47 protein-coding genes and 1 pseudogene (2 of these 48 cut by a window edge) are annotated in these 57,671 nt (G+C 56.9%); 25 read left to right on the top strand and 23 right to left on the bottom strand.

Annotated elements, in window-relative coordinates:
• From bcsA to RTN40_RS08545, 7 genes are all read left to right on the top strand, one after another.
• A protein-coding gene (gene bcsA, locus RTN40_RS08575) for a UDP-forming cellulose synthase catalytic subunit (RefSeq protein WP_312228097.1) crosses the window boundary here: on the top strand, nt 1–923 show its end. It extends 1,696 nt beyond the left edge of the window; the window shows 923 of its 2,619 coding nt (coding positions 1,697–2,619); its start codon lies beyond the left edge, outside the window; it ends in the stop codon at nt 921–923.
• A 10-nt stretch (nt 924–933) separates the two neighbouring features.
• On the top strand, nt 934–3,291 hold the full coding sequence (gene bcsB / locus RTN40_RS08570; RefSeq protein ID WP_312228096.1) for a cellulose biosynthesis cyclic di-GMP-binding regulatory protein BcsB: 2,358 nt from the start codon (nt 934–936) through the stop codon (nt 3,289–3,291).
• 3 nt (nt 3,292–3,294) lie between these two features.
• A complete protein-coding gene (bcsZ, locus tag RTN40_RS08565) occupies nt 3,295–4,398 on the top strand; it encodes a cellulose synthase complex periplasmic endoglucanase BcsZ (protein ID WP_312228095.1) in 1,104 nt (367 codons plus the stop codon).
• Nucleotides 4,386–7,925, top strand: coding sequence for a cellulose synthase complex outer membrane protein BcsC (gene bcsC, locus RTN40_RS08560; protein ID WP_312228094.1), 3,540 nt, complete (start codon nt 4,386–4,388; stop codon nt 7,923–7,925). Before bcsZ ends, bcsC begins: the two co-directional genes overlap by 13 nt.
• 113 nt (nt 7,926–8,038) lie before the next feature.
• A complete protein-coding gene (gene hmsP, locus RTN40_RS08555; protein WP_312228093.1) occupies nt 8,039–10,042 on the top strand; it encodes a biofilm formation regulator HmsP in 2,004 nt (667 codons plus the stop codon).
• A gap of 156 nt (nt 10,043–10,198) precedes the next feature.
• Nucleotides 10,199–11,485, top strand: a complete 1,287-nt coding sequence (gene dctA / locus RTN40_RS08550) for a C4-dicarboxylate transporter DctC (RefSeq protein WP_312228092.1) — start codon at nt 10,199–10,201, stop codon at nt 11,483–11,485.
• Nucleotides 11,486–11,673: 188 nt separating this feature from the next.
• Nucleotides 11,674–13,164, top strand: coding sequence for a pitrilysin family protein (locus tag RTN40_RS08545; protein WP_312228091.1), 1,491 nt, complete (start codon nt 11,674–11,676; stop codon nt 13,162–13,164).
• Nucleotides 13,165–13,219: 55 nt separating this feature from the next.
• Here RTN40_RS08545 and RTN40_RS08540 read toward each other — a convergent pair whose 3' ends face one another.
• Nucleotides 13,220–14,149 carry a sugar kinase gene (locus RTN40_RS08540; RefSeq protein WP_312228090.1) on the bottom strand — a complete coding sequence of 310 codons (930 nt, stop codon included), beginning with the start codon at nt 14,147–14,149 and terminating at the stop codon, nt 13,220–13,222.
• A gap of 235 nt (nt 14,150–14,384) precedes the next feature.
• Between RTN40_RS08540 and pdeH the strand changes: the two genes are divergently transcribed.
• The 3 genes from pdeH to RTN40_RS08525 all read left to right on the top strand — a co-directional run bounded on the left by pdeH (nt 14,385) and on the right by RTN40_RS08525 (nt 18,000).
• Nucleotides 14,385–15,155, top strand: coding sequence for a cyclic-guanylate-specific phosphodiesterase (gene pdeH / locus RTN40_RS08535; RefSeq protein ID WP_312228089.1), 771 nt, complete (start codon nt 14,385–14,387; stop codon nt 15,153–15,155).
• A gap of 74 nt (nt 15,156–15,229) precedes the next feature.
• The gene (locus RTN40_RS08530; protein WP_312228088.1) at nt 15,230–17,290 is read left to right on the top strand and encodes an AsmA family protein; all 2,061 of its coding nucleotides are present in this window, start codon (nt 15,230–15,232) and stop codon (nt 17,288–17,290) included.
• A gap of 197 nt (nt 17,291–17,487) precedes the next feature.
• A complete protein-coding gene (locus RTN40_RS08525; protein ID WP_312228087.1) occupies nt 17,488–18,000 on the top strand; it encodes a hypothetical protein in 513 nt (170 codons plus the stop codon).
• Nucleotides 18,001–18,059: 59 nt separating this feature from the next.
• Here the strand turns inward: RTN40_RS08525 and RTN40_RS08520 are convergent, their stop codons facing one another.
• From RTN40_RS08520 to RTN40_RS08510, 3 genes are all read right to left on the bottom strand, one after another.
• Nucleotides 18,060–19,382, bottom strand: a complete 1,323-nt coding sequence (locus RTN40_RS08520) for an MFS transporter (protein ID WP_312228086.1) — start codon at nt 19,380–19,382, stop codon at nt 18,060–18,062.
• Nucleotides 19,383–19,654: 272 nt separating this feature from the next.
• Nucleotides 19,655–20,695, bottom strand: coding sequence for an inner membrane protein YhjD (gene yhjD / locus RTN40_RS08515; RefSeq protein ID WP_312228085.1), 1,041 nt, complete (start codon nt 20,693–20,695; stop codon nt 19,655–19,657).
• Nucleotides 20,696–20,753: 58 nt separating this feature from the next.
• Nucleotides 20,754–21,662 carry a LysR family transcriptional regulator gene (locus RTN40_RS08510; RefSeq protein WP_312228084.1) on the bottom strand — a complete coding sequence of 303 codons (909 nt, stop codon included), beginning with the start codon at nt 21,660–21,662 and terminating at the stop codon, nt 20,754–20,756.
• A gap of 119 nt (nt 21,663–21,781) precedes the next feature.
• Between RTN40_RS08510 and RTN40_RS08505 the strand changes: the two genes are divergently transcribed.
• The gene (locus tag RTN40_RS08505) at nt 21,782–22,540 is read left to right on the top strand and encodes an SDR family oxidoreductase (RefSeq protein ID WP_312228083.1); all 759 of its coding nucleotides are present in this window, start codon (nt 21,782–21,784) and stop codon (nt 22,538–22,540) included.
• A 49-nt stretch (nt 22,541–22,589) separates the two neighbouring features.
• Here RTN40_RS08505 and RTN40_RS08500 read toward each other — a convergent pair whose 3' ends face one another.
• Nucleotides 22,590–22,988, bottom strand: a complete 399-nt coding sequence (locus RTN40_RS08500) for a YdeI family stress tolerance OB fold protein (protein ID WP_312228082.1) — start codon at nt 22,986–22,988, stop codon at nt 22,590–22,592.
• A 226-nt stretch (nt 22,989–23,214) separates the two neighbouring features.
• Here RTN40_RS08500 and RTN40_RS08495 point away from each other — a divergent pair, with 226 nt between their 5' ends.
• Nucleotides 23,215–24,813: an STY4199 family HEPN domain-containing protein gene (locus tag RTN40_RS08495; RefSeq protein WP_312228081.1), complete on the top strand. Its 1,599-nt coding sequence runs from the start codon at nt 23,215–23,217 to the stop codon at nt 24,811–24,813.
• A 16-nt stretch (nt 24,814–24,829) separates the two neighbouring features.
• Here RTN40_RS08495 and RTN40_RS08490 read toward each other — a convergent pair whose 3' ends face one another.
• The 4 genes from RTN40_RS08490 to RTN40_RS08475 form a co-directional block, all read right to left on the bottom strand.
• The gene (locus RTN40_RS08490; RefSeq protein WP_312228080.1) at nt 24,830–26,479 is read right to left on the bottom strand and encodes an alpha,alpha-trehalase; all 1,650 of its coding nucleotides are present in this window, start codon (nt 26,477–26,479) and stop codon (nt 24,830–24,832) included.
• Nucleotides 26,480–26,712: 233 nt separating this feature from the next.
• On the bottom strand, nt 26,713–27,150 hold the full coding sequence (locus tag RTN40_RS08485; RefSeq protein WP_312228079.1) for a CopD family protein: 438 nt from the start codon (nt 27,148–27,150) through the stop codon (nt 26,713–26,715).
• A 94-nt stretch (nt 27,151–27,244) separates the two neighbouring features.
• Nucleotides 27,245–27,532, bottom strand: coding sequence for a type II toxin-antitoxin system RelE/ParE family toxin (locus RTN40_RS08480; RefSeq protein WP_312228078.1), 288 nt, complete (start codon nt 27,530–27,532; stop codon nt 27,245–27,247).
• A complete protein-coding gene (locus RTN40_RS08475) occupies nt 27,529–27,780 on the bottom strand; it encodes a type II toxin-antitoxin system Phd/YefM family antitoxin (protein ID WP_312228077.1) in 252 nt (83 codons plus the stop codon). Before RTN40_RS08475 ends, RTN40_RS08480 begins: the two co-directional genes overlap by 4 nt.
• A 335-nt stretch (nt 27,781–28,115) precedes the next feature.
• On the opposite strand from RTN40_RS08475, the gene RTN40_RS08470 reads away from it, so the two are divergent.
• Nucleotides 28,116–29,744, top strand: coding sequence for a DUF4041 domain-containing protein (locus tag RTN40_RS08470; protein WP_312228076.1), 1,629 nt, complete (start codon nt 28,116–28,118; stop codon nt 29,742–29,744).
• Between the two features lie 98 nt (nt 29,745–29,842).
• On the opposite strand, the gene gorA is transcribed toward RTN40_RS08470, so the two are convergent.
• Together gorA and RTN40_RS08460 are read right to left on the bottom strand one after the other, a co-directional pair.
• Entirely contained in the window at nt 29,843–31,195 is a 1,353-nt protein-coding gene (gene gorA / locus RTN40_RS08465) for a glutathione-disulfide reductase (RefSeq protein WP_312228075.1), read from the bottom strand.
• Nucleotides 31,196–31,263: 68 nt separating this feature from the next.
• A complete protein-coding gene (locus RTN40_RS08460) occupies nt 31,264–32,106 on the bottom strand; it encodes a 23S rRNA (adenine(2030)-N(6))-methyltransferase RlmJ (RefSeq protein WP_312228074.1) in 843 nt (280 codons plus the stop codon).
• Nucleotides 32,107–32,305: 199 nt separating this feature from the next.
• Between RTN40_RS08460 and prlC the strand changes: the two genes are divergently transcribed.
• Both prlC and rsmJ read left to right on the top strand, forming a co-directional pair.
• Nucleotides 32,306–34,348, top strand: a complete 2,043-nt coding sequence (gene prlC, locus RTN40_RS08455; RefSeq protein WP_312228073.1) for an oligopeptidase A — start codon at nt 32,306–32,308, stop codon at nt 34,346–34,348.
• Nucleotides 34,349–34,355: 7 nt separating this feature from the next.
• Nucleotides 34,356–35,108: a 16S rRNA (guanine(1516)-N(2))-methyltransferase RsmJ gene (gene rsmJ / locus RTN40_RS08450; RefSeq protein ID WP_312228266.1), complete on the top strand. Its 753-nt coding sequence runs from the start codon at nt 34,356–34,358 to the stop codon at nt 35,106–35,108.
• 41 nt (nt 35,109–35,149) lie between these two features.
• Here the strand turns inward: rsmJ and uspA are convergent, their stop codons facing one another.
• The gene (gene uspA / locus RTN40_RS08445) at nt 35,150–35,587 is read right to left on the bottom strand and encodes a universal stress protein UspA (RefSeq protein WP_103820396.1); all 438 of its coding nucleotides are present in this window, start codon (nt 35,585–35,587) and stop codon (nt 35,150–35,152) included.
• A 396-nt stretch (nt 35,588–35,983) separates the two neighbouring features.
• Here uspA and uspB point away from each other — a divergent pair, with 396 nt between their 5' ends.
• Complete coding sequence (uspB, locus tag RTN40_RS08440; RefSeq protein WP_042394150.1) at nt 35,984–36,319, top strand: universal stress protein UspB; 336 nt, start codon at nt 35,984–35,986, stop codon at nt 36,317–36,319.
• Nucleotides 36,320–36,377: 58 nt separating this feature from the next.
• Here the strand turns inward: uspB and pitA are convergent, their stop codons facing one another.
• Nucleotides 36,378–37,874: an inorganic phosphate transporter PitA gene (pitA, locus tag RTN40_RS08435; RefSeq protein WP_312228072.1), complete on the bottom strand. Its 1,497-nt coding sequence runs from the start codon at nt 37,872–37,874 to the stop codon at nt 36,378–36,380.
• A 231-nt stretch (nt 37,875–38,105) separates the two neighbouring features.
• Between pitA and RTN40_RS08430 the strand changes: the two genes are divergently transcribed.
• Nucleotides 38,106–39,302, top strand: a complete 1,197-nt coding sequence (locus RTN40_RS08430) for an NAD(P)/FAD-dependent oxidoreductase (RefSeq protein ID WP_312228071.1) — start codon at nt 38,106–38,108, stop codon at nt 39,300–39,302.
• 11 nt (nt 39,303–39,313) lie between these two features.
• Here RTN40_RS08430 and lysC read toward each other — a convergent pair whose 3' ends face one another.
• Complete coding sequence (gene lysC / locus RTN40_RS08425) at nt 39,314–40,675, bottom strand: lysine-sensitive aspartokinase 3 (RefSeq protein ID WP_312228070.1); 1,362 nt, start codon at nt 40,673–40,675, stop codon at nt 39,314–39,316.
• Between the two features lie 440 nt (nt 40,676–41,115).
• Here lysC and RTN40_RS08420 point away from each other — a divergent pair, with 440 nt between their 5' ends.
• Both RTN40_RS08420 and RTN40_RS08415 read left to right on the top strand, forming a co-directional pair.
• Nucleotides 41,116–42,501 (top strand): diaminobutyrate--2-oxoglutarate transaminase, encoded by a 1,386-nt coding sequence (locus RTN40_RS08420; protein ID WP_312228069.1) that lies wholly within the window; start codon nt 41,116–41,118, stop codon nt 42,499–42,501.
• Between the two features lie 17 nt (nt 42,502–42,518).
• The gene (locus RTN40_RS08415; RefSeq protein WP_312228068.1) at nt 42,519–43,982 is read left to right on the top strand and encodes an aspartate aminotransferase family protein; all 1,464 of its coding nucleotides are present in this window, start codon (nt 42,519–42,521) and stop codon (nt 43,980–43,982) included.
• 55 nt (nt 43,983–44,037) lie between these two features.
• On the opposite strand, the gene RTN40_RS08410 is transcribed toward RTN40_RS08415, so the two are convergent.
• The 5 genes from RTN40_RS08410 to RTN40_RS08390 all read right to left on the bottom strand — a co-directional run bounded on the left by RTN40_RS08410 (nt 44,038) and on the right by RTN40_RS08390 (nt 49,886).
• On the bottom strand, nt 44,038–46,011 hold the full coding sequence (locus RTN40_RS08410) for a PhoX family phosphatase (protein WP_312228067.1): 1,974 nt from the start codon (nt 46,009–46,011) through the stop codon (nt 44,038–44,040).
• Between the two features lie 76 nt (nt 46,012–46,087).
• Nucleotides 46,088–47,209, bottom strand: coding sequence for a metallophosphoesterase (locus RTN40_RS08405; protein WP_312228066.1), 1,122 nt, complete (start codon nt 47,207–47,209; stop codon nt 46,088–46,090).
• Between the two features lie 30 nt (nt 47,210–47,239).
• Entirely contained in the window at nt 47,240–48,232 is a 993-nt protein-coding gene (locus RTN40_RS08400; RefSeq protein WP_312228065.1) for an alpha/beta hydrolase, read from the bottom strand.
• Nucleotides 48,233–48,252: 20 nt separating this feature from the next.
• Nucleotides 48,253–49,047 carry an SDR family oxidoreductase gene (locus RTN40_RS08395; protein ID WP_312228064.1) on the bottom strand — a complete coding sequence of 265 codons (795 nt, stop codon included), beginning with the start codon at nt 49,045–49,047 and terminating at the stop codon, nt 48,253–48,255.
• A 44-nt stretch (nt 49,048–49,091) separates the two neighbouring features.
• Nucleotides 49,092–49,886: a LysR family transcriptional regulator gene (locus RTN40_RS08390; protein ID WP_312228265.1), complete on the bottom strand. Its 795-nt coding sequence runs from the start codon at nt 49,884–49,886 to the stop codon at nt 49,092–49,094.
• On the opposite strand from RTN40_RS08390, the pseudogene RTN40_RS08385 reads away from it, so the two are divergent.
• Nucleotides 49,851–49,946 (top strand): annotated as a pseudogene (locus RTN40_RS08385) (phenolic acid decarboxylase); the annotation flags it as partial. The gene RTN40_RS08390 and the pseudogene RTN40_RS08385 sit on opposite strands and share 36 nt — an antisense overlap.
• Nucleotides 49,947–49,982: 36 nt before the next feature.
• On the opposite strand, the gene RTN40_RS08380 reads toward RTN40_RS08385, so the two are convergent.
• The gene (locus RTN40_RS08380) at nt 49,983–51,044 is read right to left on the bottom strand and encodes an AI-2E family transporter (protein ID WP_312228063.1); all 1,062 of its coding nucleotides are present in this window, start codon (nt 51,042–51,044) and stop codon (nt 49,983–49,985) included.
• 155 nt (nt 51,045–51,199) lie between these two features.
• Between RTN40_RS08380 and RTN40_RS08375 the strand changes: the two genes are divergently transcribed.
• Entirely contained in the window at nt 51,200–52,408 is a 1,209-nt protein-coding gene (locus tag RTN40_RS08375) for an MFS transporter (protein WP_312228062.1), read from the top strand.
• A gap of 10 nt (nt 52,409–52,418) precedes the next feature.
• Here RTN40_RS08375 and RTN40_RS08370 read toward each other — a convergent pair whose 3' ends face one another.
• Both RTN40_RS08370 and RTN40_RS08365 read right to left on the bottom strand, forming a co-directional pair.
• On the bottom strand, nt 52,419–52,976 hold the full coding sequence (locus RTN40_RS08370; RefSeq protein WP_312228061.1) for a DcrB family lipoprotein: 558 nt from the start codon (nt 52,974–52,976) through the stop codon (nt 52,419–52,421).
• Between the two features lie 72 nt (nt 52,977–53,048).
• Nucleotides 53,049–53,714 carry a 7-cyano-7-deazaguanine/7-aminomethyl-7-deazaguanine transporter gene (locus tag RTN40_RS08365; protein WP_312228060.1) on the bottom strand — a complete coding sequence of 222 codons (666 nt, stop codon included), beginning with the start codon at nt 53,712–53,714 and terminating at the stop codon, nt 53,049–53,051.
• A gap of 167 nt (nt 53,715–53,881) precedes the next feature.
• Here RTN40_RS08365 and tusA point away from each other — a divergent pair, with 167 nt between their 5' ends.
• From tusA to RTN40_RS08345, 4 genes are all read left to right on the top strand, one after another.
• Complete coding sequence (gene tusA, locus RTN40_RS08360) at nt 53,882–54,127, top strand: sulfurtransferase TusA (RefSeq protein ID WP_312228263.1); 246 nt, start codon at nt 53,882–53,884, stop codon at nt 54,125–54,127.
• Nucleotides 54,128–54,302: 175 nt separating this feature from the next.
• The gene (locus tag RTN40_RS08355) at nt 54,303–55,274 is read left to right on the top strand and encodes a TRAP transporter substrate-binding protein (RefSeq protein WP_312228059.1); all 972 of its coding nucleotides are present in this window, start codon (nt 54,303–54,305) and stop codon (nt 55,272–55,274) included.
• 23 nt (nt 55,275–55,297) lie between these two features.
• On the top strand, nt 55,298–55,807 hold the full coding sequence (locus tag RTN40_RS08350; RefSeq protein ID WP_312211834.1) for a TRAP transporter small permease: 510 nt from the start codon (nt 55,298–55,300) through the stop codon (nt 55,805–55,807).
• 10 nt (nt 55,808–55,817) lie between these two features.
• The gene (locus tag RTN40_RS08345) at nt 55,818–57,104 is read left to right on the top strand and encodes a TRAP transporter large permease (RefSeq protein ID WP_312228058.1); all 1,287 of its coding nucleotides are present in this window, start codon (nt 55,818–55,820) and stop codon (nt 57,102–57,104) included.
• 4 nt (nt 57,105–57,108) lie between these two features.
• On the opposite strand, the gene zntA is transcribed toward RTN40_RS08345, so the two are convergent.
• Nucleotides 57,109–57,671: the final stretch of a Zn(II)/Cd(II)/Pb(II) translocating P-type ATPase ZntA gene (gene zntA, locus RTN40_RS08340; RefSeq protein ID WP_312228057.1), read on the bottom strand. It continues 1,624 nt past the right edge of the window; the window shows 563 of its 2,187 coding nt (coding positions 1,625–2,187); its start codon lies off the right edge, out of view; its stop codon occupies nt 57,109–57,111.

Here is a 57,671-nt window from a genome sequence, read left to right as displayed (position 1 = left end):
TGCTGCCGCATATGATCCACGCCAGCCTCACCAACTCGAAGATTCAGGGAAAATATCGCCACTCGTTCTGGAGTGAAATCTATGAAACGGTGCTGGCCTGGTATATTGCAAGGCCGACGATGGTGGCGCTCTTTAATCCGCATAAAGGCAAGTTTAACGTGACCTCCAAGGGCGGCCTCGTGGAGGAGGAGTATGTTGACTGGGTGATCTCCCGGCCCTACATCTTCCTCGTACTGCTGAATATTGTTGGCGTGCTGGTAGGCGTCTGGCGCTACTTCTACGGTCCGGAGACCGAGATGCTGACCGTGGTCGTCAGTATCGTCTGGGTCTTCTACAACCTGATTGTGCTCGGCGGCGCGGTGGCCGTGTCGGTGGAGAGCAAGCAGGTACGCCGGGCGCACCGCGTTGAGATCTCTATGCCAGCGGCTATCGCCCGTGACGATGGTCATCTCTTCTCCTGTACGGTACACGACTTCTCCGACGGCGGGGTAGGGATCAAGATTAACGGCCAGTCGCAGGTGCTGGAGGGGCAGAAGGTCAATCTGCTGCTCAAGCGCGGCCAGCAGGAGTATGTCTTCCCGGCGCAGGTGGTGCGCGTCCACGGCAGGGAGGTGGGCCTGCAACTGATGCCGCTTACCACCCGCCAGCATATCGATTTTGTTCAGTGCACCTTTGCCCGCGCGGATACCTGGGCGCTCTGGCAGGACAGCTTCCCGGAAGATAAACCCCTGGAGAGCATGCTGGATATTCTCAAACTTGGCTTCCGTGGCTATCGCCACCTGGCCGAATTTGCTCCATCGTCCGTGAAAATGATTTTCCGGACGCTTACTTCCCTGATCTCCTGGGTTGTGTCGTTCATTCCCCGCCGACCTGCGCGGGGCGTGGTGGTGCAGCAGCCGGATCCGGTTTTAGCTCAACAATGATGATAATGCGATGAAAAGAAAACTTTCCTGGATTTGTGCAGTGGCGGTTGGGATGAGTGCTTTCCCGTCGCTAGTCACCCACGCGGCCCCGGCCACTTCAATGGTTACCGTGCCTGCCGCACCCGAGACGCCTGAGGCGCAGGCCGCTGCGCCTGCTGCCGATCCGCAGGCTGTCGGCCAGGTGATGCCCGGCGTAACCGGCGCCAATGCGCCGATCGTCGCGGAGAACGCACCGTCGCGGGAGGTGAAGCTCTCTTTCGCCCAGATCGCGCCGCCGCCGGGCAGCATGGTGCTGCGCGGCGTCAAACCTGACGGCCAAATCGAATTTGGGATGCGCAGTGACGAAGTCGTCTCGAAGGCGATGCTGAACCTGGAATATACCCCGTCGCCGTCGCTGCTGCCGGTGCAGTCGCAGCTGAAGGTCTATCTTAACGATGAGCTAATGGGTGTTCTGCCGGTTACTAAAGAGCAGCTGGGCAAGAAGACTCTCGCCCAGCTGGCTATCGATCCGCTCTATATCACCGACTACAACCGGGTGCGGCTGGAGTTTGTTGGCCACTACCGCGACGTCTGTGAGAACCCGGCCAGCAGCACGCTGTGGATGGACGTCGGGCGCAGCAGCTCGCTGGAGATGACCTACCAGAGCCTGCCGCTGAAAAACGATCTGTCGCACTTCCCGGTGCCGTTCTATGACGCCCGTGATAACCGTCCGCTGGTGCTGCCCATGGTCTTTGCCGGTGCGCCCGCGCTGGAGCAGCAGCAGGCGGCGAGCATTGTCGCCTCCTTCTTTGGCTCCCGTATGGGTTGGCGCGGGCAGAGCTTCCCGGTGCTCTACAATGGCCTGCCGGATCGGAACGCCATTGTGTTTGCTACCAACGACAAGCGTCCGGACTTCCTGCGTGACGCGCCGCCGGTGAACGCGCCGACGGTCGTGATGATGGATCACCCTAATAACCCCTACGTGAAGCTGCTGGTGGTCTTTGGCCGCGATGATAAAGATCTGCTGCAGGCGGCGAAGGGCATGGCGCAGGGCAACGTCCTGTTCCGTGGCGATCGCGTGGAGATAAACGACGTTAAGCCATTGCTGGCCCGTAAGCCGTACGATGCCCCGAACTGGGTGCGCACCGATCGGGCCATCTCCTTTGCCGAGCTGAAAAACTACGAGGAGCAGCTCCAGGCGGTGGGGCTTGAGCCGAACCCCATCAGCGTGGCGCTAAACCTGCCGCCAGATCTCTATCTGATGCGCAGCAACGGCATCGATATGGATCTCAACTATCGCTATACCGCGCCGCCGACCAAAGACAGCTCGCGGATGGATATCAGCCTGAACAACCAGTTCCTGCAATCCTTCAACCTCACCAGTAATCAGGACACTAACCGCCTGCTGCTGCGCCTGCCGGTTCTGCAAGGGCTGCTGGACGGTAAAACCGCCGTTACTATTCCGGCGTTGCAGCTGGGGGCGCTCAACCAGCTGCGCTTTGATTTCCAGTATATGAACCCGATGCCGGGGGGGACCGTCGATAACTGCGTTACCTTCCAGCCGGTGCAAAACCGGGTAGTAATTGGCGATGACTCGACCATCGACTTCTCGAAGTACTACCACTTTATTGCTATGCCGGACCTGCGCGCCTTTGCCAACGCAGGCTTCCCGTTCAGCCGGATGGCGGATCTCGCGGATACCATTGTCGTGCTGCCAGCCAATCCAACTCAGGGCCAACTGGCTACGCTACTGGACTCCATCGGCCAGCTTGGAGCGCAAACCGGTCTCCCGGCGGTCAACCTGACCCTGACTAATGACGGCAGCCAGATCCAGAACAAAGATGCCGACGTGCTGGTCATCGGCACCATTCCGGACAGCCTGAAGGATGACAAGCGCATCGACCTGCTGGTGCAGGCAACGCAGAGCTGGGTGAAGACGCCGCAGCGCCAGACCACCTTCCCGTCCATCGTTCCGGATAACACCGATCGTCAGGCGGATGCCCAGACGGCGGTGACCTCCAGCGGTCCGATGGCAGCCATTGTGGGCTTCCAGTCACCGTACAACGATCAGCGCAGCGTGGTAGCCCTGCTGGCGGACAGCCCACGCGGCTACGAGCTGCTGAACGAGGCGATGAACGACAGCGGTAAGCGTGCAGCAATGTATGGTTCCGTGACGGTGATCCGCGAGTCAGGCGTTAACGGCCTGCGGGTAGGGGATATCTACTACGTCGGCCACCTGCCGTGGTTCGAGCGTATCTGGTATGCGCTCTCTAACCACCCGGTGCTGCTGGCGGTACTGGCTGCGGTGAGCGTCGTGCTGCTGGCCTGGGTACTGTGGCGTCTGCTGCGTATCATCAGCCGTCGCCGTCTCGATCCGCACGATGAGTAAACCATGAAAACTTCACTGCGTGGAGCGATCGCCGCCGCGCTGCTGCTGGCGGCGGCGAGTACGCACGCCGCCTGTAGCTGGCCGGCGTGGACCGCGTTTAAAAAGGATTACCTCAGCGACGGTGGCCGGGTGATCGATCCTAGTGACGCCCGCAAGATCACTACGTCGGAAGGGCAGAGCTACGGGCTGTTTTTTGCCCTTGCCGCCAACGATCGGCCCGGCTTTGACAAGATCTTACAGTGGACCGAGGATAACCTCGCCGGGGGCGATCTCGCGGCCCATCTTCCCGCCTGGCTGTGGGGCAAGAAGGGTGAAGAGGAGTGGACGGTGCTGGACACCAACTCCGCCTCAGACGCCGATATCTGGATTGTCTGGTCGCTGTTTGAGGCCGGACGCCTGTGGAAAGAGCCGCGCTACACCGCGCTGGCTCAGGGGCTGCTCAAGCACATCGTTAGCGAAGAGGTAGTCAGCGTGCCGGGGCTGGGTTCAATGCTGCTGCCGGGCAAAATTGGCTTCGCCGAGAAAGAGAGCTGGCGTTTTAACCCGAGCTATCTGCCGCCGCAGGTAGCGCAATACCTCACCCGCTTTGGCGCACCCTGGACCACGCTGCGGGAGACTAACCTGCGCCTGCTGCTGGAGACCGCTCCCAAAGGCTTCTCCCCAGACTGGGTGAGCTATGAGAAGAACCGCGGCTGGAACCTGAAGCCGGAGAGCAAGCTGGTTTCAAGCTACGACGCCATCCGCGTCTACCTGTGGATCGGCATGATGCACGACAGCGATCTGCAAAAAAATCGCCTGCTGGCGCGCTTCAAGCCAATGGCAACGCTGACGGCGAAAAACGGCGTGCCGCCGGAGAAGGTGAATGTAGTCACCGGCGCGGCCCAGGGCAGCGGCGCGACGGGTTTCTCTGCCGCCCTGCTGCCATTTATGCAAAACCGCGATGCACAAGCGGTGCTGCGCCAGCGCGTTGCCGATAACCCACCCGGCAGCGACGCCTATTACAGCTACGTGCTCACCCTCTTCGGACAGGGCTGGGATGAGCACCGTTTTCGTTTCACCTCCCAAGGTGAGTTACAACCTGACTGGGGCCAGGAATGCGCACGTTAACCCGACGCTTACTCGTTTTATCGCTGGGCATCGCGCTGATGCCAAAGACGTTTGCGGCCCCGACAGCCCAGCAGCAACAGCTGCTGGAGCAGATCCGGCTCGGGGAATCTACCCGTCGTGAGGATCTGGTCCGCCAGTCTCTTTACCGGCTGGAGCTTATCGATCCCAATAACCCCGAGGTGATTGCCGCCCGCCAGCGCTATCTGCTGCGCCAGGGCGATACCGCAGGCGCGCAGCAGCAACTTGATAGATTAGCGCAGCTCGCCCCCAGCTCAGCGGCGTACCGGGAAGCACAGAGCACCATGGCGCTCTCTACCGCCCAGGGACGACAGGGGTTGCAGGAGGCGCGGCTGCTGGCAACCACGGGCCATACGGCGGAGGCCATCGCGGCCTATGACAAACTGTTGCAGGGCAATCCACCGGATAGCGATCTTGCTGCCGAGTATTGGACGCTGGTCGCGAAAGTACCCGAGCGGCGCAGTCAGGCCATTACTCAGATGAAGAGCGCCAACGCCCGCTATCCAGGCAATCCTCAGCTGCAAAATTCGCTGGCGCAGCTGCTGTTTGCCAGCGGGCGCGGTGACGAGGGTTACACCGTCCTGCGCCAGATGGCAAAGTCGGGAACAACTCGCGAAGCGGCGGCGGCTATCTGGTATCAACAGATTCAAGCTATGCCGGTGAGTGATGCCAGCGTGCAGGCGCTACAACAGTTTTTAAACGAGTTCAGCAGCGGCGATACGGTGGACACGGCCCGGGCGACGCTGGCGAAACAGCAGCAGCAGCTGGCCGATCCGGCGTTCCGCGCCCGTTCGCGCGGGCTGGCCGCGGTTGACGCCGGGCAGGGCGGGCAGGCTATCGCCCCGCTCCAGCAGGCGCTGAGCGCCGACCAGAGTGACGGTGAAACCACCGGCGCGCTCGGCCAGGCTTACTCGCAAAAGGGCGATCGCGCCCGTGCGGTTCCTCTGCTAGAGAGAGCTATCGCTCTTGCGCCGCAGAGCAGCAACCGAAGCAAGTGGGATAGCCTCCTGCAAACCAACCGCTACTGGCTGCTGATCCAGCAGGGCGACGCCGCGCTGAAGGCCAATAATCCTGCCCAGGCAGAACGGCTTTATCAGCAGGCGCGAGCGGTGGATAACACCGACAGCTACGCCGTGCTGGGGCTGGGGGACGCTGCCGTTGCCCGCAAGGACATCGCCGCTGGCGAACGCTACTACCAGCAGGCGCTGCGCATGGACAGCAGCAACAGCAACGCGGTACGCGGGCTGGCCAATATTTATCGCGAGCAGTCACCGGAAAAAGCGTCCGCCTGGATTGCTTCCCTCTCTGCCAGCCAGCGCCGCAGCGTGGATGACATTGAGCGCAGCATCGCCAACGATCGGCTGGCACAGCAGGCCGAAACGCTGGAGAACCAGGGTCGCTGGGCGCAGGCGGCTGACGTTCAGCGCCGTCGCCTGGCTGCCGATCCGGACAGCGTCTGGATCGCCTACCGCCTCTCCCGTGATCTCTGGAGCGCCGGGAAACACGCCGAGGCCGACGCGCAGATGCGCGATCTGGTTCGTCGCCAGCCTAACGATCCAACCCAGATTTATGCTTACAGCCTCTATCTCTCCGGCAACGACCAGGATCGCGCCGCGCTGGCGCACCTCAACACCCTGCCGCGCAGCAAATGGGACAGCAATATGCAGGAGCTGGCGAGCCGCCTTGAAGGCAACCAGCTGCTGGAGACCGCTAACCGCCTGCGCGACAGCGGCCAGGAGCCGGAAGCCGAAGCGCTGCTTAAGCAGCAGCCTGCCTCCACGCGAATTGACCTGACCCTTGCGGACTGGGCGCAGCAGCGCGGGGATTACGCGACTGCCCGCACCGGATATGAGACCGTGCTGACGCGTGAACCGGCCAACGCCGACGCTCGCCTGAGCCTGGTGGAGGTGGCAATTGCCGAGGGTAACCCGCTTGCGGCGCGCCAGCAGCTGGCGACGCTGAACGAGATGCCGCAAGCCGAGCCACCGTCCATCAACATGCAGCGCCGGATGGCGCTGGTGCGGTCGCAGCTGGGTGACAGGGTTCTGGCCCAGCGCACCTACGACACCATTGTGCCCGAGGCGAAGGCGTTGCCGCCATCGCAGGATAGCGCCCTGGTGCTGCGTGACTATGGCCGCTTCCAGCAGGCCAACGGTCAGCCGCAGCCTGCGTTGGAGAGCTACAAACAGGCGATGGTGGCGGCAGGTATTGCGCCGACGCCCGCTCAGGATAACGACACCTTTACCCGCCAGACGCGTAATGATGCCAGCGATGACTGGCTGAAGCGCGGCCTGCGCAGCGATGCCGCCGATCTCTATCGCCAGCAGGATCTCAACGTCACCCTGGTGCATGACTATTGGGGATCCAGCGGTACCGGCGGCTACTCCGATCTGAAAGCCAACACCACCATGCTGCAGGCCGATGCGCCTCTGGCTGATGGCCGGATGTTCTTCCGTACCGACGTGGTCAATATGAATGTCGGCTCCTTCGCCACCGACGAAGACGGTCTGTACGATCCCAACTGGGGGACCTGCGGCCAGCTCAACTGCGTCAACGGCGACAAGAGCCAGTCCGACGGCGGGGCGAGCATTGCGGTTGGCTGGCGCAACGACACCTGGGAAGGGGACATCGGCACCACGCCCATGGGCTTCCGGGTAGTGGATATCGTCGGCGGCCTGAGCTACAGCAACGATCTCGGCCCAATAGGCTATACGCTGGACGTGCATCGTCGCCCGATCTCCAGCTCCCTGCTGGCCTTCGGCGGTCAGAAGGACGCCTCCAGCTACTATCACGATCCGGACGATCCGAATAACGAGAATGGCAACGATCGCGGCGGCACCGGCAAGACCTGGGGTGGCGTTCGATCCACCGGCGGCGGCGTGAGCCTGAGCTATGACCAGGGCGAAGCGCACGGCGTCTGGGCGAGCCTGAGCGCCGACGCGCTCACCGGTAAGAACGTGGATGACAACTGGCGCGTGCGCTGGATGACCGGCTACTACTACAAGCTGGTTAACGAAGATAACCGCCGCGTCACCGTCGGCCTCAACAACATGCTCTGGCACTACGATAAAGATCTTAGCGGCTATACCCTGGGCCAGGGGGGCTACTACAGCCCGCAGAAATATCTCTCGTTTGCCGTGCCGGTAACGTGGCGTGAAAGGACGGAGAACTGGTCGTGGGAGCTGGGCGGTTCGGTCTCCTGGTCGCACTCGGCAACCAGTACCCAGGATCGCTACCCGTTACTTAACCTTATACCAGAAGATTATCGTGCGCGGGCCAGCGAACCTAACGATCCTGGATCGAAAAGCAACGGCTTTGGCTATACGGCACGCGCCCTGATTGAGCGCCGTATTACCTCCAACTGGTCCGTTGGCGCCGCCATCGATATTCAGCAGGCGGAGGATTATACCCCGAGCCACGGCATGCTCTATGTCCGCTACTCGCAGGCGGGCTGGCAGGGCGATATGGACTCGCCGCCACAGGTGCTGACGCCTTACGCCGACTGGTAATACGCAAGGCTCTCTATCGCAGTCTTAATCTGCTGTCAGAATCGAGTATACTCTGACAGCAGGCAGGTAGCCGTCGGTTACTTTTGCGGACACGGAGTATTTGGAGAGTCAATTTGCGCGTTAGCCGTTCGTTAACCATTAAACAGATGGCGATGGTCTCGATCGTCGCCATGGTGTTTATTTTCCTGTTTTGCGTCATTTTGCTGTTCCATTTTGTGCAGCAGAACCGCTACAACACCGGCACGCAGCTGGAGAGTATTGCGCGCTCGGTGCGTGAGCCGCTCTCTGCCGCTATTTTGAAGGGCGACATTGCCGACGCGGAGGCTATCCTCAAACGTATCCAGCCCGCGGGCGTAGTCAGTCGGGCGGATGTGGTTCTGCCGAATCAATTCCAGGCTCTGCGCATGAGCTTTATCCCCGAGCGACCGGTGCCGGTGACTATTACCCGGCTCTTTGAGCTGCCAGTACAAATCTCGCTGCCGATCTACTCTCTTGAACGCCCAGCCAACCCCCAGCCGCTGGCCTATCTGGTGCTACAGGCGGACTCTTTCCGCATGTATAAGTTCGTGATGAGCACCGTTGCAACGTTAGTCACTACTTACTTACTTTTAGTGCTGATCATGACCGTGGCGCTGACCTGGTGCATCAGCCGGCTGATTATCCGCCCGCTGCGCAAGATCGCCCGCGAGCTAAACGACCTCTCACCGCAGGATCAGCTGGGGCACCAGCTGGCGCTGCCCCGCCACCATCATGACGATGAGCTTGGCATGCTGGTGCGCGGCTACAACCGCAACCAGCAGATGGTGCTGCGCCAGCATGAAGAGTTGAACAGCCAGGTGACACGCTTCCCCATCTCCGAGCTGCCGAATAAAGCTTTTATGATGGCGCTGCTGGAGCAGACCGTCGCCCGGCAAAAAACCACCGCGCTGATGGTTATCGCCTGTGAAACCCTACAGGACACGGCGGGCGTGCTGAAAGAGAGCCAGCGCGAAGTACTGCTTCTGACGCTGGTAGAGAAGATAAAATCGGTGCTAGCCCCGCGCATGGTGCTGGCGCAGGTGAGTACCGATACCTTTGCCATCATTGGTAACGGCGCCAGCGAGCCGTGGCACGCTATTACGCTGGGTCAGCAAGTGCTCACTGTTATCAATGAACGTCTGCCGGTGCAGGGTATTCAGCTGCGTCCGAGCGCCAGCATTGGCATCGCCATGTTCTACGGCGATGTGACGGCAGAGCAGCTCTACCGCCGGGCTATCTCAGCGGCGCTCTCCGCCCGCCGCAAAGGCAAAAATCAGATCCAGTTCTTCGACCCGGAGCAGATGGCGACGGCGCAGAAGCGGCTGACGGAAGAGAGCGATATCCTAAACGCGCTGGATAACCATCAGTTTGCTATCTGGCTACAGCCGCAGGTCAACCTTGCTACCAGTGAGGTGGTGAGCGCCGAGGCGTTGCTGCGTCAGCAGCAGCCGGACGGCAGCTGGGAGCTGCCGGAGGGGCTTATCGACAGTATTGAATCCTGCGGGCTGATGATTGTCGTCGGTCACTGGGTACTGGAAGAGTCCTGCCGCCTGCTCGCGGCCTGGCAGGCGCGGGGCATTATGCTGCCGCTGTCGGTTAACCTCTCAGCACTCCAGCTGATGCACGAGGATATGGTGCGGGATCTGCTTGCGCTGCTGGAGCGCTACCGTATTGCGCCCGGCACGCTGATCCTCGAGGTGACCGAAAGCCGCCGCATTGACGATCCGCACGCGGCGGTGGCAATCCTGCGCCCGCTGCGCAACGCCGGGGTACGTATAGCGCTGGATGATTTCGGCATGGGCTACGCGGGCCTGCGCCAGCTCCAGCACATGAAGTCGCTGCCGGTGGACGTGCTGAAAATCGATAAGATTTTTGTCGAAGGGCTACCGGAGGACAGCAGCATGGTCTCGTCGATAATTCATATGGCCCGCAGCCTCGATCTCAATATCATTGCTGAAGGCGTCGAGACCGAGACGCAGCGCGCCTGGCTGCAGGAGGCGGGGGTAGAGATGGCCCAGGGTTACCTCTTTGGCCGCGCGGTGGCACCGGAGGCGTTTGAGCAGCTAAATCTTCCCCGTCTGGCTGATGGCAGCGCGTAGAACCCGTACTCACTTGTGCGAGCTGGCTCAAATTTTTTAACATTTCTGTTTCAAATTTGAAGTAAGTTTATTTCTGCGATGTTGTTCGGGTGTTATTTTAAGACCGCAGGCGAACCAACCCTACAATGCCTGTGGTTTTTAATTCAAGGACACCCTATGAAAACCTCACTCTTCAAAAGCCTCTACTTTCAGGTGCTGACCGCCATCGCGATCGGCATCCTGCTTGGCCACTTCTATCCTGAAATTGGCGAACAGATGAAGCCGCTTGGCGACGCTTTCGTAAAGCTGATTAAAATGATTATCGCCCCGGTGATCTTCTGCACCGTCGTGACCGGCATCGCAGGCATGGAAAGCATGAAAGCGGTGGGCCGCACCGGTGCGGTGGCGCTGCTCTATTTTGAAGTGGTCAGCACCCTGGCGCTGATCATCGGCCTGATTATTGTTAACGTGGTACAGCCGGGCGCGGGGATGAACGTTGATGTCGCGACCCTGGATGCCAAAGCGGTGGCAGTCTACGCTGCCCAGGCAGAGCAGCAGGGCATTGTCGCCTTCCTGATGGATGTGATCCCCGCCAGCGTCATCGGTGCGTTTGCCAGCGGCAATATTCTGCAGGTGCTGCTGTTTGCCGTCCTGTTTGGCTTTGCGCTTCATCGCCTTGGCCACAAGGGGCAGCTGATCTTTAACGTAATCGAGAGCTTCTCGCTGGTTATCTTCGGCATCATCAACATGATTATGCGCCTCGCCCCCATCGGCGCGTTTGGGGCCATGGCCTTTACCATCGGTAAGTATGGCGTGGGCACCCTCGTGCAGCTCGGACAGCTGATCATCTGCTTCTACGCCACCTGCATTCTGTTTATCGTGGTGGTGCTCGGCAGCATCGCCCGCGCCACCGGCTTCAGCATCTTCAAGTTTATCCGCTACATTCGCGAAGAGCTGCTGATCGTGCTGGGCACCTCGTCCTCTGAATCGGCGCTGCCGCGGATGCTCGATAAGATGGAGAAGCTCGGCTGCCGTAAGTCCGTGGTTGGGCTGGTGATCCCCACCGGCTACTCCTTTAACCTCGACGGCACCTCTATCTACCTGACGATGGCGGCGGTATTTATCGCCCAGGCCACCAACAGCCATATGGATATTGTCCATCAGATCACGTTGCTGGTGGTGCTGCTGCTCTCTTCGAAAGGGGCGGCTGGGGTGACCGGCAGCGGCTTTATCGTGCTGGCGGCCACACTCTCCGCGGTAGGGCATCTGCCGGTTGCCGGGCTGGCACTGATCCTCGGTATCGACCGCTTTATGTCCGAGGCACGGGCACTGACCAACCTGATTGGTAACGGCGTAGCGACTATCGTAGTGGCAAAATGGGTGAAAGAGCTGGACCATAAGCAGTTGAAAAATACCCTTAATAACCGTGCGCCAGACGGCAAAACGGGCGAAATTTCCTCTTAATCTACCCACTTATGCCCGTTGTCCCTTGTAGGGGCACGGGCACCTGCGCATAATTACCCCCTATTTTTTTCACTTCCCGGTGTGACGTTTTGTTTTTTTGGCTGTCTAACACGGAGTGTTAAAACTTCATTTTAGGCTGCCTGCAGGATAGGCGGTCTTTTAACCAGGAATGTTGATCAGGGGTTTACATGCAGGGCACAAAAATTCGACTCATAACTGGTGGTTTGCTGATGATGGCAGCCAGTTACGTGCAGGCAGATGCGCTCCAGCCCGACCCGGCATGGCAACAGGGGACACTGACGAACGGCTTTCAGTGGCAGGTGTTAAGTACGCCGCAGCGCCCCAGCGACAGGGTTGAGATCCGCCTGCTGGTGAATACCGGCTCGCTGACCGAAAGTACGCAGCAAAGCGGCTATAGCCATTTTATTCCACGTATTGCGTTGTCCCACAGCGGCAGCCTTGAGCCTGCTCAGGTGCGCGCGCTCTGGCAGCAGGGCATCGATCCCAAGCGTCCGCTGCCCCCGGCGCTGGTCTCCTACGATTACACGCTGTTTAGCCTCAGCCTGCCCAATAACCGCAGCGATCTACTGAAAGAGGCGCTGGTCTATCTCTCTGATATTACGGGCAAGCTCACCGTGACCCCGGAGACGGTAAACCACGCTCTGAATAGCAACGATATGGTGGCAACCTGGCCGCTGGAAACCAAAGATAACTGGTGGCGCTACCGCCTGAAAGGCTCCACCCTGCTGGGACACGATCCCGCCTCGCCGCTGAAGAAGCCGGTAGACCCGGCTCAGCTGAAGGCGTTCTACCAGAAGTGGTATACGCCGGACGCCATGACGCTGATTGTGGTGGGCAATATCGACAGCCGCACCGTCGGGGAGCAGATCAATAAAACCTTTGGCGAGCTAAAGGGAAAACGCGAGACGCCCGCCCCGGTACCAACGCTCTCTCCGCTTCCGCGTGAGCCGGTGAGCATCATGACCGACTCCGTACGCCAGGACAGACTCTCCCTGATGTGGGATGTGCCGTGGCAACCCATTCGTGAATCCGCCGCACTGGAGCGTTACTGGCGAGCAGACGTCGCTCGCGAGGCGCTATTCTGGCATCTTCAGCAGACGCTGACCAAAAATAACGCCAAAGATATTGGCCTCGGCTTCGACTGCCGGGTGCTGTTCCAGCGCGCGCAGTGCGCGATTAACGTTGACTCTGCACCCGATAAGCTCAGCGCTAACCTTGCTATGATCGCCCGCGAGCTGAAAAAGGTACGCGACAATGGCCTGTCAGAGGATGAGTTCAACGCCCTGATTGCCCAGAAGAAGCTGGAACTGCAAAGGCTCTTTACCACCTATGCCCGCACCGATACCGACGTGCTGATCAGCCAGCGTATGCGCTCTCTGCAAAATCAGGTGGTCGATATTGCCCCTGAGCAGTACCAGAAGCTACGGCAGAACTTCCTGAATAGCCTGACTACGGACATGCTTAACCAGAGCCTGCGTCAGCAGCTAACCCAGGATCAGTCGCTGGTGCTGCTGCAGCCGAAAGGCGAGCCGGAGTTTAATATGAAGGAGTTGCAGGCGACCTGGGACGAGGTGATGAATACCGAGACCTCAGCCCTTGTGCCTGTCAGCGATGACGTGCATCAGGACGTGACGGATATTCCGCCTGTTCAGCAGTAATTGTGCAGTGTAATCCGGCCCGCTGCCCGCGGCAGGGGCCGGAAAAGCCGATCGATTAGTTCGGCATTGCTTCGCGAGGGATAATTGCCCCACGATACTGAATTACGGTGCTGGCGGTCAGGTGGCCGCGCTGCGCCGCTGCTTCGGCATCGCCGCCGGTCAGGCGCACGGCCAGGTAGCCCGCGCTAAAAGAGTCGCCTGCTGCAGTGGTATCAATCACCTTCTCTTTGGGCAGCTTCACCGCCGGCACATCAATCACCGCTTCACCGGCAATCGCCACCAGGCAGGAGTCCGCGCCGCGTTTCACCACCACTTCGCTAACGCCAGCGGCCTGGGTACGGGCAATCACCTCTTCCACTGGCTTCTCACCCCACAGTGCATCCTCGTCGTCGAGGGTCAGGAAGGCGATATCGGTGCAGGTCAGCATCTGCTGGTAGACTTGCTGGGTCTCCTCTTTGCTGGCCCACAGGCGCGGACGGTAGTTGTTATCGAAAATCACCTTGCCGCCGTTGGCGCGGCATTCGCGCAGCAGGGAGAGCAGCTTATCGCGGCTGGCCGGGCTGAGAATGGCCAGGCTAATGCCGCTGAGATAGAGATAGTCAAAGGTGGCCAGCTCTTCGCAGATGGCGGCAGACTGCTCGCTCTCCAGCCAGAATTTAGCCGCGGCCTCGTTGCGCCAGTAGTAGAAGGTGCGCTCGCCGGTGCTGTCGGTCTCGATGTAGTAGAGACCCGGCAGGCGGTTCTCCATGCGCTGGGTGAGGGAGGTATCGACGCTTTCGCTCTGCCAGGCATCCAGCATCTGCTGGCTAAAATTATCCGTCCCCAGCGCCGTAACGTAGTGTACCGACAGCGCAGCCGGATCGACCTGGCGGGCAACGTAAACGGAGGTATTTAAGGTATCGCCACCAAAGCCACGGTTCACCTCTGTGCCTTTCTGTGACAGCTCAATCATGCATTCGCCAATGACGGCAATTTTCCTGGACATAGTCATCAACCTGAGTCGGATAAATATTAGGGTTAGTGTGCGTTGCGCGTGCTGCGTGGTCAATCATATTAAAACAACGTTCCAATAAATTTTTGAGCTGGCGCGTGTTAAGCGCAGATTCCAGCTGCAGATTTTTATTTTGCTGTCCGATTGAACATAAAGTTCTCACCCGCCGCGCCGATAACTCATGGACGAGTTCCGCCAGGTCACTCACTCTATTACAGGACATCTGACAATGAAGTTGAAGCAGGTTATCCAGCGGCTAAGCATTCCGGAGGCGAGCATCGAAAGCCTGGAAGAGCGACGCTACTGGCTGCAATGTGAACGTGCCTATACCTACCAGCCCATCTATCGCGTAGATGGCAGTCTGATGGCAATCGAAGTATTAACTATCGTTACGCACCCGGATAATCCATCGCAGCGTATTGCGCCCGACCGCTACTTTGCGGAGGTGGCGGTGCGTCAGCGTCTGGACGTCATGCTGGAGCAGATCAACCTGCTCGCCCTGCAAAGCGACTTCTTTGTGAAGAATAACGTGCTGGCGTCGGTCAACGTCGATGGCCCGACGCTGCTGTCGATGCGCCAGAACCCGAAAATGATGGCGCTGGTTGAGACGCTACCGTGGCTGCGCTTCGAATTAGTTGAACATATCCGCCTGCCGCAGGACTCTTCCTTCGCCTCGATCTGTGAAATTGGCCCGCTGTGGCTGGACGACTTTGGAACCGGGATGGCGAACTTCTCCGCCCTGAGCGAAGTGCGCTACGACTACATCAAGGTGGCCCGCGAACTGTTCATCATGCTGCGCAAGACGCCAGAAGGGCAAAACCTGTTTACGCTACTGCTGCAGCTGATGAATCGTTACTGCCAGGGCGTGATTGTCGAAGGCGTAGAGACGCTGGAGGAGTGGCGTGACGTACAGGCGTCTCCGGCCTTTGCCGCGCAAGGATATTTCCTCTCTCGTCCCGTACCGCTGGCAAACCTCGAAAGCGTTATTCTCGCTCTATAACATCAGGTTGCACTCCTTTCCCTCAGGCTCAGCTATCTTTATGACAGGCAAGGCAAGAATGGAAGGATGCAAGCATGACAAGAACAAGCAAGGCAATCATTGCCGTCCTGGGAACGCTTTTGTTGCTGATAGTGGTGGCCATCATCATTATCGCGACCTTTGACTGGAACCGTCTTAAACCGACTATCAATGAGAAGGTCTCCACCGAGCTGAATCGTCCCTTTACGATACGCGGCGATTTAGGCGTTGTCTGGGAGCGGCAGCAGCAGGAGACCGGCTGGCGTAGCTGGGTGCCGTGGCCGCACGTGCATGCCGAGGATGTGATCCTCGGCAATCCGCCCGATATTCCTGAGATCACCATGGTACACCTGCCCCGGGTTGAGGCCACGCTGGCACCGCTGGCGCTGCTGACGAAGACCGTCTATCTGCCGTGGGTGAAGTTTGAGAAACCGGATGCGCGGCTGATCCGCCTGTCAGAGAAGACTAACAACTGGACTTTCAACCTGGCGAGCAGCGATGAGCCAAAAGAGGAGGACGCACCGCCTTCGGCCTGGTCCTTCCGTCTGGACAATATTCTGTTCGATCAGGGCCGTGTGGCAATCGATGACAAGGTCAGCAAAGCCGACGTTGAGATCCTGATCGATCCCCTCGGCAAGCCGCTGCCGTTTAGCGAAGTAACGGGTAGCGATAAAGAGAAGAATACCAAGGTCGGCGACTACGTGTTTGGCCTGAAGGCGCAGGGGCGCTACAACGGCCAGCAGGTGACCGGCACGGGTAAAATTGGCGGCATGCTGGCGCTACGCAGCGAAGGCACGCCATTCCCGGTGCAGGCTGATTTCCGCTCCGGTAACACCCGCGTGGCCTTCTCCGGCACGGTGAGCGACCCGATGAAGATGGGCGGGGTCGATCTTAAGCTGAAGTTTGCCGGTAACTCGCTGGGTGAGCTGTACGATCTGACCGGCGTGCTGCTGCCGGATACGCCGCCGTTTGAGACCGACGGTCGGCTGGTGGCGAAAATCGATGCCGAAAAATCCTCCGTCTATGACTACCGCGGTTTTAACGGTCGCATCGGGGATAGCGATATTCATGGCTCCCTGACCTACACCACGGGCAAACCCCGGCCTAAGCTGGAGGGCGACCTCGAGTCGCGTCAGCTGCGGCTGGCGGATTTAGGCCCACTGATTGGCGTTGATTCCGGAAAGGGGGCTGAGAAGTCGAAGCAGTCTGAGGAGAAAAAGGGCGAGAAGACCAATCAGCCCGCAGGCAAAGTGCTGCCCTACGATCGCTTCGAAACTGACAAGTGGGATACGATGGATGCCGACGTGCGCTTTAAAGGGCGGCGTATCGAGCACGGCAGCTCCCTGCCGATTAGCGATCTCTCAACCCATATCATCCTGAAGAACGCCGACCTGCGCCTTCAGCCGCTGAAGTTTGGCCTGGCCGGCGGGACCATCTCCTCTAATATTCACCTTGAAGGGGATAAGAAGCCGATGCAGGGCCGGGCGGATATTCAGGCCCGCCGACTGAAGCTGAAAGAGCTGATGCCGGACGTGGAGCTGATGCAGAAGACCATCGGGGAAATGAACGGTGATGCGGATCTTCGCGGGACGGGTAACTCCATTGCCGCGCTGCTTGGCTCAAGCAATGGCGACCTGAAGCTACTGATGAACGACGGGGTGGTCAGCCGTAACCTGATGGAGATCCTCGGACTCAACGTCGGGAACTTTATCGTCGGGCAGATTTTCGGTGACGATGAGGTGCGCGTAAACTGCGCCGCCGCTAACCTGAACCTGGTTAACGGCGTAGCGCGCCCGCAGATCTTCGCTTTCGATACCGAGAACGCAATCATCAACGTCACCGGTACCGCCAGCTTTGCCTCAGAGCAGCTTGATCTCACCATCAACCCGGAGAGTAAGGGGATTCGTATCGTCACCCTGCGCTCGCCGCTCTACGTACGCGGCACCTTCAAGAACCCGCAGGCGGGCGTGAAGGCAGGTCCGCTGATTGCGCGCGGCGCGGTGGCGGCAGCGCTGGCAACGCTGGTGACCCCGGCAGCGGCGCTCTTAGCGCTCATCTCACCGTCGGAAGGCCAGGAGAACCAGTGCCGGAACATTTTGTCCCAAATGAAGAAGTAAGCAGGAAAGCAGGATAAAAAAAGCCCGGTGGCGTTAGCGCTTACCGGGCTTTTAATATTTTCACTTGATAGCGTGTAGCAGTGGTAAGAACAGTCTCAGTTTCATAATCCCTGGCGTAGTGGATGGCAGCCGTACTGGATTGGTTAACTCCCTAGCTGCTACTCTAATATAAAATTACCTCAACATATTGCTTCACAATGTCTCCACGCCTTAACTATTTAAACTTTTCTGCAACAACTCTCCTGGTGGCCACAACTTTTGCACAGGCCGAAGATACCCTTGCTTTTAATACCGGCTCGTTTGTTTATCATCTACTTGGGAATCACGGCCAATACACGGAGAAATTTGATAACGAATTTTATTCAGTCGAAAAGAGACTCCCTGACCACCCCGATTATAGTTTGCTCGTTGGGACAATGAGAAACAGCTACGGCGATCGTTGTCTTTCTCTTGGCGTCAGAAAAGACTGGGCGGAGAAGGATAATATTGTATTTAAAGGTATTTACGGTTATACCGGCGAATTTTTTTTTGATGAATTTAGTAAATGCGGCGATGAGGGTATCTATCACTCATTTAAAAACATCACCGGGGTGGGTTTCGCACCCTATATTTATCATGCGGTTCAGTATAATTTTACAAATCACTTTGGTGTGGAGTCAGGGATCATTTTCCCTTCGGTATTTGTGGTGAGCCTGAACTGGCGGTTCTGAAGGAATTGGTCAAGAGTGCAAGGCCCGGTAAGCGCTAACGCTACCGGGCTTTTTTATGCTTACAGAGACTGATTCTTGGTTTCGTGGGTCAGAATCAGGGCAATCAGCGTCAGGGCTGCCATCGCTGCCAGGTAGACGCCCACGTAGAACAGGCCGTAGCTGGCGGTCAGCCAGGCGGCAATGTACGGTGCAACCGACGCGCCCAGGATGGACGAGACGTTATAGGAGAACGATGCGCCGGTATAACGCACTTCGGTCGGGAACAGCTCCGGCAGCAGCGCGCCCATCGGGCCAAAGGTCAGTCCCATCAGGCTCAGGCCGATCAGCAGATAGGCCATCACCAGCGCCTGGTTACCGGAACCCAGCAGCGGCTGGAAGACAAACAGGGCAAAGATAATGATCAGCGAGGTGATAACGATCATACTCTTGCGTCGACCGTAAGCGTCCGCCAGCAGGCCAGCAATCGGCACCATTACGCCAAAACCAATCACCGCCAGCATCAGCATCCACAGGACTTCATTACGCGGCAACCCAAGGCCAGCCGGCGCGGGAGCCGTGCTGTAGGTCATAGAGTAGACGGTCATAATGTAGAACAGCGTGTAGGTCGCCAGCATAATAAAGGTGCCCAGTACGGTTACGCGGACGTGTTTGGTCAGCAGCGTACCCAGCGGGATCTTCACCTGCTTTTTAGCAGCGGCCACTTTGGCGAACACCGGGGACTCATGCAGGGAGACGCGCACGTAGAGGCCAATCAGCACCAGCACGGCGGAGAAGATAAACGGCACACGCCAGCCCCACTCCATAAACTGCTCGTCGGTCAGCAGCCACGACAGCAGCAGGAAGGTGCCGTTAGCAAAGAAGAAGCCGATTGGCGCACCCAGCTGCGGGAATGAGCCGTACAGCGCCCGCTTGCGTGCCGGGGCGTTCTCGGTTGCCAGCAGCGCCGCGCCGCCCCACTCACCGCCAAGACCCAGACCCTGACCAAAGCGCGCCAGCGCCAGCAGCAGGGGAGCAAAAATACCGATGGTGGCGTAGCTCGGCAGCAGGCCGATCAGCACCGTAGAGATCCCCATCGTCAGCAGGGACGCTACCAGCGTAGCTTTACGCCCGACGCGATCGCCAAAGTGTCCAAACACCGCAGAGCCGATCGGACGCGCCACAAAGGCGATAGCGAAGGTCGCCAGCGACTGTAGCGTGGCCGCCGTCGGGTCACCCTGCGGGAAGAAGATATGCGGAAAGACGATGACCGCCGCGGTGGCATAGATATAGAAGTCGAAAAACTCAATCGCTGTACCAATCAGCGAGGCGACGACAACTTTATTACGCGAGTTGACCGGGGGGCTTTCCTGTTCGTGATCGAGCGTTGTGGCTGTAGCTTGCATAGAAATTTCTTATTTTTGGCGAACGAAGGATCATATTACGCACAGCAAAAGCGACATTTCAATCTGTAACAAGGCGGCCGGAAGGCGATAAAAACGGCAAAAAGTGAATAATTTTTGCGCCTGAGTTTTCACATCTATGAAATGCTTCACAGAAATTGAATATTAGAATATAAAACCAGTTTTTGGTTAAATAAAAGTTACGGACTGGTTTTTCATGCTGAAATGGGGAATTGGGCTGAAACTTTGCGTTTTGATTCAGCCCAATAGTAAGGTTAAAGGGTCTCTTTCCCCGGCATTTTCACGTCGTCTTTATACTGGGCCGTAGCAATCCACGCGGCGCAGAACAGGGTCAGGCGGGCAAAGAAGTAGAAGAAGGCCATGATACCGAGCACCGAGCCAAACGCCGCCCCTGACGGAGAGGTTACCAACGAAGGCAGGGTCCAGGTCATGATGATCTTAATCACCTCAAAGCCGACCGCCGCAATCAGCGTGCCGCGAATCAACGCCTTCTTGCGCGGACGGTGGCGCGGCAGCCGCCAGAAGATCCAGAAAAAGAGCAGGAAGTTAGCGCAGATGGAGATCGCCAGGCCAATCAGCTGCCAGGCCGGTTTGAGCCACTCGATGTAGTCCAGATAGAGCGCGGAGATGATCATCTGCTGGGCTGCACCGGCGATAGAGGTGATGGAGAGGGTGATCACCAGTGCGATGAGCAGGCCGATCAGCGACACAAAGTCGCGAAAGTATTTCACCCAGATCTTCTCACTGTCCTGGGGCGTGCGCTCCCACTCGTCCCGGGACTGGGCGCGGATTGCCTCACGCAGGTTGCCCATCCAGTTAATCCCTGAGTAGAGCGCGACGGCCAGGCCGACAATGCCGACGGTGGTACGCTGCTCTACGGCGGTTTTTATCGTGTTGCGCAGCGTATCGGCCAGGGTGCGGTCGCTAACGTTGAGCAGGATTTTGTTAAAAATGTCCTGTAAAAGCGTGGGATGAGAGACCAGCACAAAACCTGCGGCGGCAAACGACACCATCAGGATGGGGATCATCGACAGGAATGAGAAGTAGGTGATGGCCGCGCCAAATTGGTTGCCCATTCGGTCATTGAAGCGTTCGGTAGCGCGGATCAGGTGTGCGACCATCGGGCGGCGCTGGATCTTCTCCGCCGCTTCGGTGACCGTCTCCACGACGCCCTCAGCTTTGCCGCTTAACAGCGGCTCTGACTCGGCCTCAGGCTTGTCGGTGGTATCGACCTTTTTGACAGGTTCGTAGTCCAGGTGCGGGACAGGTCGCTTGGCGCTATTTTCCGGGGTCATCAGTACGGCTTCCTTCTCTGCTTAGCGTGATGTAACGCAAATTATAGACTCTCATCACCTAAGCGGGTGAATCGACGTAATCCTTCATGACGCTCGCCAGCCACTCCATAAACAGGTGTACCCGCCGGGAGAGGTTGCGGCGATGGGGATAGATCAGCGAGACCGGCATCGGCGCGGCGCGGTATTGGGGCAGGATCTCCACCAGCTTGCCCTGGCGCAGAGCGTCACGCACGCCGGTGCGCGGCACCTGGATAATCCCCAGACCTGCCAGGCATGCCGCATGGTAGGTCTCGGTGCTGTTGACCGTCAGGATCCCACCGGTCTTGATCCAGCGCGTGGTGTTGTCCTGATAAAGCTCAAAGCCCTGCGGCCGGGTGCCAAGGTGGACAGCGTAATGAACCACCGCGTGAGAGGAGAGATCCTCCAGCGTCTCCGGGTAGCCAAAACGCTCCAGATAGCCGGGGCTGGCACAGTTAATCACCGCCAGCCTGCCCAGCGGGCGGGCAATTAATCCGGAATCCTTCAGCGTGCCGACGCGCACCACACAGTCAAAGCCTTCGCGGATCACATCCACCAGCCGGTCGCTGCTGCTGAGTTCGATTTCAATACCGGGATACTGCTGCACAAAAGCGGGCAGGCGGGGGATCACCAGGTTGCGCGCTACCCCCACCGGCATATCTACCCGCAGCTTGCCGCTGATGCTGGCGGGATCGTGAATAAACAGGCCGTCCAGCTCGTCGAGGTTAGAGAGCAGATCCCTGGCGCGCTCGTAGTAGACCATACCGTCCTGGGTAAGCTGAACCCGACGGGTGGTTCGGTGCAGCAGCTGAGTACCGAGGTGGTTTTCCAGGCTCTGCACCTGACGCGAGACGCTCCCCTTGGGTACGCCAAGGGAGTCGGCGGCGCGGGAAAAGCTCGCCAGCTCTGCGACGCGAACAAAAAGCTGCATTGCGTAAATTTTATCCATCCATGCCACCAATTGTTGTTATCAATAAAACAGTGAAGCGTATTTAGCAGACTTTATTGTTTATCTACCACCTAATAAGCTCTTTCTCAATCTCCCCACCATCAGAAATGAGGTTTCTTATGACGCATCGTATTGCATTAGTGACCGGCGGTAGCCGTGGACTGGGAAAAAACGCCGCATTGAAGCTGGCAGAGAAGGGCATAGATATTATCCTGACGTGGAATAGCCAGGAGAAGGACGCGCAGGAAGTGGTACGCGAAATTGAGCTGAAAGGCGCGAAAGCCGTGGCTTTGCAGCTCAACGTCGGGGACAGCGCCAGCTTTGCAAGCTTTACCCGTCAGGTGCAGGAGCAGCTAAAACAGACATGGCAGCGCGACACCTTTGATTACTTAATAAACAACGCCGGAATCGGCCTGAACGCCGCCTTTACCGAGACCACCGAGGCGCAGTTTGACCAGCTGGTGAACATTCACTTTAAGGGACCGTTCTTTCTCACCCAGCACCTGTTACCGCTTATCAAAAACGGCGGGCGGATCCTGAACGTCTCAAGCGGGCTGGCACGCTTCGCCCTGCCGGGCTATGCAGCCTATGCGGCGATGAAGGGAGCGATGGAGGTGTTAACCCGCTACCAGGCAAAAGAGCTAGGGGCGCGGGGTATTTCGGTAAATATTATTGCTCCGGGAGCTATCGAAACCGATTTTGGTGGCGGGCGGGTACGTGATGATGAGCAGCTAAACCAGTTTGTCGCCTCGCAAACGGCGCTGGGGCGCACCGGCCTGCCGGATGATATCGGCAATGCCATAGCGGCACTGCTGAGCGATGAGCTGGGTTGGATGAACGCCCAGCGCGTAGAGGTTTCGGGCGGAATGTTCTTATAGAGGTAAATATGCCGGGCGGCGCAAGCGCTGGCCCGGCCTGGCAAGTCGGTTACTCTTTTTGGAAGTGGTGCACTTTAATGCGCGGCGGGTTCTGTTTCTTATCCAGCGAGCCGCTGATGCCTACCAGATGATCCGGGCTAACTTCACGCTCGGCAAAAACCGCCATCGGAATATAGACGTCAATCTCGCCCGTTTTGTCGCGGAAGGTATAGATGTCGTTACCTTTTTTCGCGATCAGATTCCCACGCAGAGAGACAGTACCGCCATCGTGCAGCTCTAGCGCCTGTTTAATGTTCATGGTACGGGCATCTTCAATGCCGCGATAGCCATCGTCGAGCTTATGTGGCGGCGGTGGTGCTTTATCCGTATTCAGCCCTGGGGAATCTTCGGCCAGTGCCGGAAGGGTGAATAAGGCGGCCACCGTGGCGGCAAGTAACATTTTCTTCATAGATACTCCTTTCGCATGTGCCTCAGATACCTCTCTTCTAAGCCTGGCATAGGAAATTCCGCTGTGGATAAGGAATGCTCTGTTTTATTTCCCTTTGTCTTTTATTAACCGCATCACTGATATTTAATTAAAAGTCGCCTATCATCTAACTGACTGGAATTTAAGATAAATTAAACTACATAGACGGCTGGCATTAACTTTCGCTAATTGTGGTTAAGGGAAAATAATGACGTACAGCACATCGCTCAGGATCCGCGAACAATTCGAAACCTGCATTGGAATTATTCGCCAGGCGTCTATCGAAATTCTGTTACTTCTGGACGTTCGCGTCAGTGAAGGCAAGGATCCGCGCTGGTTCCTCGAGCAGCTGGAGAATGCCCGTCAGGGTCTCGGCGGCTGGGGCGCGGTAGCGCAGCGGCTGAAGCTCAACGATGCCGAGCTGACGCAGTTCACCCTGCAGCTACGGCATCTACAGCAGCTGGTTCCTCAGTACGAAAGCGGCCAGGACGTCAGCGAAAACCAGCTGATCGCTGCGCTGCGCTTTGTCACCGCCCTGGAGCATCTCCGCCTGCAGCAGCCCCTGCTGACCTACCCCACCTCAACGGAGACGGTAAACGGTGAGGCGCAGCTTAAGGGGCTGGCCCAGCTGCGCGCCCTGGAGCAGATGATTAGCGGGCTGGTCTACGCCGCCTGGCCGGACGGCGTCAAGTTGCGTAACCACCTGAAGACCCAGTTTGGTCAGGAGCGCGTCCGCCGTTGGCTAAAGTTGGGGGAGCGCAACGACGTGCTCAGCGGGATGCTGTTCAGCGAGCTGGCCGTGATGCTGGTGGATAAAAAAGAGTTCTCACGCCACTACGCCCCGCTGTTTAACGACAGCTCGGTACTGACGCTGTTTGCCGACCCGCGCAAGACCTTGCAAACCTTTCTCGACGATATTCGCCAGATCCGTAACACCCTTACCGCGCAACAGCCGCTCTCTGCCATTCAGCTTAATTTGCTGGACACCTACTATCCCCAGATCGCCGCCCCGGTTCAGCGCGCTTTCAACGAGGGCCGCACCGCTGTTAACCCGGCCAGCCTGTTAACCACCGATGCGGGCGAGCTGGAGGCGTTTAAGACGCGGGCAGTGAAAAAGGCGCGCGCCGGAGGAGACATTTTTGAGGTGCGGGAAGACATTGAGCGGCCCGTGCGTCGCGCCGTCCGCACGCCTGAGCAGCGCGTGCGCCTTGTTTCCGGCATTCTCTGGGGGGCAGTGGGCGTCATGGTACTGGTGATGATCGGCGGTGGTATTATGATGATAAACAGCACGCCGTCGGCGCAGGCGGTAAGCGAACCTCCAGCTCAAACCCAGGTGCTGACCGATACCGAAAACGAACGTGATACGCCCACCTCGCGTATGCAGCTGACGCGGATGGGCATCACCTGGGATGAGAGCAACCTTCGTTCGGCAATCGATCGCAATGATACCCGCGTGGCCCAGCTGTTCTTAAAAGGGGGGATGGACTGGAAGCTCTCATGGACCGAGCAGGCGCTGTCGGCGGGCAATGATGAAGTATTAACCCTGCTGCTGCGCTATAAGCTACAGATGGATGAGCCGCGACCCTGCCGCCGCTTTACTACCACTCTCGGCCACGCCATGTTAAATGGCGAAAAGCTTACTGGACAGCGTAAGGATTACCTGCGCGCTTTCTGTACCAGCTCTGCCGTGGTTGAGCGGCAGCGCTATGAAACCGAGCAGGCAAAGATGCGTCATAAAACGCAGCCTGATGAGAGTACCCGCCAGTGGCTAGCAATTCAGACTGCAATTTATAACGTCATTCGGTAAGGGTGAACCGGGAGCGCTACGGCTCCCCATACAGACCTATCAGGCGACGGGCCACACCGTTAGTCCAGCCAAAGCCGTCCTGTAACGGATACTCACCCCCGCCACCCTCACGCGGCGTCCCCCCCGCGATATGGTACTTCTCAATCAGCTTATAGTGCTGCTGATAGAAAACGTTAACGGTGTTAAGCCAGCTGTGGGCAATCTCGTCCCCCAGCGTATCGTTGCCGTAGAGCTTGAAGCCCTGAATGGCCATCCACTGCAGTGGTGCCCAACCGTTGGGTTTATCCCACTGCTCGCCGGTCTCGTATTCGGTAGCCATCATGCCGCCGGGCGTTAACAGGCGTTCACGTACCGCCACGGCTATCCGATCGGCCTGTTCATGGGTCACCATCCCCACGTAGAGCGGTACAATACTCGCTGCGGAGAAGAGCGCCTGCTCACCGCGCCGCCAGTCGTAGTCGCGGTAGCATCCTTTCTCCTCGTCCCATAGGTAGCGGTTAACCGCTGCCCGGCGATCGCTGGCGCGCTGGCGGAACATTGCTTCGCCCTCGCGATCGCCCTTCAGCCCGGAGAGGTTAGCGATAGTGCTCTCCAGCTTGAACAGGAAGGCGTTCAGGTCGATAGGAATAAACTGCGTCGTGCGAATGCTGGCCAGACGCTGGGTATCCCGCAGCCAGCGTGAGGAGTAGTCCCAGCCGGACTCCGCCCCGGCGCGCAGGTCGCGATAGACCTCATTCGGCGGGCGACCCGAGTGCTTCGCCGTCTCTACATCTTCAATCCAGGACTCATCGCGTGGGGTATCACGGTCATCCCAGTAGCGGTTGAGCAGCGAGCCGTCTGGCATACGCACCGCATGGCGGTAGGCCTGGTTGAGGTTCAGCGACTCTGAACCATCCATCCAGAAGGCGTACTCCATCAACAGGTGCTCATAGTAGCGACGTGCTCCACGCACGCCGTCCTCTTCGAACAGCTCCACCATCAGCGCGAACACCGGCGGCTGGGAGCGGCTCAGATAATAGGTACGGTTACCGTTCGGGATATGCCCATATTTTTCAATCATCCATGCGAAATTGTCTGCCATACACTTCAGCAGATCGTTCCGGCCACTCTCGGCCAGCCCCAGCATGGTGAAATAGGAGTCCCAATAGTAAGTTTCGCTAAAGCGTCCGCCCGGCACGATATAGGCCTGCGGCAGCGCCAGCAGCGACGACCAGGGAATATGATCCTGCGGCTCGCGGGTGAGCACCGGCCACAGCTGGTCGATGTGCTCCTTCAGCGAGTTTTCCGGGTTAGAGACATACTGGCTATCCATCTGCTGCGGTAGCCAGAAATGTCGTGAAACAAACTGACGCAGGTCAAAGTCAGGTCTGCGTTTGATTCGACGGTAGCGGATAAGGATATCGAGCGGATCCATCCTCGGCGCACAGTCAGGGAAAGTTTTGCTGTCGGCAAAGAGGCGTGAAGACTGCACCTGCTCGAAAAGTTCCAGATAGCGATCGGCAGGGGTCAGCGCGTCAGACGCGGGCATCCCCTCGATCATCTCCGGTTCCGGTTCCGCCTCGATCATTTCATCCAGTTTTAATTCGCAAGGATCGGTCTCGTAGCGGATCTTCTCCTCGATCTCGAATTCGACAGACTCAGCAAGCTGTAGTTTCTGGTTGAACATAGAGTGGCGACCTCCGGATGGCGTCGTAAAAAGATCGGGTTTTTCCCGGTTGTTATTCAAGCTTAAAGTTTAGTCATTTGGCATGGGGTTTGAAGTACAAACTGTGCGCAAGATCACAATTAAAGACGCTGATTTGTAAAGGAAATCGACTTAACTTTTTGTTTTTAAATTAAAAATAGAGAGATTGCAGCCTGACTAAACAGACTGCATTTTCAGAGCAATCAAGATAACGCTTAACCGCTAAACGGTTTTATCACTGCTAAGGCCACAACGATGATAGTGGCTACCACGGTGAGCCAGGCAGCGTTACGTGCCAGCAGGGACACGGTAGACGTTTCGCCGGTTGCTAGTCTGCGCAGCGACCCCGACAGAATGCCGTGCACCGCTGAGAGGAACACCAGCACCGCCAGCTTAATACCCAGCCAGAGCGGCAGCAGCCAGTCACCTTTTAAAATCAGTGCGATACCAAAGGCCCACAGCAGGATCATTGCTGGCGAAGTGACGAACCGGTTCCAGCGACGGGCATACTCCAGCAGCGGATCGCTACTGCCTTTTGCCACCGCGCTGCGGCTCTGCGACCAGGCCACGACAATCACTGCCATCACAAAAATGCCGCCCAGCCAAATCACGCCCGCCATTATGTGCAGGGCGTTTAACCAACGGTAGTCCATCTGCTCTCCTCTGAGCCGTAATCCTGTTGTTGTAAAGGGATCATACTCTGGGCGTTTAGAGCACGAAAGGGTTTTTACTGCTCCGTAAACGGGTTTACTTCATCCGTGCACTAGCCAGGTTATAAACGTTACTGCGCTCACGTTTACCTATGGCGACGACGACAATAATCAGAACATCATCAAGGACCTGATACACCAAACGAAAGCCCGAAGCCCGTAGTTTGATCTTGTAGCAGTCTTTTAAACCGTTCAGCTTTGCTGAGGGAATATGAGGGTTTTCACAGCATTTTTTCAGCTTTTTTGCGAATTGTTGCTGGAGCGATCTGTCTAGCTTTAGCCACTCCTTCTGTGCATCTTCCCTGAACTTAATGCTATAGGTCATAGGTAGCTATCCAGATCTATATCGACAAGTGGCTGGCTGCTGCGTTCGTTTACCAGCTTCACTAGCTCGTGATCGTCCAGGGCATCTAGCATTTTTTCATAAAGTTCCGCAGGAACACAGTAGAACGCTGGCTGGTTGCGGTTAAGAATCGCGACTGGAAAACCCTCGCCAGCACTAACCGTAGCCATTGGGTTTTTTTTAAGTTCGCTGACGCTGGCGCTGGTATCACTCAAAATAGCATGTGGCATGATAGGTTCCTCTTTAAGACTGGTTAACTGGTCTTTATAATAGCCTTTATAGACTCGACTAACCAGCTCGTAAGTGGTGGACGGGGTCAGCCGCACCTGGCATAACGGAAGTGCTTTAGGGGGCTGCACTTATCAGGCCTACTATTCCTGTAAGTACACATGCCGAGAATCCCGATTTCATCGTTGCCCTAATATTTGAATAATGCTTATGGTCATATGTATCCATTTAAATCATGTGGACATAATTCCATTAAAGGGTTATTTTGGTTATTTATTGACTGATTGATTTATACACAGCTAAATCGCATTGCAGTCCGCTTCCGGATGGTTAAATAATGAACACAATATATGTATCAGTTGCAGGTATTGCTTTATTAGTAATAGTCGCTGCAATTATCCTTATTTCTTTGAAAAAGTTACGTGCAGTCAGAGTCTCTGAAGCCAGTAAGTCAGCGCAGCTCGAGAAATACGCAGTAATTGTTGATGCTGAACATGAAGCTGAACGCCTTCGTGGTGAGGCTGAACACCAAGCCCACGAGATTGTCGATAAAGCTAAAACAACAGCTACGCTTTTAGAAAGAGAATCTAATACTTTATTGAGTAACGCTGAAAGAGAAGCTAAACGGCTTCGAGATGATGCTGAACGGCAGGCTCAAGGAGTTATTGATAAAGCAGAAAACATAGCTACCCTTCTGGAAGAAGAAGCTAATGTTCTGTTGAACAATACAAAAAATCATGTCTTGTCACTACAGGACAACATAAAGGAATTACGTTTTTCCTATTCCGAAAAGAAAAAAATATATGATGAGCTTGAAAAGGCAATTTCAATATATCGTGAGGACGTAGAATTTGCCGAGATGGGAGCATATGAACCTCATTTTGATTTTGATACTTCTGAAGAGTTTAAAGAAGCTATAAGAATTAATCGTGATAAACAAAAATCTATGCTACGAGTAAAAAGCTGTGATGGAGCTATATGGTGCGGCACCGAGTGGACGGTACACAATTCTCGCGCGGAGGGTAAGAAAATGACGAGCAGGGCTATTAATCTCACTGCCCGCGCTTTTAATGGCGAGTGTGACGCTGCTGTTGCAAATTGCAATTTTAAAAACTGGTCAATCATGTTTGATCGGATGCATGCCGCTTTCAATAAAATCAATACGCTAAATGAAGTAAATAATATTCATATCAATCCAGCTTATCTTAAATTAAAAACGGAGGAGCTTGATCTCGTTCACTCCTATAAAATGAAAAAGCAGGCTGAAAAAGAAGAACAGCGTGAAATTCGTGCTCAGATGGCAGAGGAACGAAAAGCTCAATTAGAAATTGAACGTGCAATCAAGGAGGCTGAAGCAGACGAGATGCGCGCACAAAAAGCTCTTGATAAGGCGCGAAAAGAGATGGAAGCTAAAATGGCGAAAATGACAGCGGAGCAAGCCGAGGCTTATCAAAGCAAGATTGATGCTCTGCAAGAAGCATTGACGGAAGCAGAGCTTAAAGGGCGGAAAGCACTGAGCATGGCGCAACAGACGAAGCGCGGTCACGTTTATGTGATTTCAAATATTGGTTCTTTCGGGGAAAATGTATTTAAAATCGGGATGACACGCCGTCTGGATCCTCAGGACCGCGTCGATGAACTTGGAAGCGCGTCCGTACCGTTCTTATTTGACGTTCATGCCATGATTCATAGTGAAGATGCTCCAGCGCTTGAAAGCGCCTTACATCAATACTTTGACGGACAACGTACAAACTTGATTAACAGACGTAAAGAGTTTTTCAACGTTAGTCTAAAAGATATTAAGAAAGCTGTTTATAAACTTGCTGGTAATGAGGTTGATTTCGTTGAAACTGTTGTTGCTCAGCATTACTACGAAACACTAGCCCTACTTAAAAAGAAACAGGAAGCTGCAGAGCAAGTAACTATTGCCCAAGCAAAAGAGCCAAGATTTGCTGAAGCTATATAAGTAAAAATGCAGTAAGGGTAAAATTATTTATAATTTGGTGCACAGCCTAATATTTTTCAGTAAAAAACACGCAGAATTTTCTGCGTGTTTTCCATTAATTAACGCATCGTCACAAACTCTTCTGCCGCCGTAGGGTGGATCGCCACGGTGTTATCAAAGTCTTTCTTCGTTGCGCCCATCTTCAGTGCGACGGCGAAGCCCTGCAGGATCTCATCCATGCCCTGGCCGATACCGTGAATGCCGACGATTTTCTCTTCCGGGCCAACGCAGACCAGCTTCATCCGGCACGCCTGACGGTGCAGGGTGACGGCGGTGTACATGGCGGTGAAAGAGGAGGTGTAGACCTTCACCTGATCATCGCCGTACTGCTCCCGAGCCTGCGGTTCGGTCAGGCCGACGGTGCCGATAGGCGGGTGGCTAAAGACCACGGTGGGGATGTTGCTGTAGTCCAGATGCTCTTCCGGCTTATTGTTGAACAGACGCTCTGAAAGACGACGGCCCGCCGCCACCGCAACCGGAGTCAGCTCAACCGCACCGGTGTTATCACCTACCGCATAAATTCCTGGAACGTTGGTATTCTGGAACTTATCAACGATGATGTGACCCTTTTCGTTGGTTTTCACCCCGGTAACGTCCAGGTTAAAGGTGTCGTTAGCCGGTTCGCGGCCGATCGCCCAGATCAGGCAATCCACGGTCTCACTACGGCCATCCTCCAGCTCCAGGGTCAGGCTGCCATCGCTGTTTTTCACTACGGCTTTCGGCGTGGCGTTAGTATGCAGCGACGGACCGTCGGCCATGATTGTCTCAACCAGGGTCTCGACGATCAGCGGATCGAAGTTGCGCAGCGGGGCATGCTTACGCACAAACAGGTGCGTCTCCGCGCCCAGTCCGTGCAGCACGCCTGCCAGCTCAACGGCGATATAGCCCGCGCCAACAACCGCAACGCGTTTCGGCAGGGCGGTAAGCTCAAAGAAGCCGTCGGAGTCGATGCCGTGCTCAACACCGGGAATATTTGGGTAGCTCGGACGCCCGCCGGTAGCGATCAGAATATGGTCGGCGGTGATGGTCTCGCCGTTGACCTCAACGGTTTTGGCATCGACAAAGCGGGCAAAACCGCGGATCACGTCCACGTTATTTTTACCCAGCACGTTCTCATAGGAGCTGTGGATGCGGTCAATGTACGCCGTGCGGCTGGCGACCAGGCGCTGCCAGTCAAAGTTGTTGATGGTGGCGTCAAAGCCGTAGTCCGGGCCGTAGAGGTTTACCGCTTCGGCAATCTGCGAGGCATGCCACATCACTTTTTTCGGCACGCAGCCTACGTTCACGCAGGTTCCGCCCAGCTCTTTCGCTTCAATCAGAGCGCATTTCTGGCCGTACATGGCCGCACGATTAATAGACGCAATACCGCCGCTTCCGCCGCCAATGGCGATGTAGTCGTAGTGCTTAGTCATAACGTTTCCTTAGTGAATTTTTTTGTGAGTGTAACGCGATGCCCCGAAGGTTCCACCGATGACTGTGATTACTCTGGTACGACCCAGTTTACCAGCGTATGGCCAGTGCCGGCCGGGACCAGCTTGCTGTGCAGCCACGGCAGAACGCTCTTCATCTGCTGCTCCAGCTTCCATGGTGGGTTGATGACAATCATGCCGGAGGCGGTCATGCCGCGCTGGTCACTGTCCGGACGCACCGCCAGTTCAATCTGCAAAATACGGCGGATGCCGGTGGCTTCCAGCTCTTTTAACATGCGTTTGATCTGCGCGCGCATCACCACCGGATACCACAGCGCATAGGTGCCAGTTGCAAAGCGCTTATAACCTTCGCTGATGCCCTGAACCACCGCCTGGTAGTCGCTTTTGATCTCGTAAGGCGGGTCAATCAGGATCAGACCGCGGCGTGACACCGGCGGCAGCTTGGATTTCAGCTGCTGGTAGCCATCGGCGCGCTCGACGCGAGTGCGGTCATCTTTCTGGAACTCTGAGCGCAGCAGCGGAAAGTCGCTTGGATGCAGCTCGGTAAGCTGTAGGCTGTCATGCTCGCGCAGCAGCTGGCGGGCGATCAGCGGCGAGCCAGGGTAGTAGCGCAGCTGGCCGCTACGATTGAAGTGTTTAACGACGCTGATGTACGGCTCCAGCTCGGCAGGCAGATCGTCCTGCTGCCAGATCCGGGCAATGCCTTCCAGGTACTCGCCGGTGCGCTCGGCATGCTCGCTGCTCAGCTGATAACGGCCCGCGCCTGCGTGGGTGTCCAGATAGAGAAAGGGTTTCTCCTTCTCTTTCAGCGATTCAATAATCAGGCTCTGAACGGTGTGTTTTAAGACGTCGGCATGGTTGCCGGCGTGGAAGCTGTGGCGATAACTGAGCATGGAAGGAACAATCCTGGGAAGTAAAAACAGATAGCCGATAGTTTATCGCAGATTGCGGCAAATTACCGCAGCGGTGCTGTTGCCAGGGCGCAAAAGCGCAACCTACGGCATTGAAATTAACTACACTAAACCCCATGCTAGACCTTACAGGAACGAGCGCCTCCCGAGCGCTTGCGATTATTTTTACAGGACAGCGCTTATGACCAATCCATTACTGACGCCCTTCGAATTGCCGCCGTTTTCCCAGATTAAACCTGAGCATGTGGTTCCCGCCGTTACGAAAGCGCTTGAGGATTGCCGCGAAGCGGTAGAGCGCGTAGTGGCCCAGGGCGCACCCTATACCTGGGACAATCTTTGCCAGCCGCTGGCGGAGGTGGACGATCGTCTGGGCCGCATCTTCTCCCCAATCAGCCACCTGAACTCGGTGCAGAACAGCCCGGAGCTGCGTGAAGCCTACGAGCAGACCCTGCCGCTGCTCTCTGAATACAGCACCTGGGTCGGTCAGCACGAAGGGCTTTATCAGGCCTGGCGCAATCTGCGCGAAGGCGAAGCCTATACCGTGCTGGATCTGGCGCAGATGAAAGCCGTGGATAACGCCCTGCGTGACTTTGAGCTGTCCGGCATCGGCCTGCCGAAAGAGAAGCAGAAACGCTACGGCGAAATCGCCGCCCGTCTTTCGGAACTGGGTTCGACCTACAGCAACAACGTGCTCGACGCCACCATGGGCTGGAGCAAACTGATTACCGATGAGTCCGAGCTGTCCGGCATGCCAGAGAGCGCGCTGGCTCAGGCCCAGGCGCAGGCGCAGGCCAAAGAGCAAGAGGGCTGGTTGCTGACTCTCGACATCCCGAGCTATCTGCCGGTGATGACCTACTGCGATAACCAGGCTCTGCGCGAAGAGCTTTACCGCGCCTACAGCACCCGCGCCTCCGATCAGGGACCGAACGCTGGCAAGTGGGACAACAGCCCGGTAATGGCAGAGATCCTTGCCCTGCGTCATGAGCTGGCGCAGCTGCTGGGCTTCGACAACTATGCCCACAAATCCCTCGCCACCAAGATGGCCGAGCATCCGCAGCAGGTGCTGGATTTCCTGATGGATCTGGCAAAACGTGCTCGCCCGCAGGGTGAGAAAGAGCTGGAACAGCTCCGCGCTTTTGCCCGCACCGAGTTTGGCGTGGAAGAGCTGCAGCCGTGGGATATCGCCTACTACAGTGAAAAACAGAAGCAGCACCTCTACAGTATCAGCGATGAGCAGCTGCGCCCCTATTTCCCGGAGAACAAAGCCGTTAACGGCCTGTTCGAAGTGGTTAAGCGCATCTACGGTATTACTGCCAAAGAGCGCAAGGATATCGATGTCTGGCATCCGGACGTACGCTTCTTCGAGCTGTATGACGAGAGCAACGAACTGCGCGGCAGCTTCTACCTCGATCTCTACGCCCGTGAAAACAAGCGCGGCGGGGCATGGATGGACGACTGCGTCGGGCAGATGCTGAGAGCTGACGGCTCGCTGCAAAAGCCGGTGGCTTATCTGACCTGTAATTTCAACCGTCCGGTGAGCGGCAAACCGGCGCTGTTCACGCACGATGAAGTGATCACCCTGTTCCACGAGTTCGGTCACGGTCTGCACCATATGCTGACCCAGATTGCCGTACCTGGCGTGGCAGGCATCAGCGGCGTACCATGGGATGCCGTAGAGCTGCCGAGCCAATTTATGGAAAACTGGTGCTGGGAGCCGGACGCGCTGGCGTTTATCTCTGGTCACTACGAGACCGGCGAGCCGCTGCCGAAAACTCTGCTGGATAAGATGCTGGCGGCGAAAAACTACCAGGCGGCACTGTTTATCCTGCGCCAGCTGGAGTTTGGCCTGTTCGATTTCCGTCTGCACGCGGAGTTCAGCCCGGAGCAGGGGGCGAAAATCCTCGAAACCCTGGCCGAAATCAAAACGCAGGTGGCGGTCATTCCAGGTCCAAACTGGGGACGCTTCCCGCACGCCTTCAGCCATATCTTTGCTGGCGGCTATGCGGCAGGCTACTACAGCTACCTGTGGGCTGACGTGCTGGCGGCGGATGCCTACTCCCGCTTCGAAGAAGAGGGGATCTTCAACCGCGAAACCGGGCAGTCTTTCCTTGACCATATTCTGACCCGTGGTGGTTCTGAGGAGCCGATGGAGCTGTTCAAACGCTTCCGTGGCCGTGAGCCGCAGCTGGACGCGATGCTGGCGCATTATGGCATCAAGGGCTAAGCACGGCGTGAAAATCTGCTTAATTGATGAAACAGGCACCGGAGACGGTGCCTTATCGCTTCTTGCGTCCCGCTTTGGCTTGCAGCATGACGACGATAACCCGATGGCGCTGGCGCTGACGGCGGAGCATCTTGAGCTGCGCAAGCGCGATGAGCCGAAGCTTGGTGGCATCTTCGTTGATTTTGTCTCCGGGGCGATGGCGCACCGGCGCAAGTTTGGCGGCGGTCGCGGCGAAGCGGTGGCGAAGGCGGTAGGGGTAAAGGGCAGCTATCTGCCCGACGTGGTAGATGCCACCGCAGGATTAGGCCGGGATGCCTTTGTGCTGGCATCCATTGGCTGTCGGGTGCGGATGCTGGAGCGTAACCCGGTGGTGGCGGCGCTGCTGGAAGATGGCCTGACGCGCGGCTATGCCGATGCAGAGATCGGCTCCTGGCTACGGGAGCGTCTGCAATTAATCCATGCCTCAAGCCTGACGTCGCTGACGGATATCACTCCGCGACCGCAGGTGGTCTATCTCGATCCGATGTTTCCGCACAAGCAGAAGAGTGCGCTGGTGAAAAAGGAGATGCGGGTCTTTCAATCGCTGGTAGGGCCGGATCTGGATGCCGATGGCCTGCTGATGCCAGCCCGCACGCTGGCAACGAAGCGCGTGGTAGTGAAGCGCCCCGATTACGCCCCGCCGCTGGCAGACGTTGCCACGCAGAATGCAGTGGTGACCAAAGGTCACCGGTTCGATATCTACCCCGGCACGCCGGAGTAGTCTTTGCCCGGTGGCGCTGACGCCTGCCGGGCAATATTCGCTTACTCGTCGTCTTCGTCGCGCAGCGGAACAATCAGCATATCAACGTGCACGGTGTTGATCAGCTGGCGCGCAGAGGACATCAGCTTGCTCCAGAAGTCCTGATGATGGCCGCAGACCACCAGATCCATATCGTATTTCTTAATGGCGTCCACCAGCACCTGGCCCAGATCGCCGCTGCCGCTCAGGGTTTCAGTAATCGGGTAGCCTGCGTTAGTCGACAGCTCCGCCAGCGCGTTGTGGGTCTCTTCAGAGATGCGCTTCTGCATATCGCCCAGGTTAACGTCGATCAGCCCGGTATAGAGGTCGGAGTAATTTACATCGACATGAATCAGGGAGATTTTCGCATTGTAGGGGCGTGCCATAGATACTGCTTTGTCTACCAGTACCTTGCTCTCAGGAGAGAGATCGACCGCGATAAGGATATGTTTGTAAGCCATGATGTTACTCCTTCCATAAGTTGTCGATGACCGTTGGATTTAGCCGCTGCTTTCGCGCTGCGGTCAGTCCCGCGTCCTGCGTGCCACTGCGCGGGGGATGCCCGGCCTTAAAGATCTAATTGTAGAAGATATTTCTACCTTATAACGCTCTAAACCCGTCGTCAATTGTCCTGGGTCACGGTTTAGATCATCAAAAAATGTCGGTTACGACATTGATATAGATCGATGATGTGGCGAAATAATTAACAGATCTCCTACACTATTAAATAAGCCGCTCGGATGTAGAATTGTGATCCACGTCGGCTTCTGGTACACACTTCAAAGAACTCATTGGCCGGAAATCGGGGAGCGTCAGCCCTGGAGTCTATCTCCGTGGGTGGTCGCCGGGGAGGGGGTATGGTCAGCACTGTCGCGCTGTTTTGGGCTTTGTGTATCGTTTGTGTGGTTAACATGGCGCGTTACTTCTCATCACTACGCGCACTGTTGGTTGTCCTTCGTGGTTGCGATCCGTTGCTCTATCAATATGTGGACGGCGGTGGCTTTTTTACCTCGCACGGCCAGCCAAGTAAGCAGATGCGCCTGGTGTGGTATATCTACGCCCAGCGCTATCGCGATCATCATGACGATGAGTTTATTCGTCGCTGTGAACGGGTCCGTCGCCACTTTGTTTTAACCAGCGCCCTTTGCGGGCTGGTGGTGGTCAGCCTGATCGCCCTGATGATTTGGCACTGAAATTTAGCCATAAAAAAAGCGGACCATTACGGCCCGCTTTTTTTGTGCCCGTCACCGATTAAATCAGGTGCAGCGCAACCCAGTACAGCGCTCCGGAGAGGAAAATCGCTGCCGGCAGGGTCAGAACCCAGGCCATCAGGATATTGGTCACAGTTTTACGCTGTAATCCGCCGCCGTCCACGATCATTGTTCCCGCTACCGAAGAGGAGAGAACATGCGTGGTTGACACTGGCATCCCGGTATAGCTCGCCAGACCGATAGAGACGGCGGAGGTGAGCTGGGCCGACATACCCTGTGCGTAGGTCATGCCTTTCTTGCCGATTTTTTCACCGATGGTGGTGGCGACACGACGCCAGCCAATCATCGTACCCAGGCCCAGCGCCAGCGCGACCGCCATGATGATCCACACCGGTGCATACTCAATGGTGCTCAGCATATCGCCTTTCAGCTTTTTCAGCAGACGCTGGTCATCAGCGCTCACTCCCGGCTGTTTAGCAACCTTATCGGTGATATCAGAGATGCAAAGCATAATGCGACGCAGCTGGCTGCGCTGCTCAATCGGCAGCTTGTCATAGCTTTCGATATTGGTCAGCATCGCTTTAGCGCGATCCAGCGCCACGACGGCGCGGCCTGCATGGCAGTGAAACTCGCCGTTAGGCCCTACGGTCTGCTCGGGCGTTGGGATAACCGGATCGGCTCCGGTTGCCTTCAGCAGCAGATCGGGATGCTGCTGGAACCAGGTCTCAACGTTGTTTACCGCGTCGCGGGTACGGGTGATGTCGTAGCCGGAAGCATTCATGTTCACCACGAAGCCCGCCGGCGCAACGCCGATTAAGACCAGCATAATCAGGCCGATGCCTTTCTGACCATCGTTCGCGCCGTGAGAGAAAGCCACGCCGATAGCCGACAGGATCAGGGCGATACGCGTCCAGAACGGTGGTTTTTTCTTGCCGTCCTGCTTTTCACGCTCGGCAGGCGTGAGGTGAATACGGGCGCGTTTCTTGGTATTGCTCCAGTAGCGACGGAGGATAAACACCAGGCCGCCCGCAAAAACCAGGCCGACAATCGGCGAGAGGATCAGCGAGGCGAAGATGTTGATCACCTTCGGCACGTTCAGCGCATCCACTAGCGAGGTACCGGTCATCAGCGCATTGGTTAAACCAATCCCGATAATGGCACCGATCAGCGTATGTGAACTGGAGGCGGGAAGCCCAAAGTACCAGGTACCCAGGTTCCAGATGATTGCGGCCAGCAGCATGGAGAAGACCATGGCAAGGCCGTGCGCCGAGCCGACGTTCAGCAGCAAATCCGTCGGTAACATATGCACGATGGCATAGGCTACGCTCAGGCCGCCAAGCAGAACGCCAAAGAAGTTGAAGAGAGCCGCCATGACGACCGCAATCTGCGAGCGTAATGCGCGAGTATAGATCACGGTTGCCACTGCGTTAGCCGTATCGTGGAAGCCGTTGATCGCTTCGTAGAACAGCACAAAACCCAGAGCAAGTAGTAATAACAACCCGGTATGAAGATCCAGGCCAGCAAACAAATGTAACATAGGACGTTACGCCATTTTTGAGGTCATGAACGCCGCGCATTATCATGGACATTCGCAGCGGGGGCAAAGTGAAATATAGCTTTTTTTTGATATTTTTCACCTTCCTGTCTTGGTTCTTAAATATTTATGTCATAAATTTCAAGGAAATAGTTGTTTTCGCCACCATTTACGCTGGTGCGACCACCGTAGAAAATTTACAATCCGCGCCGGATGAGCAAAGAGGAATGCAGTGTGGAAAGGTTTGATGCCGTTATCATTGGGGCCGGCGCGGCGGGGATGTTCTGTGCGGCGTTAGCCGGACAGGCGGGCAGCCGGGTGCTGTTGCTGGACAATGGTAAGAAACCCGGACGTAAAATTCTTATGTCCGGCGGTGGGCGCTGCAACTTTACTAACCTTTATGTTGAACCTGCGGCTTATTTGAGTCAGAACCCGCATTTTTGCAAATCTGCGCTGGCACGCTATACCCAGTGGGATTTCATCGATCTGGTTGGCAAGCACGGTATTGCCTGGCACGAGAAGACGCTGGGTCAGCTTTTCTGCGACGACTCTGCACAGCAGATTGTTGATCTGCTGGTGGCAGAATGCACAAAGGGAAACGTTACTACGCGCCTGCGTAGCGAAGTGCTCGACGTCACCCGTGACGACGCAGGCTATACGCTGCAGCTCAACGGCGAAAGCGTGGTAACGAATAAGCTGGTGATTGCCAGCGGTGGTCTGTCAATGCCCGGTCTGGGCGCATCGCCGTTTGGCTATAAGATTGCCGAACAGTTTGGCTTGAAGGTGCTGCCAACGCGGGCGGGCCTGGTGCCGTTCACCCTGCATAAGCCGCTGCTGGAACAGCTGTCGCTCCTCTCCGGCGTGTCGGTGCCCGCGGTTATTACGGCAGAAGACGGGACGGTGTTCCGTGAAAGCCTGCTCTTTACCCATCGCGGCCTCTCCGGCCCGGCGGTGCTGCAAATCTCCAGCTACTGGCTGCCCGGCGAGTTTGTCACCATCAATATGCTGCCGGAGTGCGATCTGGATGCGTTCCTTAACGATCAGCGCACCGCTCACCCGAACCAGAGCCTAAAAAATACGCTGGCGATGCAGCTGCCGAAACGCCTCATCGAGTGCCTGCAGCAGCTCGGGCAGATCCCGGACGTGACTCTGAAGCAGCTCAACAGCCGCGAACAGCAGACCCTGGTGGATAATCTCACCCGCTGGCGCGTGCAGCCCAACGGCACCGAGGGCTATCGCACGGCGGAAGTGACGCTCGGCGGCGTCGATACCCATGAGCTGTCCTCACGCACCATGGAAGCACGCAACGTACCGGGACTCTATTTTATCGGCGAGGTGGTGGACGTCACCGGTTGGCTGGGGGGGTATAACTTCCAGTGGGCATGGTCAAGCGCCTGGGCCTGTGCACAGGCGCTGGTAGAGCAAAACTAAGTCGTTAGCGGTTATTCCAGCAGGCTGCGATGTAACGCTTTTACCGCGCTGTCGGCTGATCCCGCTGGCAGCAGGAAGCAAAGGCTATGCTGAGAGGCCCCGTGGCAAATCATGCGCACGGCATGCGTCTCCAGCTCGGCAAAGACCGCCTGACACACCGCCGCTTCCTTCGCGAGCGCATTACCAATCAGCGAGACGAGCGCCAGCCCGGTTTCGATTTCAACATGGCAGTGCGACGACAGTTCGGTGAGCAGGGAGGTGGTCAACGTATCGGCCTCGCCTGACGTCGAACCGGTAGAGTTGAGGATCAGGGCGATGCTCGTCTCTGAGGTGGTCACCAGATCGAGCGCGACTTCGTGACGCGAGAGAATCGCAAACGTCTCGGCCAAAAAACGGTGCGCTGGCTGCGCATCAAGGCTGGATAACGTCAACAGCGTCTGCTGGCGGCGCACGGCCAGGGCGCGATAGCGCGACGGCTCCAGCACGTCGCGGCGAACCAGCGTTCCCCCCGCAGATGCGTTATTGCTGGCCCCGACGAATACCGGAATGTTCTTGCGCATGGCTGGCAGCAGGGTGGCCGGGTGCAGCACTTTGGCACCAAAGGCCGCCATCTCTCTCGCCTCGGAGAACGAAAGGTTATCGATACGTTTTGCCTGGGCGACGATCCGGGGATCGGTAGTATAGATCCCGGCGACATCGGTCCAGATATCCACACGTGAGGCATTAAGCGCCTCTGCCAGCAGGGAAGCGGTATAGTCACTGCCGCCGCGCCCGAGGGTGGTCGTTTGTCCTGTCGCGTCGCTGCCGATAAAGCCCTGGGTTACGACCAGCGCCTGCTCAATACGCGGGCGTAAACGTTTTTCCGCCTGTTCGGCGATGGCGTCAATCGCCGGTACCGCGCAGCCAAACGTATCATCGGTACGAATGACTTTACGGGCATCAAACCACTGCGTCTCTACCCCGCGTTCACGCAAGACTTCCACAAACAGCAGGGAGGACATCAGCTCCCCATGGCTTACCAGCTCATCGCACAGCGTGGCTGAACGGGAATCGAGAGCCGTTTCGGCCAGGCGGCTAATATTGTCGAGGAGACGATCGATCTCCTGACCAATGGCGTCTGGCTGTTTAAGGCGTGAAATAATGTTGTATTGCAGGGCGCGTAGGGTAGCGATTTTGTCCAGCCGAACGTGGCTTTCAAGACCGGAAGCGAGTTCGACTAACAGGTTAGTGACGCCCGCAGAGGCAGACAGTACAACCAGACGAACGTTTTTATCAGCAAGGACAAGGGTGGCACTACGGCTCATCGCGTCAAAGTCAGCTACGCTGGTTCCGCCAAACTTGGCAACGATGATGTGTGGATAAGTGTGAGTCATAACAATCTCATATCAGGGCGCCATATCGATATGGCATGAAAATTTTCATTTCGGCATAAGGGAAGAGTTCTTCACCTTACGAAATGTCCGCCCGCGAACATTTCTACTTAAAACTCAGGAACCTGCTCTCATTGCCTCTTACAGGTTACCGGGGTGGGATCGCATAAATAGTTAAATAAGGTCTTCCTTATCGGTTTGAGATTTTAACGGCGGGCATAGTAAGTGATTTAACCCATTGAATCGATATTTTCTTCAACGTTTATGTTAAGCCGATGGTAAAACATTTCTTGTCATTGATTTTTAAGAATATTTACATAAAAGCCCACAAAAAATAAAAGATTGAGTCCGCTGCTGAAAACACATATATTAGCCGCGATTTTTTACCCCCCTTAAACCCTTATTCAATCGGTGTTTTAACGACGCCAGGTTGTAGGAGAGATATGATGACGGATAAAGTCCGTATTGATTCTTTGAGTGCTGATTCCTTACCGCAGAGCAATGAGACCTTTCTGGCCAGACAGGCCGAGTTTGAATCCAACGTCAGAAGTTATCCACGTAAGTTGCCGTTAGCGATTACCAAAGCGCAGGGCGTCTGGATCACCGATGCAGATAATAAACAATATCTTGACTGTCTTGCAGGCGCCGGAACGCTGGCGCTGGGCCATAATCATCCTGATGTGATCCAAAGCATCCAAAGCGTCCTTACCAGTGGCTTACCGTTACATACGCTTGACCTGACCACGCCGTTAAAAGATGAGTTCTCCGCTTATCTGCTCTCGCTGCTGCCGGGTCAAGGCAAAGAGTACTGCCTGCAGTTCACCGGTCCTTCCGGCGCAGACGCCGTTGAAGCGGCACTGAAGCTGGCGAAAAAAGTAACCGGGCGTTCCGGCGTAATCAGCTTCTCCGGCGGTTATCACGGCATGACGCATGGCGCGCTCGCCGTAACCGGTAACCTGTCGCCGAAAGAAGCGGTTAACGGCATGATGCCGGAAGTGCAGTTTATGCCTTACCCGCACCAGTACCGTTGCCCGCTGGGCATCGGCGGCGAAGCCGGTGTAAAAGCGCTGACCTACTACTTTGAAAATCTGATCAACGACGTTGAGAGCGGCGTGCGCAAGCCTGCTGCCGTGATCCTTGAAGCCGTACAGGGCGAAGGCGGCGTGAACCCGGCTCCGGCCGAGTGGCTGCAGCGCATCCGTAAAGTGACTCAGGAACACGGTATCCTGCTGATCCTTGACGAAGTTCAGGCGGGCTTTGCCCGTACCGGTAAATTCTTCGCCTTCGAACACGCCGGTATCGAGCCGGACATTATCGTCATGTCGAAAGCGGTAGGCGGCGGTTTACCGTTAGCCGTGCTGGGTATTAAAAAGCAGTTCGATGCCTGGGCACCGGGTCATCATACCGGTACCTTCCGTGGCAACCAGCTGGCGATGGCGACCGGCCTCACCACGCTTAAGATCCTGAAAGAAGAAGGTATTGCCGATCAGGTTGCTGAAAAAGGCGAATGGCTGAAAGGCCAGCTGGCTGAGATGCAGAAGCGTTACCCGGTTATCGGCCACGTACGCGGTCTGGGCTTAATGATCGGGATTGAGATCGTTAAACCGCAAGAAGCGAAGGATCACATGGGCTGCTACCCGGCGGACGGCGATCTCTCTGCGCTGCTGCAGAAAAAATGCTTCGAAGCGGGTCTGATCCTCGAGCGCGGCGGCCGTGGCGGTTGCGTACTGCGTCTGCTGCCGTCCCTGCTGATCGACAAAAACGAGCTGGGGATCTTCCTCGATAAATTTGAAAATGCGCTGCTGAGCGCTGGCGTGAAGCCTGTTTAATCGGAGTGAATGAGCACATGTCTGATCTAAATCCGATTCTCTCTGGTTCCGCGCAGAGCATTGCCGCCTATCAGGAAGCGATTGAGCAGAGCACGCAAGCCGTTGTGCAGTGGCTTAAGCAACCTGAGATGTACCAGGGCAAAACCGTTGCGGAACTCCGTGAGCGCATCAATTTAGAGTTTACTGCTCAGGGCCTGGGTAACCAGGCCGCCATTGAGCGCGCGGTGGAGTATTTCCTCAAGGACAGCCTCTCTGTGCACCATCCGCAGTGTGTGGCGCATCTGCACTGCCCGAGCCTGGTGATTAGCCAGGCGGCGGAAGTACTGATTAACGCCACCAACCAGAGCATGGACTCCTGGGATCAAAGCCCGTCAGCGACCATCATCGAGGTCAAGCTGATTGAGTGGCTGCGCGAGCAGGTAGGCTACCAGGCGGGCGACGCCGGGGTCTTCACCAGCGGCGGTACGCAGAGCAACCTGATGGGCCTGATGCTGGCGCGCGATGCCTTTTTTGCTCGCCAGGGTCACTCGGTTCAGCTGCATGGCCTGACCGGGAATCTCAGCAAAATTAAAGTGTTATGTTCTGAAAATGCACACTTCTCCGTGCAGAAGAACATGGCGCTGATGGGGCTGGGCTACCAGGCCGTGACGCTGGTGAAAACCGATCAATTCTCGCGTATGGATCTTAACGATCTCAAAGAGAAGCTGGCGCAGGCGAAAGCCAACGGTGAGCAGGTAATGGCGATTGTCGCCACCGCTGGCACCACCGATGCGGGCGCGATCGATCCATTAGCTGACATCGCCGCGCTGGCGGCTGAAGAGCAGATCTGGGTGCACGTGGATGCGGCCTGGGGCGGTGCGCTGCTGCTTTCCGAGAAGTATCGCCACTTCCTCAACGGCCTGGAGCTTGCGGACTCCGTCACGCTGGACTTCCACAAGCAGTACTTCCAGACCATCAGCTGTGGCGCGTTCCTGCTGAAGGATGCGCGTCACTATCAGCTGATGCGTTACCAGGCGGCGTACCTGAACTCTGACTTCGACGAAGAGCAGGGCGTACCGAACCTGGTATCGAAGTCGCTGCAAACCACCCGCCGTTTCGATGCCTTGAAGCTGTGGATGGGCCTGGAAGCGCTGGGTAAAAAGCAGTACGCCGAGATCATTGATAACGGCGTAACCCTGGCGCAGCAGGTAGCACAGTTTGTTGCCGAGCAGCCGCAGCTGGAGCTGGTGATGCAGCCGCAGTTGGCCAGCGTGCTGTTCCGTTTCCGCCCGGAAAACGGCGATACCGCCGGCGTTGCACTGCTGAACCAGCGTATCGGTGATGCGTTGCTGGCCTCCGGGGCGGCGAACGTTGGCGTAACGGAAGCGGACGGCGTGACCTGCCTGAAGCTGACCCTGCTCAACCCGGTCGTTTGCCTGGAGGACGTGAAAGTTCTGCTGGCAAGCGTGATCGCCTGCGGGCAGCAGCTGCACAACGCCTGATTGCAGCAGACGTGAAAAAAGCCGACGGTAGCGATGCCGTCGGCTTTTTGCTTTTCTAGCTCCCTATCAGCCCGCCGTCGGCCTTCACAATCACCACCGTCGATGAGCGCGGGCGGCCGTTCGGGTCGGCATCCGGCCAGTTTGACACCGCACGCGGATTGGCCGGATCGGTGATGCCGTCGCCCACCTCGCCAGGGTGCTGAATATTAATAAACAGCGTCCGGTTATCCGGGGTAAAGGCGATGCCAGTGATCTCACAGCCGCGTGGCCCGGTGAGGAAGCGGCGATACTCATTGGTGCCCGGAATGGTGGCCACCATCTGGTTGTTACCCATATCGGCATACGCTTTCTGGTTGATGGTGCTGGAGGAGACGTCGGTCTGGATCCACAGCACGCCGCGATGGTCGAAGGAGAGACCGTCCGGGCTACCAAACGCGGCGCCCTGCATGGAGCCTTTCGCCTGCACATCGTCGCCGTCGGTGCGGCCCGCCATCACCAGAATATCCCACTGGAAGCGTCCCGAGGCCGGATCGTTGTTCTCTTCCAGCCAGTGCATGATGTGACCAAACTGGTTGTTGGCGCGCGGGTTGGCGGCATCGACCGGCGTCTTGCCCTCTTTGCCGCGATCGCTGTTGTTGGTCAGGGTACAGTAGACGCTGCCGGCGGTGTGCGGATCGACGGTGATCCACTCCGGACGGTCCATTTTGGTTGCGCCCACTACGTCAGCGGCCAGTCGAGTTTTGATCAGCAGATCGCCCTGATTTTCGAAGCCGTGGCTCTGATCGAGTCCGTTTTCGCCAAAGACCAGCGGGAGCCAGCTGCCGCTGCCGTCCTCGTTGAATTTCGCTACGTAGAGCGTGCCGGAGGTGAGCAGATCCATATTGGCGGTGCGGTTGGCCGGATCGTACTTCTTGTCCGAGACAAACTTATAGATGTACTCAAACTTCTGGTCATCGCCCATGTAGACTACTATACGGTTGTCTGCGGCAAGGGTGACCATCGCGCCTTCGTGCTTGAAGCGGCCCAGCGCGGTGTGCTTGCGCGGCGTAGAGTTGGCATCGTAAGGGTCAATCTCTACGACCCAACCAAAGCGGTTCGGTTCGTTCGGGGTTTTATCCACGCTAAAGCGCTCGTCGACCTCGTTCCAGCGGTAGGAGTCGTCGCTGTCGCCGATGCCGTAGCGCTTCTCCAGCGCGTTGCGATCCGCCTTCTTCACAAAAATATCGGACCAGTTCTCTTCGCAGGTGAGGTAGGTTCCCCACGGCGTCTGGCCGTTGGCGCAGTTCTGCATGGTGCCCAGCACCTGCTCGCCCTGCGGATCGGCGGCGGTCTGCATCAGCGGCTGATGGCGGGCCGGGCCGGTGAGCTGCATCGGGGTGTTAACGGTGATACGACGGGCAAAGGAGGAGGGGCGCACCACCTGCCAGTCCCCGCCGCGCTTCTGCACCTCGATAACCGAGATGCCCATTGCGTTCTGTCCCTTGCGGGCTTTGTCGAGGTTCCAGTTGGCGTCGCCATCCTTGAACAGCATCCCATTATCAATGTACTCATGGTTCATCGCCAGCAGGCCATGCTCGGGGCTGTTTTCGCCCTGCGGCAGGCTAAACCATGCCATGCCGTCATGGTGCATGCCCGCCTGGGCCGCCTGCTCGTCGGTGGTATTGCTGCCGTCGGTTTTGAAAGCGGGCATCGCTTCCTTCAGACCCACCGGCTCGCCCCAGCGATAGAACGGCCGCGCGATATAGCCCTCCGGCACAATCACCGTATCTTCAGAGGAGACCGGGATGCTGGTGAACCCCAGCGAGACTGCCTTAGCCAGCGCGGAAGGGCGAGCAACCGCCGCAAAGGCTGCTTCCGGTTTCACCAGCAGCGGGAAAGAGACCGCCGCGCCCGCCACGACACCCATCTGCAACAGGCGACGACGGGAGAGAAAGATGTTAGCCACGTCGGAAAATACCGGGTTGGCGCTGCGGTTACTGATCTCTTCGCTATGTTCTTTTTTGAATAGGGATTTTAACGGTCTGCTCACGACGGCGTCCTTTGGTTAACCAGAGAGTAAAGTGACGCCGTTAGACTAAGTAAAGATTGTTACAATTTTATAACAGCTACCGGGCAGCGCTGCGGTGCAGGATCAGCTGGGTGATCTCGGACGGGTGACCCAGCCGCAGCGGGAAGCCGTTCCACAGGCCCGTGCCGTTGCTGACGTAGAGGGTCATATTGCCGACCTGGTAGCGTCCGGAGACAAAACCGTTGTTTGCCGGGCCGACCAGCAGATCCAGCCCGCGGATCATCCCCCCGTGGGTGTGTCCGGATAGCTGTAACTTCACGTTGTGCTTTGCGTTGTCGCGGGCCGAACCGGGACGGTGATCGAGCAGGATGATGCTGTCATCGGGGCGAACACCCGCCAGAGCCTGCTCAAGATCCGGGCCGGTCTCCTCCACGCGCTGGGCCGCCTCGTCGTTAACGCCCGCCAGCACAATCGATTCACCGCCGCGCGTAATGCGCACGTGGCTATTTTGCAGAAAAGGGATCTTCAGCTGCTGATAAATCTTCATCCACTGGGCATAGTCAAAGTAGTATTCATGGTTGCCGGTGATGGCATAGAGACCGCTTTTAGCCTGTAGGCGGGAGAGTGGCTCGACGTCCCTGAAGCGGCGATCCACCGTGCCATCAGACATATCTCCGGTCAGCACGATCAGGTCAGGATTGAGCCGGTTGGCTTTCTCCACCACCTGCTCAACCCAGGTTTTTGACAGGAGTCTGCTGGCATGGATATCCGTCAGCTGGACAATCTTAAAGCCTTCAAAGGCGGGCGGCAGGTTAGGGAAGTCCACCTCGACGGTGCGCACCGCCGGGATCTCAATCGCCTGCTTTACGCCAATGCCCGACAGCACCAGGGCTACCACCATCAGCAACACGCCGGATGCAGTTTGCGGCAGGCGCGTGCGCAGCAGCCACTTTAGCAGCAAGCCGAGAATGTCGCGCACCAGCAGCAGCCCGGCAAACATCACGATAGCGCCAAACAGCCAGCCCTGGGCGATCATCACCGGCTCGGGCCACTCAGGAGAAAACATACTGCCGAAGAACAGCTTGCCCAGCAGGTGAAATTCGCCTGCCACCAGCAGCACCAGCGCCAATCCTGCGCGTACCCACATCGGCAGCGATAGCGGCAGAATAAAGCGCGCAATCACGTACAGAGCCGGTATCAGCGTCCAGATAAAAAACATATTTGCTCCCTTAAACTCACCTGCTCCAGGTTACGACTGTAAATTCTTAAGCAACGCCTCATGGAAGCGTGCCGGATCTTCCATCTGCGGAGCGTGGCCCATGCCGTCAAACTCTACCAGGGTCGCATTCGGGATCTGCTTCGCCGCCTCTTTACCCAGCACCTGATAGTTACCCACGGCTTTTTTCACCTCCGGCGGCGCGGTATCGCTGCCTGGCGCCGTAGTATCGCCGGTACCGATAAACAGCGTCGTCGGCACACGTAGGTCTTTGAATTCATAGACTACCGGCTGGGTGGCGATCATGTCGTAAATGAGCGCAGAGTTCCACGCTACGCGCTCTTTACCCGGCCCGCTGCTCAGCCCGGCCAGCATATCCACCCACTTGTCATACTCCGGCTTCCAGTTGCCCATGTAGTAGGTCTTCTGCTCATAGGCTTTAATGCTCTGGGCGCTGGTTTTCAGCTCGCGCTGATACCACTCGTCAACGCTGCGGTAAGGCACGCCTTTGGCTTTCCAGTCCTCAAGGCCGATGGGGTTGACCATCACCAGCTTCTCAGTCTGCTGCGGGTACATCAGGGCATAGCGCGTGGCCAGCATTCCGCCGGTGGAGTGCCCCACGATGATCGCTTTTTCAATCCCCAGCGAAGCCAGTAGCTGATGGGTATTGTGCGCCAGCTGCTGGAAGCTGTACTGATAGCTGGCAGGCTTGGTAGAGGTGCAGAAGCCAATCTGATCCGGGGCGATGACGCGGTAGCCGGCATCGTGCAGAACGCGGATCGTCTCTTCCCAGGTGGCGGCACAGAAGTTTTTGCCGTGCAGCAGCACCACCGTATGGCCGTTGGGCTTATCCGCCTGAAGATCCATATAGCCCATGCTGAGCGGCTGCTTTTGCGACTGAAACGCAAACTTTTTCAGCTCCCACGGGTAGCTAAAACCTTCCAGGTGTTCACCGTACTCTGCTGCCGTTGCCGCACCGCTGAGGAGCAGGGCGGCCAGCACACAGCATGTGGTTCGCTTAAACATAACTTTTCTCCACGCTGCGCTTATACAATATCGTCCACCACACCACCGTCAACGCGCAGGGCTGCGCCGGAGGTGGCTGAGGCCTGGGTTGAGCAGACGTAGACCACCATATTGGCGACCTCATCCACCGTGGCGGCACGCTGGATCACCGAGGTAGGGCGGTTGGCTTTTACAAACTCGGTGGCCACCGTCTCCAGCGACTTGCCGGTTTTGTCTATCTCGCTCTGCATCATGGCGGCAAAGCCGTCAGAGAGGGTCGGACCTGGCAGAACGCTGTTGACCGTCACGCCGCTGCCCGCGACGTATTTTGCCAGCCCGCGGGCCAGTGAGAGCTGCGCCGTTTTGGTCACGCCGTAGTGGATCATGTCCGCTGGAATGTTGAGGGCCGATTCAGAAGAGATAAACACCACCCGGCCCCAACCCTTCTTCACCATACCCGGCAGCAGGGCGCGGGCCAGGCGAACGCCGGACATGACGTTGGTCTGCCAGTATTTATCCCATGTGGCATCGTCGGTGGCGTTAAAATCGGACGGGCCATAGATACCCGCATTGTTGACCAGAATATCTACGGACGATGCGGTTTTCAGTACCGATTCAACGCCCTCGACAGTGCTGAGATCGGCGATGGTGGCGCGTACCTCAACCCCCGGCACTGCCTGCTGCAGCTGCTGAATGCCCTGGTTCACGCTCTCCTGGCTGCGGCCGTTGAGGATCACTTCCGCACCGCTCTCCGCCAGCCCGCGCGCAATCGCCAAACCAATCCCGCCGGTAGAGGCCGTCACCAGCGCAACTTTTCCCGTCAAATCAATTTTCATCGCTTGCTCCCGTAGATGTCATTATCGAACGTTAAGCATAGACGCTACTTTGCGGAGGTCAGGAGTTTCAGTAGCGTCTTAACCTGCTCATCCAGGGGCATTAAGTCTTTCTTTACAATCAGGTGCAGCGGTGTGGCCCGGCGCACGCCGTGGCTAAGGGGCAGCATTTTTAAGATGCCAGCCTCCAGCTGCTCGCGGATCCGCTCTTCCGGTAGCCAGCCATATCCTACCTGGTACATCACCGCTTCAATAGCGGCATCAATGGTAGAAAAGGTCCAGGCTTCGCTGGTGGACTGCTGGGCACTGTCACTCCCGGCGATACGGATCAGCGGCCAGGCAGAGAGGGTCTCATGATTCATCGTACTCAGCGTAAAGAGCGGATGATCGCGATGGGCCACGGCGATGAAATCAACGTTCATCAGCCACTCCCCGCGTCCGGTCATATCCTGACGGCGTGGCAGGATCATAACGTCAGCTTCAGTGTGCGCAGGTAGGGCAACGTTTTCCTGGGCTTCGGTCAGGTGGACCTGGGTTTGGGGATAACATAGCTGAAACTGGCGCAAAATAGCGAACAGATGGCTGCGCGGAAAGATACTGTCGACCACTAAATCAAGGCGGGTGCGCATACCGTTACGCATTGTAGACGCACGCGTTTCGACATAGGAAAAAGCCTTCAGCAGAGGCTTAACCTGTTGTAACAGCAGCTCTCCGGCAGGGGTAAGTACGGCTCTGCGTCCTTCGGGTACCAGCAGGGCCACGCCCAAACGCTCCTGCAAAAGTGCCAGGTTGTAGCTGACTGAGGACTGGCTTTTGTGCGCGACTGCGGCGCAAATAACGATAGCGTCATCGCCTGTGCGGCCAGCGAGCTGCCAGAGAACTTCCCGGAAAACCTGAGATAAGCTAACCGGGAGCAGGCAGCTGCTGGCGTTCACGCACTACCCCGGCAATCGACTTTTTGGCCGTCCTGGACCAAGCAGGATGGCCAGCTTGCTGCCGCCTTTGGTGGTCTCCATCCAGATTTTGCACACGCTGGTGAGCGGTACCGAGAGCAGCATGCCCACCGGTCCCAGCAGCCATCCCCACACCAGCAGTGAGAGGAACACCACCAGCGTTGACATCCCCAGCCGATGGCCCATCATGCGCGGCTCGAGAATATTGCCCAGCACCATATGCACCACCAGGAAGAGCGCGCCGACCATGACAAACTCATAGAAGCCGTTGAACAGCAGCGCCTGGATCATCGGCGGTATCGCCGAGAGCACGGAGCCGATATTGGGCACGTAGTTCAGCAGAAACGCCAGCACACCCCACATCAGGGCGAACTGCACGTCCAGCAGCATCAGCCCCAGCCAGATAATCACCCCGGTCCACAGGCTGATAAGCGTCTTAAGCGCCAGATAGTGCGACACCCCTTTCAACGCCCGATGCAGACCCGCGATGTGGATCTGCGGATTATTTAACGCAAAGCGCAGTTTGTAAGGTACATGGCGAACCTCAAACAGCATAAACACTACCGTCATCACCAGCAGAACGATACTGGCCATCGCGTTGGAGAGCTGAGCCATCAGGGTGGTAGCGAAGGTCATCATCTTGTCGGAGTCCATGCGTTGCAGCATACGCTCCGGCGAGAAATGCAAATTCAAGAAGGGCAGCGCCTCCTGCAGGGCGACGATTTTACGCGTCAGCTCGCGATTATATTTTGGTAAGAGAGTGACAAATTCGTTTGTTGAGGCGGCGAGGACGCCAAACAGTGCGGTAAGTACGACAAGCATCACCACCACGACAATCGTAATAGCGATAGGGCGCTTAATACCGCGACGTAAAAACCAGGTGACCAGAGGATTGAGTACGATGGCAAAGAAGAGCGCCAGCAGAAGCTGGACGATAATATCCGCCGCCGCATGGATGCCCGCCAAAATAATGACCAGCGCGGCCATTTTGACAAGGATGTGCAGTCCTGCTTTATCACCGGATTTTTCAGGCAATACGTTGAGCATGTTGAATTCCTTTTATCGCTGTGCACGTTAAGTGTAGTGCCTTGTTCGGGCTTCGCTTAAGGCCGATAATCTTATTGTTAATGCTGATTTTCACGCCTCGTCGTGTTAATAGTGAAACACTCCTGTAACGAACCGCTGTAAAACTGGTGAGCTTAATGCCTGAACCCGTCGCCGACCCGGCGCTAAGCGGAGTGCGCCTCAATCTGCGCATTGTCTCCGTAGTGATCTTTAACTTCGCAAGCTACTTGACGATAGGTCTGCCGCTGGCTGTGCTGCCAGGCTATGTCCACGACGTTATGGGCTTTAGCGCTTTCTGGGCGGGGCTGGTGATCAGCCTGCAATATTTCGCCACCCTCCTGAGCCGCCCCCATGCCGGGCGCTATGCCGACGCGTTGGGACCGAAAAAGATCGTGCTCTTTGGCCTGTGTGGCTGTTTTCTCAGCGGTGTGGGCTATCTACTGGCCAGCCTTGGCAGCGGTCTGCCCATCGTCAGCCTGGTCCTGCTCTGCATAGGAAGGGCGATCCTCGGCATTGGTCAGAGCTTCGCCGGCACCGGCTCGACGCTGTGGGGAGTAGGTACGGTAGGGTCATTGCATATCGGCAAGGTGATCTCCTGGAACGGTATTGCCTCCTATGGGGCAATGGCGCTCGGTGCACCGCTGGGCGTGCTCTGCTTTCACTATGTTGGCCTGACCGGCCTGGCGCTCACCGTGATGGCCGTGGCGCTGGTGGCGTTTCTCTTTGCCCTGACTCGTCCGGCGGTGAAGGTGAGCAAAGGCAAGCCGCTGCCGTTTCGCGACGTGCTGGGGCGCATCTGGCTCTACGGGATGGCACTGGCGCTCGGCTCCGCCGGGTTTGGCGTCATCGCCACCTTTATTACGCTTTTCTATGATGCCAAAGGCTGGGACGGCGCGGCCTTTGCTCTGACCCTCTTTAGCTGCGCCTTTATCGGCACGCGACTCTTCTTCCCTAACGGCATCAGCCGGTTAGGCGGCCTGAACGTGGCGCTGATCTGCTTTGCGGTCGAGACGCTGGGATTGATGCTTACCGGCCTCGCCTCTGCGCCGTGGATGGCGAAGGTGGGCGTACTGCTGGCAGGGGCAGGCTTCTCGCTGGTCTTCCCGGCGCTCGGTGTCGTGGCGGTTAAAGCGGTGCCGCAGCAGAACCAGGGCGCGGCGCTGGCGACCTATACGGTGTTTATGGATCTGGCTCTCGGCGTAACCGGACCGGCGGCCGGGCTGCTGATGGCATGGATGGGCGTCTCGTCAATCTATATCGCGGCGGCGGGGCTGGTGGCGGTGGCATTACTTCTGACGCTGAAGTTAAAAAAACGGCCTCCGCTGGAGACCGTTTCAGAGGTATAAGATGTGACGATCAGTTAATCACGATGGTGTTGATAATATTCTCTGCCGCGCTCTGCGCCTGCTGCTGGTTTTCCGCTGGCAGCGTAACCTGAATGGTCAGCAGCTTATTATCAACCTTGCCCAGCACCACGGAGGACCATGCGGTCTGGCCTTTCGCGGAGATGATGCTGTCCAGCTGCTGCAGCGTGTGGCCTTTGACCTCGATGGATTTATTAGTCACAACCTGCAGCTGCGGATCGCGGCTGCGCTGCTGATCTTCCAGTCGTTTTGCCAGCACCGGCAGCTCTTCATTGGTGTTATCTCCGACAATGACAATCACCGCTTTCTGGCCGGTGGCGTCAGAGTAAACGTGCATATTGTTTGCCTGGGTACCCAGCTTGCCGCTCTGATCGCTCATGTCAGCAGGCAGGGAGAAGGTCACCTTGCCGTCCAGCAGGGTCACCGGCTGGCCGGTCGCGTTGCTCTCCGGTGCAGCACCCTGAGCAGGCGTTTTCGTGTCGTTGTTATCACAGGCCGCCAGCCCTAACACCAGCAGGCCAATCCCGACGTACTTAACCAGATTGCGCATTGACTTCTTCCTTTCGATAAACGGCCAAAACGGCTCATAGGCCCATCTTATCACAAGTTAAGAAGCGTACCTTTAACTGGCCGGCAACGCGGAAATTTCAGATTTATCCGCCAGCCTTTTCAGGCACATATTGAGCAATACGCCATACATCGGCAGGAAGAACAGGATGCTGATAAGCACCTTGAAGCTATAGTCTACCAGCGCGATTTCGGTCCAGTGTTGAGCCATAAACGCATCCGGGCTACGCCAGAAGGCGATAAAGAAGAAGGCAACGGTATCACTGGCGTTACCGAATATAGTGGAGACGGTTGGTGCGAGCCACCAGCGGCGATTCTGGCGCAGACGGTTGAAGACGCGCACGTCAAGGATCTGCCCCAGCGTGTAGGCCATAAAGCTCGCAGCGGCGATGCGGGCGACAAACAGGTTAAAATGCGCCAGTGCGCCAAAGCCCTGCCAGCTGCCCATATAAAACAGCGACGAGACAATATAAGAGATAATCAGCGCCGGGATCATCACTGCAAAAATAATCCGCCGGGCGAGCGGTGCGCCAAAAATACGCACGGTCAGGTCGGTGGCGAGGAAAATAAACGGAAAGCTAAACGCGCCCCAGGTGGTATGGAAACCAAACACCGAGATCGGCAGCTGCACCAAATAGTTGCTGGAGGTGATCACCAGCAGGTGAAAAAGCGATAGCCAGAACAGCGCTTTTGTGCGCTGAGTTTGAGAAAACTGCGTCATATTGTGACCTTTTTATGAGTTGGGGTGAGGGAACCCAATAAAATCCGCCGCATCATACTGCTTTCACTACGCTTTGCAATGGTTAATAGTCACGCAATCGTTAACCTGGTTTGCTTTGTGGTAATCGCGGCGTAAACTACAGCGGTTTTTGACTGTGTGAGATGAAAATGACCGACCTTTTCTCCAGCCCCGACCATACCCTTGATGCGCAAGGGCTGCGCTGCCCGGAACCCGTGATGATGGTGCGCAAAACTGTACGCACCATGCAAATCGGAGAAACGTTGCTGATTATTGCCGACGATCCCGCTACTACGCGCGACATTCCCGGTTTTTGCCGCTTTATGGAGCACGAGCTGGTGGCCCAACAAATTGAGGCGTTACCTTATCGCTACCTGCTGCGCAAAGGGCAATAAAGCGCTGCGTTATAGGCTATTCGAACTACCGTTGTCACATAATTGAACCATCGTTTCACAATCTTGTTACTTTTGTGAGGCGCTTCACCTTGGTTTTTCCAGGCGTAGTGTAGTTTTTAAGCGTAAAAATAAAACGCTGTTCTGGCGCTTACCTCACTACCCTGGAGTTGACTCAATGAAAACGACCCTCAAGCCGTTGTTAGCCGCTCTGTGCCTCACTGCTTTTGCCTCCTCAGTTGCTGCGCAAACCATTAAAGCTGCCGACGTTCATCCCCAGGGCTATCCCAACGTGGTGGCCGTGGAGCAGATGGGCGAAAAGCTAAAACAGCAAACCGATGGCAAGCTGGAGATTAAAGTCTTCCCCGGCGGCGTGCTCGGGGATGAAAAGCAGATGATTGAGCAGGCGCAGATGGGGGCCATCGACATGATCCGCGTCTCCATGGCACCCGTCGCGGCGATCCTGCCGGACATCGAAGTCTTTACGCTGCCCTACGTCTTCCGCGATGAAGACCACATGCATAAGATTATCGATGGCGATATCGGTAAAAGCATTGGCGATAAACTTACTGCCAACCCGAAATCCCGGCTGGTATTCCTCGGCTGGATGGATTCCGGTACCCGCAACCTGATCACCAAAGATCCCATCGTTAAACCGGAAGATTTGAAAGGCAAGAAGATCCGCGTGCAGGGTAGCCCGGTAGCGTTAGCCACGCTGAAAGATATGGGCGCTAACTCGGTAGCGATGGGCGTTAGCGAGGTTTACAGCGGAATGCAAACCGGCGTCATCGACGGCGCAGAGAATAACCCGCCGACCTTCGTGGCGCATAACTACATGCCGGTGGCAAAAAACTACACCCTCAGTGGCCACTTTATCACTCCGGAAATGCTGCTCTACTCCAAAGTGAAATGGGACAAGCTCAGTGCTGACGAGCAGAAGAAGATCCTGACCCTGGCTCGCGAAGCGCAATTTGAACAGCGTAAGCTGTGGCAGGCCTATAACCAGCAGGCGCTCGACAAGATGAAGGCGGGCGGGGTTCAGTTCCATGACATCGACAAAACGGTCTTTATCAAAGCGACAGAGCCGGTGCGCGCCCAGTATGGTGATAAGCATCAGGATCTGATGAAAGCCATCGCTGACGTCCAGTAAACCTGACCTGTTGTGGAGGACGTATGTCCCAACTCTACCTGAAGTGGATGGACCGTCTGTACCTGCTCGCCATGGCCGTGGCGGGCCTGTCGCTGCTGGTGATGACTATCGTGATCCCGATTGGCATCTTCTCGCGCTACGTGCTCAACCGCGGCGAGTCCTGGCCGGAGCCAATCGCCATTATCTGCATGGTGACCTTTACCTTTATCGGGGCCGCGGTGAGCTACCGCGCCGGGTCACATATCGCGGTCAACATGCTTACCGATCGGCTGCCCGATTCGCTCAAAGCCCTGTGCGCCAGGCTGGTGGATCTGCTGATGCTGGGGATCTCGCTGCTGATTTTCTGGTACAGCTACCTGCTGTGCGTTGAGCTGTGGGAGCAGCCCGTCGCCGAGTTTCCCATTTTGACTTCAGGGGAGAGCTACCTGCCGCTGCCGCTCGGGTCGGCGATCCTGATCCTGTTTGTGCTTGAACGCCTGCTGTTTGGTTCGCAGGAAAACCGTCCGGTCGTACTGATCGGCAACCATGGTTAAGGGGTGAAAGATGGATGCGTTTGTTTTGTTATTCACCCTCGCCATTTTGCTGGCGCTGGGGATGCCGGTGGCCTTCGCCGTCGGATTAAGCGCCGTGGCCGGTGCGCTGTGGATCGACCTGCCTCTTGAGGCGCTGATGATCCAGATCACCAGCGGGGTGAACAAGTTTACCCTGCTGGCGATCCCGTTCTTTATCCTGGCGGGGGCGATCATGGCGGAAGGCGGCATTGCGCGGCGGCTGGTAAACTTTGCCTATATTTTTGTCGGCTTTATTCGCGGCGGCCTGTCGCTGGTGAATATCGTCGCCTCAACCTTTTTCGGCGCGATCTCCGGCTCGTCGGTAGCGGACACGGCCTCTATCGGCAGCGTGATGATCCCGGAGATGGAGAAGAAGGGCTACCCACGTGAGTACGCAGCGGCAGTGACCGCCAGCGGCTCGGTGCAGGCCATTCTCATCCCACCCAGCCATAACTCGGTGATCTACTCTTTGGCGGCGGGGGGTACGGTCTCCATCGCTACGCTGTTTATCGCTGGCGTACTGCCGGGGTTACTGCTCGGAGTAAGCCTGATGGTGCTCTGTTTGGGGTTTGCCCGCAAACGTGGCTACCCGAAAGGCGAACGGATCCCGTTTAAACAGGCGCTGAAAATCCTGCTTGATGCCATGTGGGGACTGATGACGGTGGTGATCATTCTCGGCGGCATTCTGTCGGGGATCTTTACCGCCACCGAGTCAGCGGCGGTCGCCTGCCTGTGGGCGTTCTTTGTCACGATGTTTATCTACCGCGACTACAAGTGGAACGAGCTGCCGAAGCTGATGTGCCGCACGGTGAAGACCGTCACCATCGTGATGATCCTGATCGGCTTTGCTGCAGCCTTTGGTGCGGTGATGACCTACATGCAGCTGCCGATGCGTATCACCGAGTTCTTTACCTCGCTGTCGGATAACAAGTACGTCATTCTGATGTATCTCAACATTATGCTGCTGCTGATCGGCACCCTGATGGATATGGCTCCGATCATCCTGATCCTGACCCCGGTGCTGTTGCCAGTGACCAACTCATTAGGGATCGATCCGGTGCACTTCGGTATGATCATGATGGTCAACCTCGGGATCGGGCTGATCACGCCGCCGGTAGGCTCGGTGCTGTTTGTCGCCAGCGCGGTGAGCAAGCAGAAGATCGAAACGGTAGTGAAGGCAATGCTGCCGTTTTACGCAATGCTGCTGGTGGTGCTGGGCATGGTGACCTATATCCCGGCCATTTCGCTCTGGCTACCGAGGCTATTAGGAATGCAGTAGTTTTTCACCGCCTGCGTAATAACCGTAATGCGTTCGCCGTCACCAGCACCGTTGCGCCGGTGTCGGCGAGCACCGCCAGCCAAAGTCCGGTGATCCCCAGCAGGGTGGTCACCAGGAACACCGCCTTCAGCCCTAGCGCAATGGCAATGTTCTGCCGAATGTTGGCGTGCGTTGCCCGTGCCAGGGTAATCATCTCTGCCAGCCCGCTTAGCCTACTGTGAGTCAATGCCGCATCGGCGGTCTCCAGCGCCACGTCGGTGCCGCTGCCCATCGCAATACCGATGGTCGCTGCCTTCATTGCCGGAGCATCGTTAATGCCGTCCCCAACCATCGCCAGCGGGGTGTGCGTATTCAATGCGGTTACCGCCGACACCTTATCTGCTGGCAGCAGCCCGGCTTTAAACTCAAGCCCCAGCTCGCGGGCTACCGCCGCTGCCGCACGCGGATTATCACCCGTGAGGATCGTCCCCTGTACGCCCAGTCGATGCAGGGCGGCAACGGCCTCTTTAGCGTCCTCACGCAGCGTGTCCCGCAGAGCCAACAGGCCTTTTAACGCGCCATCTTCAA

Origin of the sequence: Pseudescherichia sp. (genome assembly GCF_031987975.1) — a bacterium.
In the GTDB taxonomy this organism is placed as follows: domain Bacteria; phylum Pseudomonadota; class Gammaproteobacteria; order Enterobacterales; family Enterobacteriaceae; genus Pseudescherichia.
The sequence above is the reverse complement of the archived record's forward strand: the minus strand, read 5'-3'. Positions and strand labels throughout refer to the sequence as shown.

Coding starts and splice junctions, on each gene's coding strand:
- pdeH (WP_312228089.1), top strand. CDS start 14,385: ATGAAGTTGAAGCAGGTTATCCAGCGGCTAAGCATTCCGGAGGCGAGC.
- pitA (WP_312228072.1), bottom strand. CDS start 37,874: ATGTTACATTTGTTTGCTGGCCTGGATCTTCATACCGGGTTGTTATTA.
- RTN40_RS08520 (WP_312228086.1), bottom strand. CDS start 19,382: ATGCAAGCTACAGCCACAACGCTCGATCACGAACAGGAAAGCCCCCCG.
- RTN40_RS08380 (WP_312228063.1), bottom strand. CDS start 51,044: ATGCTCAACGTATTGCCTGAAAAATCCGGTGATAAAGCAGGACTGCAC.
- RTN40_RS08395 (WP_312228064.1), bottom strand. CDS start 49,047: ATGAAAATTGATTTGACGGGAAAAGTTGCGCTGGTGACGGCCTCTACC.
- RTN40_RS08460 (WP_312228074.1), bottom strand. CDS start 32,106: ATGCTCAGTTATCGCCACAGCTTCCACGCCGGCAACCATGCCGACGTC.
- RTN40_RS08490 (WP_312228080.1), bottom strand. CDS start 26,479: ATGTTCAACCAGAAACTACAGCTTGCTGAGTCTGTCGAATTCGAGATC.
- RTN40_RS08345 (WP_312228058.1), top strand. CDS start 55,818: ATGGATGCGTTTGTTTTGTTATTCACCCTCGCCATTTTGCTGGCGCTG.
- RTN40_RS08525 (WP_312228087.1), top strand. CDS start 17,488: ATGTCTCCACGCCTTAACTATTTAAACTTTTCTGCAACAACTCTCCTG.
- RTN40_RS08505 (WP_312228083.1), top strand. CDS start 21,782: ATGACGCATCGTATTGCATTAGTGACCGGCGGTAGCCGTGGACTGGGA.
- RTN40_RS08375 (WP_312228062.1), top strand. CDS start 51,200: ATGCCTGAACCCGTCGCCGACCCGGCGCTAAGCGGAGTGCGCCTCAAT.
- RTN40_RS08540 (WP_312228090.1), bottom strand. CDS start 14,149: ATGTCCAGGAAAATTGCCGTCATTGGCGAATGCATGATTGAGCTGTCA.
- bcsC (WP_312228094.1), top strand. CDS start 4,386: ATGCGCACGTTAACCCGACGCTTACTCGTTTTATCGCTGGGCATCGCG.
- RTN40_RS08370 (WP_312228061.1), bottom strand. CDS start 52,976: ATGCGCAATCTGGTTAAGTACGTCGGGATTGGCCTGCTGGTGTTAGGG.
- uspA (WP_103820396.1), bottom strand. CDS start 35,587: ATGGCTTACAAACATATCCTTATCGCGGTCGATCTCTCTCCTGAGAGC.
- RTN40_RS08420 (WP_312228069.1), top strand. CDS start 41,116: ATGATGACGGATAAAGTCCGTATTGATTCTTTGAGTGCTGATTCCTTA.
- RTN40_RS08545 (WP_312228091.1), top strand. CDS start 11,674: ATGCAGGGCACAAAAATTCGACTCATAACTGGTGGTTTGCTGATGATG.
- prlC (WP_312228073.1), top strand. CDS start 32,306: ATGACCAATCCATTACTGACGCCCTTCGAATTGCCGCCGTTTTCCCAG.
- gorA (WP_312228075.1), bottom strand. CDS start 31,195: ATGACTAAGCACTACGACTACATCGCCATTGGCGGCGGAAGCGGCGGT.
- RTN40_RS08365 (WP_312228060.1), bottom strand. CDS start 53,714: ATGACGCAGTTTTCTCAAACTCAGCGCACAAAAGCGCTGTTCTGGCTA.
- RTN40_RS08500 (WP_312228082.1), bottom strand. CDS start 22,988: ATGAAGAAAATGTTACTTGCCGCCACGGTGGCCGCCTTATTCACCCTT.
- RTN40_RS08470 (WP_312228076.1), top strand. CDS start 28,116: ATGAACACAATATATGTATCAGTTGCAGGTATTGCTTTATTAGTAATA.
- lysC (WP_312228070.1), bottom strand. CDS start 40,675: ATGACTCACACTTATCCACACATCATCGTTGCCAAGTTTGGCGGAACC.
- RTN40_RS08350 (WP_312211834.1), top strand. CDS start 55,298: ATGTCCCAACTCTACCTGAAGTGGATGGACCGTCTGTACCTGCTCGCC.
- RTN40_RS08415 (WP_312228068.1), top strand. CDS start 42,519: ATGTCTGATCTAAATCCGATTCTCTCTGGTTCCGCGCAGAGCATTGCC.
- yhjD (WP_312228085.1), bottom strand. CDS start 20,695: ATGACCCCGGAAAATAGCGCCAAGCGACCTGTCCCGCACCTGGACTAC.
- bcsB (WP_312228096.1), top strand. CDS start 934: ATGAAAAGAAAACTTTCCTGGATTTGTGCAGTGGCGGTTGGGATGAGT.
- RTN40_RS08480 (WP_312228078.1), bottom strand. CDS start 27,532: ATGACCTATAGCATTAAGTTCAGGGAAGATGCACAGAAGGAGTGGCTA.
- RTN40_RS08355 (WP_312228059.1), top strand. CDS start 54,303: ATGAAAACGACCCTCAAGCCGTTGTTAGCCGCTCTGTGCCTCACTGCT.
- RTN40_RS08495 (WP_312228081.1), top strand. CDS start 23,215: ATGACGTACAGCACATCGCTCAGGATCCGCGAACAATTCGAAACCTGC.
- RTN40_RS08510 (WP_312228084.1), bottom strand. CDS start 21,662: ATGGATAAAATTTACGCAATGCAGCTTTTTGTTCGCGTCGCAGAGCTG.
- RTN40_RS08475 (WP_312228077.1), bottom strand. CDS start 27,780: ATGCCACATGCTATTTTGAGTGATACCAGCGCCAGCGTCAGCGAACTT.
- tusA (WP_312228263.1), top strand. CDS start 53,882: ATGACCGACCTTTTCTCCAGCCCCGACCATACCCTTGATGCGCAAGGG.
- RTN40_RS08400 (WP_312228065.1), bottom strand. CDS start 48,232: ATGTTTAAGCGAACCACATGCTGTGTGCTGGCCGCCCTGCTCCTCAGC.
- RTN40_RS08405 (WP_312228066.1), bottom strand. CDS start 47,209: ATGTTTTTTATCTGGACGCTGATACCGGCTCTGTACGTGATTGCGCGC.
- bcsZ (WP_312228095.1), top strand. CDS start 3,295: ATGAAAACTTCACTGCGTGGAGCGATCGCCGCCGCGCTGCTGCTGGCG.
- RTN40_RS08530 (WP_312228088.1), top strand. CDS start 15,230: ATGACAAGAACAAGCAAGGCAATCATTGCCGTCCTGGGAACGCTTTTG.
- RTN40_RS08485 (WP_312228079.1), bottom strand. CDS start 27,150: ATGGACTACCGTTGGTTAAACGCCCTGCACATAATGGCGGGCGTGATT.
- dctA (WP_312228092.1), top strand. CDS start 10,199: ATGAAAACCTCACTCTTCAAAAGCCTCTACTTTCAGGTGCTGACCGCC.
- uspB (WP_042394150.1), top strand. CDS start 35,984: ATGGTCAGCACTGTCGCGCTGTTTTGGGCTTTGTGTATCGTTTGTGTG.